Below are 57,671 nucleotides of genomic sequence, written 5' to 3' on the forward strand. Positions count from 1 at the left end.
ATGCTGAGCAACTGATTTTATCAGCTTCGCTCGGACGGTTCCGAACGTCTGAGGTAACAGGCAGTCCCGCGCGGCGGACATCGGCGCATGTCCGTCCGCGTGTTGGCATCGGCAGGTCCGGGACCTATAGTCCGCCCCGCGAAACGAGGGGCAGACCAGGGCGCGATGCGTGTCACCATCATCACCGGCAGCGGGGCCGGCATCGGCGCTGCCGTGGCGCGCCGCTTGGCCGCGCCGGGGCAGGCCGTGATGCTGCACGGGCAGGGGGCTGACGAACCGGGTCTCGCGCGTCTGCGGGACGTCGCCGCCGCGTGCCGGGAGGCCGGCGCCGAAGCCGAGTTTCATTGCGGTGACCTGGCCAGGCAGGGCGTTGCCACCGGTTTGGCGGCTGCGGCACGAACGCGTTTCGGCCGGATCGACGCGGTGGTGCATGCCGCCGGCTTTGCCGACCGCCGCAGCTTTCGCGATCTGCCGCGCGACGGGCTCGACCGCTCACTCGCAGTGATGCCGGCGGCCTTTCATGAGCTCGCCAGCGCCGCGCTCCCTGACCTCGTGCAGAGCACTCATGCGCGCGTGGTCGCGATCTCCAGCTTCGTCGCGCACCGCTTCGTGCCGGGCGGCATCTTCCCGGCCTCGGCCGCCGCCAAGGCGGCGCTGGAAGCGCTGGTGAAATGTCTGGCCATCGAGCTGGCTGCGTGCGGCGGCACGGCGAATGTCGTCGTGCCCGGCTATACGCGCAAGGATGCGGGACGGCTCGGCTCGCTCGATCCGGCCGCGTGGCAGACGGCGGCGTCTGCCAATCCGCAACAGCGCCTCGCCGAGCCCGACGACATCGCCGCGGCTGTCGCCTTCTTGCTGTCGAAAGATGCCGGCCACGTCACCGGCGCGGTGCTGCCGGTCGATGGCGGCCTGACCCTGATGTAAACGGCGGATGGATCGAGAGACGATGGAGCGTATGCAGCAGACAGCCGACGTGGTCGTGCTGGGAGCGGGGATCGTCGGCGTCTCCTCCGCCTACGCCATCCGGGAGCGTGGGTTCTCGGTGGTGCTGGTCGACCGCAAGGCGCCGGGCGAGGAGACATCGTATGGCAATGCCGGCATTCTCTCCTCCGGCTCGATCCTGCCGCTCAACAAGCCCTCGCTGTTCTCGGCGCTGCCGTCCTATCTCCGCAATCGGAGTGCGGCCGTGCGCTGGGACCCATCGTGGACTCTGCGCAACCTCGAATGGGTGCTGCGCTTCCTCGCCAATGCCGTGGAGTCCCGCGTCAAGCCGCGCGCGACCGCGCTGCATGGCCTGATCGGCGCGTCGCTGACGCTGCATCGCGACTGGATCGTCCGGTCTGGCGAGCCGCAGCGCATCCGCGAGACTGGCTGGCTCAAGGCGTGGCGCAGCGATGCGATCGCAGCCGCCAAGGCCGAGCAGGCGTTCCTGGCCGAATTCGGCATCAAGAGCGAGCTGCTCGACCGCCAGGGCATCTCGGCGCTCGAGCCGAATTTGCTGCCGGTCTACAAGGTCGGCCTGCTGCATAGCCAGACGGCGTCGGTCGATTCGCCCGGCAACGTCACCAAGGCCTATGCGCGCATGTTCGAGGGCGCGGGCGGCGTGCTGCGCCAGTCCGAGATCAGGGCCTTGCTGGCCGACGGCGATGGCTGGCGCGTCGTGCTCGGCGACGGCGAGATCCGCGCCCGCCAGGTCGTGGTCGCGCTCGGGCCGTGGGCGCCGGACATTCTCAGGTCGCTCGGCTACCGCGTGCCGATGGCGTTCGAGCGCGGCTATCACCAGGAGTTTGCGCCCAATCCGGCGCGCATGCTGCACCGTCCGATCCACGACGCCGAAGGCAGCTTCCTGATGACGCCGATGGAGAACGGCGTGCGCGTCACCTCCGGCGTCGAGCTTACCGATCGCGATGCGCCGTCGAATTTCGCCCAGCTCGAGCAGGTGGTGCCGCTGGCGCGCGGCGTGGTCGAGTTCGGCGAGGCCGTGGCCCAGCCCTGGCGCGGCGCACGGCCGACCTTGCCGGATTCGCTGCCGATGATCGGGCCGGCGCCGCGCCATTCCGGCCTGTGGCTTGCATTCGGCAATCAGCACATCGGCTTCACCACGGGGCCGGCCACGGGCGCGGCGATCGCCGCGATGATCGCGGGCGAGGCGCCGTCGTTCGATGCCTCCGCCTTTGCTCCGAGCCGGTATCTGTGAGGGGCCGCGACCGCGTCACGCCGGAGCTGCGATGAACTATACCTGGGATTTCGCCATCCTCGCCAAGTACAGCCATCTGTTCTGGGTGGGGCTCGGCTGGACCATGGCGTACACGCTCGGCACCATCCTGCTCGGCTCGGTGATCGGGCTCGTCGTCGGCATCGTCAGGCTGCGCCGTCCGGTCGTGATCGACTGGCTGCTGATCGGCTATATCGAGCTGTTCCGCTGCACGCCGCTGCTGGTGCAGATCATCTGGTTCTACTACGCATTCCCGGTGGTGATCGGCATCAACATTCCGGCGCATGTCGCCGCCGTCACCGTGCTGTCGCTCTATGCCGGGGCGTTCTATGCCGAGATCGTGCGCGGCAGCATCGAGAGCGTGCCGCGCGGGCAGTGGGATGCGGCACGCGCGCTCGGCTTGCGTCCGTGGCGGATGATGCGGCTCGTCATCCTGCCGCAGGCGCTGAAGCCGATGCTTGCGCCTTATGTCAACCAGTCGGTGACGCAGTTGAAGAACACCTCGCTGGTGTCGGTGATCGCGGTGCCGGATCTCGTCTACAACGCGACGCTGATCAACGCCGACACCTACCGGCCACTCGAGGTCTACACCATCATCGCGCTGATCTATTTCGCGATCCTGTTTCCGGCGACGCTGCTCGGCCGCCGCTTCGAGCGCGGCATGACGTACGACAAGGCGTGAGGCGATACATCATCGAATGCCTCCGTCATTGCGAGCGAAGCGTAGCAATCCAGGGCGGCACGCGCGGTCCTGGATTGCTTCGTCGCTGCGCTCCTCGCAATGACGGTAGGAGAGAGCGTGGCTTCGCTTAGATATTCACCTCGACCGGCACGTCCTCGGCCTTGACGCCGGCCAGCCCCAGGCCCTTGACGAACCATTCGCGCATCTGGCCGATGCCGCGGTTGTAGTCGATCCACACCGCGAGGAAGTCGCGCCAGCGCTTGTCGGCCTCGCGGCGCACGCCCATGCTGGAGGGGATCGCGACCGAGGGCGACTGCAGGATCCTGTAGGTGCCGAGATTGGGGTTCTTGGCGATCGCGGTGAGGCCCAGGATCAGTGCGTTGACGACCACGTCGACGCGGCCCGATGCCATCTCCAGCATCACCTCGTCGCGCGACTTCAGCGACTTGATGGTCGCGTTCGGCGCAAAACGGCGCGCCACCGCCTCGTTGGCCGAGCCGACGTCGACGGCGATCTTCACTTCCGGCTTGTTGATGTCGGCCCAGGTCTTGGCCTCCATCCCCTTCTTCAGCATCGCGCCGAACGGATGCGGAAACACCGTGCCGCAGAAGTCGATGACCAGCGCGCGCTGCGGCGTCGGGTTGAGCGCGAAGCCAAGATCGATCTTGCCGGCCTGCAGGTCGAGCACCGAATTGCCGTAGGTCGACTCGACATATTCGAGCTTCACGTCGAGCAGCTTGGCGATGTCGTTGGCCATCTCGATCGAGAAGCCCGACCACGTGCCGGAGGCGAGGTCCTTGTTGAAATAGGGCAGCTCGCCCGGCAGCACGGCGATGCGCAGCACCTTGTTGGCGCGGACCCGGTCGAGCGTGTTGTCGGCCGCTTGCGCCGAGGCGGGCGTCGTCGTCATGGCGGACGCGAGCGCGGCACCGGAGCCGATGGCGAGCGCGTAGCGCAGCGCATCGCGGCGGTCTTCGGAAATTTTCTGATCGTCTGACGTGGTCACATAATCCTCCTGCACCAACAGCCACGGAGCGTAGCGCCGGCCTTGCACGCCAGCAACAACCATGTCGGCCTTGATAGTAAGCGGCTGGCCGTCGCGTCATGCCGAAGCGGCCGCAGGCCGTTGCTGCTCCGCCTCATTCCGATGCAGGGCTGGTCAAGCCGTGATCGGTCCCGCCAGATGGAAGCGCCTTGGGACGCAGGCGCTCGGCGAGCGGCCGCAGCAACTGCGGGGCAAGGTGAATCGGGAACTGGCTCATCGCGAAATACAGCCAGGTGGTGCCCGGGATCGCGCCCTCGGTCGCCGCCAGCATCAGCCCCATGTTGCGCAGCGACACCATCATGCCGAGCGCCATGGCGCGTTCGCGGCCCGCGCCGCGAAACAGCAGCATCGTGGTACCAAGCAACAGCAAGAACACGGCGAAGGCGAGCAGCGCCAGTCCCAGCATGCGGAACGGGCTCGCGGCCAGGTCGGCCAGGAAATGAGCCATGATGGCGGAGGCGAACACGAACAGGATGAGGACGTTGAGGCCGTCGATCGGCGCGCGATGGCGGCGGATCGTATCGATGCCGAGGGCAAGGCGGATCGCGGCGGCCGCAGCCAGCGCGCCCGCAAGGATGGCGGCGAGCTTCAGCCCGAGCGCGGCCGGAGACAGTGACAATGTCTCGCCCAGGAACACATAGGCGAGCAGCGGTGCCGTCAGCGGCACCAGCGCGGTCGAGGTCACCAGCGTGATGAGAACGAGCGTCGCGTCGAGCCCCATCAGCGCGGCGAGCGCGGGCGAGGCCATCATCGGCGAGGCCGTCCCCTGCAGCATCAGCGCGAGATACAGGTCGGGTGCTGTGGCATCGACGCCCGTGATGCGCCCGATCGAGCCGACCAGCGCCGGCACGGCGATCGTGGTCCAGGCCGTCGCGGCCACCACCAGCAGCGGGCGGCGCAGATGCGCTGTTAGCATCGCGACGTCGACGCGCATGAACGAGATGCAGAGCAGCAGGAAGATCGCGTGCGTGACGTAGGGTCGCGCCAGCTCGCCGAGCGGCGGCACGGCGATCGCCAGCAGCAGCACCGCGACGATGGCGCGGGTGCCCTGATTGCCGAGCCAGCTCAGGGCCTGCAGAGGAAAAGCGAGAGGCCCGAAGGATGGCATCTTCATTCCGAACGCTGTGAATCAATGAACGCGCGAACCATGCGTTGGCCGCGCGTTCATGCAAAGTCACATCTGGTTACGGACGATGTCGGCGCCTGCTCATCACTGCGCGCTGGAGCCGCCGACCACGATCTTCTCGTTGAGCTTGAAGTCGACCGTCTGCACCGTCTGGTCGATCTCGGCATTGGGCATGCCGAGCTGCTGCGAGATCAGCTTCACCAGAAGGTCGACGCGCTCGATGAACGGCGCGCCCGCGGCGACGGCGCGCGCGGCCGACGACGGCTTGAGCAGGCTCTCGGCCGCCTTGGCGTATTTTTCGAACGGCACCTGGTCGCTCGGATCTGCGCCGAGCTTGCGCGCGATGGCATCGACGTGCTCGTAGATCGATTTCGACTGGGCGAGATTGCCATGAACGGCATCACGGATCGCCTGCGGCTCGCCGCGCGTGATGCAGCGATAGTTGCCGGTGAGCAGCATCGACCACTTCGCCAGCGGCACGAACAGCGAGTCGAACACCTTCAGCTTCACCGGCACGTCCTGGCCGTCGAGCTTGACCGCGTCGATGTCGCGCTCCAGCTCACGCAGCAGCGCATTGTGCTTTTCGTCCTCGAAGGTGGCGGCCTTGAAGTTGGTCGGCAGGCCGACATGCAGCACGTTGGCGGCTTCCTCCGGCGGACGGAAGGCCTGCGGATCCGGTGAGCACAGCGTGACCAGCCCGGGCGTGAAGCGTTCCCACACCGCGGGGTTGGTGTAGGCCTCGTCGAGGTCGACGTTGGCGAGCGCCGGGATGCGCTTGAGATAGGGCAGCGGCGGCATGTTCATGATCGACAGGCACGGAAGCCTGGCCTCGGCGATCTTCACCATCAGCACGCGAATGGTGTGGTTGGTGTATTGCGGCTCCTGCATCGCAAGACCAACCAGGTCGTAGCGCGACAGGTCGACGCTATCCGGCGTGGCCGCGTCGAGCTTGCCCGGCAGGTCGCGCGAGAAGATCGAGCGATGCGCCGGCTCGTCGCGCAGCTTGATGCGGACCTCCGTGCCGTCGCGGTTGATCAGCTCGGCGGTCTTCTTGCGGCAGACCAGCGTCACGTTGTGGCCGGCCATCAGCAGCTTGGTGCCGAGGAGGGAGCCGTAGGAAGCCCCGAGAATCAGAATGTTGCGTGCCATACCTTGGTCGTCCCCAGAGATCGGTTCGAGATTTTGCGTTCGCGTTTCTTGTTGGCGATCCAGCCGCACCGAAGAGTCCGTCAGGCGCCCCGCAGGGGCGGACGGAGGCGGTAACCCATTGCCTCGGTTGCTGGCATACCAGAGCTTTCATCCCACGGAATGCGCCGTCTGGCAAGGTGCAGCGCACCCATGCGGCATCCGGCGCGTGTCACGGTGGGGTATCCGAGCGCAGATCGACCTTGCGGTTGGAGCTCGGCCGCTCAGCTCAGCGCCATGTAGCGCCCCGGCTTGTGGTTGATCGCGATGATGACGTTGACGATCACGATGCCGATGATCGACAGCGCCAGCCGGTTCACGGGGATGACGAAGAATGCGGCGATCATGATGAGGAAATCGACGGCGAGCTGGAAATAGCCGGCGCGGATCTTCCAGTGCTCCTGCAGATACAGCGCCAGGATGTTGATGCCGCCGAGGCCCGTGCGATGGCGGAACAGCATCAGCAGCCCTGTGCCGGTCAGGCCGGCGCCGATGATGGTGGCATAGATCGGCTCGATCCACGCAATCTCCACCCAGGACGTCGTCAGGCGCGAGAACAGCGCCACAAGCCCGACCGCCAGGAAGGTGCGGATCGTGAACGGCCAGCCCATGCGCTTCACGGCCAGCACGTAGAAGGGCAGGTTGAGCAGGAAGAAGCTCAAGCCGAAGCCGTAGCCGCTGATATAGCTCAGCAGCAACGACAGGCCGGCGGTGCTGCCGACCAGCAGCACCGTCTTGCTGTAGATGAGCATGCCCAGCGAGACGAACAGCGTGCCGAGCGTCAGGGCCATTGCGTCTTCGTAGAGCTTGTGCCGTTCCTGGACGATCTCGGTCACGCTGTCATTCCTCGCCCGCGCTCGCTCAAAGCGACTTGAACAGGCCGGCGACGCGCGTCACGTCTGATAGCTTCAGGCCGGCGACATTGATGCGGCCCGAGGTCGGCATGTAGACGCCGCTCTTCTCACGCAGGGTCAGCACCTCCGCCGGGGTAAGTGGCAGCAGCGAGAACATGCCTTCCTGGACGCCAATGGCGACCGTGTTGGACCAGCGGCCACCGAGCGCCTCGGCAAAGGCACGGCGCAGCGTCGCAAGGCGCAGGCGCATCGATTCCAACTCTTCGCTCCAGTCGCGCCGCAGATCGGGGCTGCCGAGAATGGTCTTCACGATCGCCGAGCCGTGGTCCGGCGGCATCGAATAGCTGGTGCGCGCGATCGCCACGAGGTTGGAGCGCGCGGTGTCGGCCGCCGCCTGCGATGCCGCGACGGCGTAAAGAGCACCGGTGCGCTCGCGATAGAGTCCGAACGACTTCGAGCAGGACACTGCGACGAGCGCCTCGGGGACGGCCGCGATCAGCATCCGCAGACCGGCCGCATCGCCGTCGATGCCGGCGCCGAAGCCCTGATAGGCGGAATCGATCAGCGGCACGAGGCCGCGCGCTGTGATCATGGCGGTGATCCGCGTCCAGTCGTCGGCGCTGAGGGGAGCGCCGCTCGGGTTATGGCAGCAGGCATGGATCAGGACGGCATCGCCCGGCTGAGCGCGCCGCAGCGCGTCGAGCATGCTGTCGAGCTGCAGGGTCTGCGATGGCACGTCGAAGTATGGATAGGTCTCGACCTCGAGCCCCGCCGCGGCGAAGATGCCGGCGTGATTGGGCCAGCTCGGCAGGCCGAGCCAGATCTTGCCGGTGCCGGCCTGCCGGATCAGATCGGCGGCGAGGCGGAGCGCGCCCGAGCCGCCCGGAGTCTGCACGCCTGCGGCATGGACCGATGGCGCGGGGCCGCCGACGAGCGACCACAACAGGTCGAGGAAGCGCTGGTCGCCTTCCGGCGCCACATAGCTCTTGCTGTCCTGGCTCTCCCAGATGATGCGCTCCGCAGCTTTCACAGCGCGGAAGATCGGCGAATGGCCGGCCTCGTCGCGATAGACGCCGACGCCGAGATCGACCTTGTCCGGCCTCGGATCGGCTTTGAAGATGCCGATCAGAGCGAGCAGGGGATCATCGGGCTGGCGGGTCAAGCGGTCGAACATCGGGGCGATCCTATCGGAGGAGGGGCCTGCCAGACGGCCACAAGCCGTCCTTGCGGGCGAGGGGACACTATCTCGGTTGCAGCGCAAAAACAGCGGACATTTCGGCGATGCTCCGCTTCGTCCGCTGCATGGGCGGCCGTTGCGCCCTCAGAACTTGCCGTGGCCCGCCTGAGCGAACTGAGCGACAAGCGTCAGCGACCGCCTTCTGAGCCAGAACGGGGCTCGGGAGCCGGCTGTGGGGGCTCGGTGCGGATCTTGCGCGCGCCCCTGGCGGCAAGCTGTGAGCGAACCCTGCCATCGACTTGGCGCCCGGTCGCGCGTTGCCATTTCCGAAGCTCGACCGCGGTCGGGATCACTTTCACGATCCGCTCGTCCGGGCGACTGCCGATCGTGTCGATGACCTCCTGAGCGCTGGCCAGCCATTCTTCGTAGGTGTCGTGCAGATCTGGACAGATCCGCCTGATATCCTCCCACTCTTCGGGCTTGAACCAAGCCAGCGCAATCTCCAGAGTTGGCTCCATGTTTATCCTGCTCACCTGTCCGCTCTCGATGATATCTCAAGCTCGCGGAGTCCCGAAGCTCTGACGTCTTCTGGCGAGTCAGATGCGCGGCTTGGGCGCGGGCACCCGGTCGGAGTCGCCGGAGTTCGGTTCGCCTTTGGGTTCGATCAGGAGCACCTTGACCTCTTTGGCCGCGCGCGGCCGGTGGACGACCCCTTTGGGGACGATGAACAACTCGCCGGCCTTCACCGTCCGCGAAGGCTGCCCCTGAATGTCCATCTCCATCTCGCCTTCCAGGACCAGGAAGAAGTCATCCGTCGTGTCATGCTTGTGGAACGGGAATTCTCCCATGAACTTCACGACCATCACGTCATTGTCGTTGTAGTCCGCGATCACGTGCGGGTCCCAATGGCCTGAGAATTGGCTCAGCTTGTCGGCGAGGTTCACGGTCTTCATGCGGGAGTCTCCTGCTGCGAGGAATGAGATGTGAGCTGTCCAGTCGTCCCGCCCGGCTTGCACGAGATGTAGCTGCTGCTCGAGCGCGAGCAAGCCGATCTCACACGAGACGACTTCGGCCGCATGTGAGCACGATCCGCGAACTCGCGGGTCGTTGCGTTCTGAGCTCAGCGCGGTAACGCTCAGATGCCGCCGGGCCGGTCGAGCTGCTTCAGCCAGGCGCCGATGTCGCGCGCCGCGACATTGGCCTGGTCCAACAGCTTGCCCATCGTGAAGAAGCCGTGGAACTGGCCGGGATGCGTTCGGTAGGTCACCGCCACGCCGGCCTCGCGCAGGCGCCGCGCGTAGTCGTCGCCTTCGTCGCGCAGCGGATCGGCGCCGGCGGTGAGCACATAAGCGGGCGGTAGCCCCACCAGGCTTTCCGCCTTCGCCGGCGAGGCACGCCAATCGTGAATTTCGGCGACGCTGTTGAGATAATGGTCGCGAAACCAGCGGATGACCGAATGCGTCAGCAGCACGCTGGTCTCGGGTTCGCTGTGGGAGGGATGGCTCATCGTGAAGTCGGTGGCCGGATAGATCAGCACCTGGCCCGACAGCTTCGGCCCGTTGCCGTCGCGTGCCGACAATGCGACCACGGCGGCGAGATTGCCACCTGCGGAATCGCCGCCGACGCTGAGCCTGGCGGCATCGATGCCGAGCGCGGCGGCATTGTCGGCGATCCATCGTATGGCCGCGACGGCGTCGTCGACCGCAGCCGGAAACTTGTGCTCGGGCGCGAGGCGGTAGTCGACCGAGATCACGATCAGTTCGCCTTCGTGCGCCAGCGCGCGGCAGACCACGTCATGCGAATCCAGATTGCCGATCACCCAGCCGCCGCCGTGATAGAACACCAATCCCGGCGCAAGACCGTTGGTCTGCCGCACCGCCCTTGGCCGATAGAGCCGTGCCGGGATTGCGCCATGCGGGGCAGGGATGGCGAGGTCCTTGACGTCCGCAAGCTCGGGCGGCTCGGGATTGCTCACGACGCGCGCGGCCAGATAGTAGTCCCGCGCCTCCTGCGGTGTCAGCGTCTCATAGGCCGGCCGACCGCCCTCCTGGAACGCCTTGTAGACGGCGGCGGCATCGGCATCGAGCTGAACGGGCATTGCAATCGACCTGTGCGTTGAGGGGACGTCAAGCGGCGGTGCGGCCACCATCGACGGTGTAGGCGGCGCCGGAGACGTAGCTGGCATCGTCGGAGGCGAGGAAGGCGACGATCGAGGCGACCTCTGCGCCCTGGCCGAGTCGGCGTGCGGGGACGCGATCGACCACCTTGTCGGCCGGAACCGCGGCGCCGCTGCGCCCTTCGATGATCGCGCTCAGCATGCGGCTCTCGATCAGCCCGGGGCAGATGCAGTTCACACGCACATTAGTCCCGGTGCACTCCCAGGACGCGCTCTTGGTCAAGCCGATGACCGCGTGCTTGCTGGCGCTGTAGACGGCGATCTGCGGCGAGCCGATCAGGCCGGCGATCGAGGCGGTGTTGATGATCGAGCCGCGGTTCTGCTTCAGCATCACCGGAAGCACGTGCTTGAGGCCGAGGAAGACGCCGACGACGTTGACGTCGAGCACGCGACGGAACGCGTCGAGCGGATACGCGGTGATCGGCTTGATCTCGCCTTCGATGCCGGCGTTGTTGAAGAACACATCGATGGTGCCGAACCGATCGCACGCTTGTCGCACATAAGCCGCGACCTGGTCCTCGTCGGTGACGTCGGCGGCCACGGCGAGCGCCTCGGCGCTTGCGGGCAGGGCGGCCGTCGCGGCGGCGAGATCGGCCTCGCGCCGGTCCACGGCGACGATGCGGGCACCGCGTGCGGCCAGCAGCCGCATGGTCGCGGCGCCGATGACGCCGGCCGCACCGGTAACGACGGCCACTCGGCCGTCGAGACGGATCGAATCAGACATCGGTTTCCTTCCCTTTGACGCCGGTTCCGATCCGGCTCTTGATCACGACTATCTCATTGGATGAACCGGCTGACCAGCACGCGGAGCGCTGGCAGCTCGCCCTTCCCCCGCCGTATTCGACATGTTAACGGGAGGGCTGATCGAGAGCGGCGGATGGGTCATGACGCGATTTGATTGTCCCGAACCCCGATTCGCCTGATAAAGCCGCGCGAGATGCACCGAACAATCGTCCTGACCGGTATCGCGGCATTGCTGGCCGCCACATCCCTCACGCTGTCCGTGCCGGCGCGCGCGCAGATCGGTACCATTTTCTCCGATCCCGTTCCGCGCCCGCCGGGCAACATTCCGCGCCGTGGCGAGCCGATTCCGCCTCCCGAGGAAGACGAGGAGGTCCCGGAGCTGCCACAGGGCCGGGTGCTGCCGGCGCCGACCCGTCCGCCGCCAGGGCAGGGCGCCGCCCTGCCTGGCCCGGTCCAATCCCAGCCGCTGGCGCCGCCGCCGGGAACGACGATCCTGCCACAGAACAATCCCCCGGTCGCGGCCGTGCCGCCGCCCGGCCAGGCTGCGCCCGGTCAGCGGCAGGCACCGGCTCGCGGCGCACCCCAGAATGCGGCGATCCCGCCGAACGGCGCGGTGCCGCAGACGCCGGCCACCATCCAGCCGGGCGACGAGGTCGTGACCGAGCCGCCGGCGCAGAAGATCGTGAACAAGAAGGCGAGCTTCTCCGGGCTCGACAAGATCACCGGCCGCATCATCAATTTCGACGAGGACATCGGCGAGACCGTGCAGTTCGGCGCGCTCCGGGTGAAGACCGACGCCTGCTACACGAGGCCGGCCACGGAGGCCGCCAACACCGACGCGTTCGTGCAGGTCGACGAGATCACCTTGCAGGGCGAGGTGAAGCGCATCTTCTCGGGCTGGATGTTCGCGGCCAGCCCCGGCCTGCACGGCGTCGAGCACCCGATCTACGACATCTGGCTGGTCGACTGCAAAGAGCCGCAGACCACGGTGGTCAGCGCAGCCCCCGATCAGAAGCCCACGCCCACGGCGCAGCCGGCACAGAAGCGGCCGCCGCAGCAGAGGCAGGCGGCTCCCAGGCCGCCATCGCCGCCGCAGCAATATCAGACCCAGCAGGTGCCGCCACCGCCGCCGCCGCCCCAGGCGGGCGGACCGTTCGGCGGAGTGTTCAGATAACCGGGCTCAGCCGCGCGCGGCGATGATCGCCAACGCTTCGGTACCCGGCATCGGCCGATCGACCGCCAGCCTGGCGAAATTGGCGGCCGGTCCCCTCAGGGCCTTTTCGAGCAGCACGGTGTAGCGCCGGCGCGGGATCTCGACGGCGCCGAAGGTCTTGAGGTGCTCGGTGACGTATTGGGTGTCGAGCAACTCGAAGCCGCCGGCGATCAGCCGCGCGACGAGATGCACCAGCGCGACCTTCGAGGCGTCGCGGGTGCGATGAAACATGCTCTCGCCGAAGAAGGCGCGGCCCAGGCTGACGCCGTAGAGGCCGCCCACAAGCTCGCCATCCTGCCAGCATTCGACGCTGTGGCAATGGCCGAGCGCGTGGAGGCCGCTGTAGAGCTCGCGGATACGCTTGTTGATCCAGGTGTCCTCGCGGCCGGGCTGCGGCTCGGCGCAGCCATCCATCACCGCCTTGAAGGCCTGGTTCACGGTCACGGCGAAGGCGTCCGATCGCACCGTGCGCGCAAGGCGCGAGGCGACGCGAAAGCCGTCGAGCGGAATGACGCCGCGCAGCTCCGGCTCGACCCAGAACAAGGTCGGGTCGTCGGCGCTTTCGGCCATCGGGAAGATGCCGCAGGCATAGGCACGCAGCAGCACCTCGGGCGTGATCTCGGACGCTGCAGAGTCGCGCGTATTCATGGGATCAGCATAGCAGGCCGACGTCGGATGCGCGACGGTCGCGTGCCGGCTGCCTCGGCTCAGCCAACCCCAGCAGCCGCGGGCTTGGGAGCATGTTTTTCGAGGCGGAAGCGGACCACGATCTTGGTGCCGGCATGGCTCGGATCGGGGCCGACGGTGGCATCGAGCTTGGTCGCCATGGCGCTGACGATGCGCTGGCCCATTCCGGTCGAGCGCGGATCGCTGGTTGCGTTGAGGCCGACGCCGTCGTCGGCAATCGACAGCACGATGTCCTCGCCTGCAAGCTTCAGCTCGACATGGATCGGGCCCGGCCCATCGGGGTAGGCGTATTTGACCGCGTTCATGACCAACTCGTTGACGACGATGCCGATCGCGACCGCGCGATCCGGGTCGATCTCGACCGGCTCCGCCTTCAGGGTCAGCCGCGACATCCGGTTGCCCTCGGCCGAGCGGCGCAGGTCGTCGAGCAGCGAATCCAGATACTGGTTGAGCAGCACGCTCTTGAGATCCTGAGACGTGTAGAGCCGGCGGTGCACCTGCGCCACGGCGGCGACGCGGCCCATCGCATTGGTGAGCGCGGCCTTGACGTCGTCCTGGGTGCTGGAGTTGGCCTGAAGATGCAGCAGCGAGGCGATGATCTGGAGCGAATTGCCGACGCGATGATTGACCTCGCGCAGCAGGACCTCGCGCTCCGCCGCCAGCGCCGCGTAGCGGTCGCGTGACGCCCGCACTTCGGCCTCCGCCTCGTCGCGGGCCTTCTGCAGCCGTGCCTGCCGCACCGCGCCTTCGGCCGCGACCTGCAGCAGCGGAATGAACTCGCCCTGCACGTCCTTGACGAGGTAGTCGGCTGCGCCCGCCTTCAGGGCCGTGACCGCGATCTTGGAATCCTGCGAGGCGGTGACGAACACCACCGGCGGCGGTTCGGGCAGCGCCATGATGCGCTCCAGCGTCTCGAGCCCGTCGAAGCCGGGCATGTACTGGTCGAGCGCAACGACGTCGATCCCGCCGCGCTCCAGCCTCTGCAAGCCCGCGCTGCCGTCGGCGGCGTGTTCCACCGTGAAGCCCAATCGCTTGAGCCCGCGCTCGACCAGCCGCGCCAGCGCCGCGTCGTCGTCGATGTAGAGCAGCGTGGGGGCGGCGGAGCTCATGCGGCGGGCGGAACCTGGATGACGGAGAAGAACAGGCCGAGCTGGCGAATGGCGTTGGCGAAGCTTTCGTAGTTGACCGGCTTGGTGATGTAGACGTTGCAGCCGAGCTCGTAGCAGCGCTTGATCTCCTGCGAGTCGTCGGTCGTGGTCAGGATGACCACGGGCGCGCTCTTCAGGAAGCTGTTCTGCTTGACCATCTTGAGGATGTCGATGCCGGTCATGTCCGGCAGGTTCAGGTCCAGCAGGATCAGCAATGCTTGCCCCTTGTGATCGAGGCCGGTGCCGTCAGCACCCAGCAGATACTTCACGGCATCTGTACCGTTGGTGAACGGCTTGATCTCGTTGTTGACTCCCGAGCGGCGGATGTTGCGCTCGATCAGGCGGGCGTGGCCTTCGTCGTCCTCGATCATGATGATCGTCACGGGCATGGTCATCGGTCTGAGTTCCGGGTTGAGGCGTTCCAGTTGATCGGGAGCGTGATGGTGAACGTGCTGCCCTGGTCGAGCTCCGACGCGACCGACATGGTTCCGCCGAGGCGGCGCACCAGCGCACGGACATGCGCCAATCCAATCCCCTGACCCGGACGGTCCTGGGTCCCGGCGCGGCGGAACAGATCAAAGATACGTTGGTGATCCCTGGGATCAATCCCCCGGCCATTGTCCGTGATCTCGAAGATGGCGAAACCGAGCTTGGTGCGGGCGCGAATGGCGATGTCACCGGCAACGCCGGGCTTCAGATATTTGATCGCGTTGTCGATCAGGTTGGAGAAGATCTGCTCCAGCGCAAGGCGGTCGCTGACGATGGCCGGCAGCGGCTCCACGCGGATGGTGGTGTTGGTTTCCGCAGCCTGATGCGCGAGCGTCGAGACGATGCCCTCGATCAACTCGCGGGTGTCGATGCGCACCGGCACGAACTCGCGGCGGCCTTCGCGGGTCAAATTGAGGATGGCGGTGATGAGCCGGTCCATTTTTGCGATCGAGGACTTGATGAAGCCCAGCGCCTCGGAGAAATCCTCCGAGAGCTGCTTGTCGGCGCCTTCCAGCTCCGGCTCGGTGCCTTCGGCCGGCGGCGGCGCGTCGGACACCGCGCGCGCGAGCGCCGCGATGCGCCGGAAGATGTCGCTGCGCAGCTCGTCGAGCTCGCTGGTGAAGCCCATGATGTTGACCAGCGGCGAGCGCAGATCGTGGCTCACAATGTAGGCGAAGCGCTGGATCTCCTCATTGGCCTCGCGCAGGTCGGCGGTACGCTCGTCGACGGTGGCTTCGAGGTTGAGGTTGCTCTCGCGCAGCTTGGCCTCGGCCTCGTCGCGGGCGCTGGTCGAGCGGCGCACAAGGAGCAGCGAGATGACGGCGAGCAGGACGACCAGCGCCGAACCGGCGACAGTGACGATGGTCGCGAGCTGCTGGCTTTCGTCGGCATTGGTGGTTCGCACCGCCAGCAGGCGTTCCTCCTCGGTGCGCATCGCCTCGGCGGTGGTACGCATGGTCGTGCTGCTGTCGATCGATGCGGCATCGCGCACCAGGGCCACCGCACTGGGAAGATCGCCGGACGCGACGAGAGCCTTCTCCCGGTCGAATTGCGCCAATCGGGTCTCGATGATGCTGCGCAATCTGGCGAGGTTCGCCACCTGAGCCTGGTTGTCGGCGAGGAGCGTCGCAAGCTTGTCGAGCACGGGCCGGATCGCGGCAACGGCGGCTTCGTGATCTCTGAGAAAATCCGGGCCCTGGGTCAGCAGGTAGGCGCGGGCGCCGCTCTCGGCGCGGCGGACCTCGAGCAGCAGCGCATTGATCTGGTTCTCCGCCTCGATGGTGTGCACCACCCAGGCGCTGTCTCTGCGGGCCTTGTTGACCAGCAGCACCGAGGCCGTGCTGACGACGACCAGCACCAGGAATCCCGCCGACAACAGCAGGATTTGTCCTAGCGTGCGCCTCTGTCTGATCTCAGGCGCCACCGCTCACTCGCATGCCGATTGAAATACCTGCCCCCTCAGCGGAACCGCCGACAGAGCAGAACGTCGTGCAGACCGAAGAGTTCCCGCCGGGCCGCGGGATTCTTCAGGTGCTGCTCAGTCCGCGTTCTGGCCGGCGAGATACTGCTCGAGCCAGTGGATGTGGTAGTCGCCATCGATGATGGCGGGCTCGCGCACCAACGCCCGGAACAGCGGCAGGGTGGTCTCGATGCCGTCGACGACCATCTCGTCCAGCGCCCGCCGCAGCCGCATCAGGCACTCGACCCGGGTCTTGCCGTGGACGATCAGCTTGCCGACCAGCGAGTCGTAATAGGGCGGGATCACGTAGCCCTGATAGACCGCCGAATCGATGCGGACGCCGAGGCCGCCCGGCGGATGGTACTGCAGGATCTTGCCCGGCGATGGCCGGAAGGTGACGGGATTTTCCGCATTGACGCGGCACTCGATGGAGTGGCCGTTGATGACAACCTGGTCCTGGGTCATCGGCAGGTCGCCGCCGGCCGCGATGCGGATCTGCTCCAGCACGAGGTCGATGCCGGTGATCATCTCGGTGACGGGATGCTCGACCTGGATGCGGGTGTTCATCTCGATGAAGTAGAACTCGCCGTCCTCATAGAGGAATTCGACGGTGCCGACGCCGATATATTTCAGCTCCTGCATCGCCTTGGCGACTGTCTCGCCGATCTTGGCGCGGCTGGCCGGGTCGAGCACCGGCGAGGGGCCTTCCTCCCAGACCTTCTGGTGGCGCCGCTGCAGCGAGCAGTCGCGCTCGCCGAGATGGATCGCGCCGCCGCGGCCATCGCCGAGCACCTGGATCTCGATGTGGCGGGGCTTCTGCAGATACTTCTCGAGATAGACCGAAGCGTCGCCGAACGCGGATTTGGCCTCGTTGGCCGCGGTGGTCAGCGCCAGTTGCAGGTCCGCCTCGGTGTGGGCGACCTTCATGCCGCGGCCGCCGCCGCCGGCGGCCGCCTTGACCAGCACCGGAAAGCCGATCTCCTTGGCGATCGCCATAGCGTCCTGGTCGGGCGTCACCGCACCGTCGGAGCCGGGAACGACCGGAATGCCCAGCCGCTTGGCGGTCTTCTTGGCCTCGATCTTGTCGCCCATCAGGCGGATGTGTTCCGCCTTGGGTCCGATGAAGTGCAGGTTGTGGTCGGCGAGGATCTCGGCGAAGCGCGCGTTCTCCGAGAGGAAGCCGTAGCCGGGATGCACGGCGTCGGCGCCGGTGATCTCACAGGCGGCGAGCAGCGCGGGGATGTTGAGATAGCTGTCCTTCGACGGCGGCGGGCCGATGCACACGCTTTCGTCGGCGAGGCGGACATGCATGGCGTCGGCGTCGGCGGTGGAATGCACCGCGACGGTGGAGATGCCGAGCTCCTTGCAGGCCCTGAGGATGCGAAGGGCGATTTCGCCGCGATTGGCGATGAGGATCTTGTCGAACATGGTGCCTCGGGCGCGAGTGGCGAGTAGCGAATAGGGAGTAGCGAATAGGGAACGGACGGCTATTCGCTATTCGCCATTCGCTACTCGCAATTATTCAATGATCACCAGCGGCTCGCCGAACTCAACGGGCTGGCCGTCCTCGACCAGGATCTGCGTCACCGTCCCGGCGCGCGGTGACGGAATCTGGTTCATCGTCTTCATCGCCTCGATGATCATCAGGGTCTGACCGACCGACACCTTGGAGCCGACCTCGACGAACGGCTTGGCGCCGGGCTCGGGCGCCCAATAGGCGGTGCCGACCATGGGCGAGGGCACCACGCCGGGATGTTTGGACAAGTCCGCGCCGGCGGCTGCCGCCGTCGCAGCTCCGACCAGGGGAACGCCAGCGGCGACCGCTCCGATGGACGAATGGACGGCCGCCGCAACGGTCACGTTGCGGGCAACGCGGATGCGAAGGCCGGCACGCTCCAGCTCGATCTCGGTCAGGCTGGTCTCATCCAGCAGCGCTGCGAGCTCGCGAATGAGCTGGCTGTCTTCGGATTTCGCGATGGTCTTGTCGTCGGGCTGGGGCGCCATGATCTGATCCGGAACGTTGGGTGGCGTGAGGACTGTGACGTCAGGCTTGCGCTAGATGTCGGTCTGCGTATCGGCTTTGGCGCCGATCTTGGCGGCGAGGCCAGTGATCGCGAGCCGGTAGCCGTCGATGCCGAAGCCGCAGATCGAGGCAAACGCCGCCTTCGCGGTGAAAGAATGGTGCCGAAAGCTCTCGCGAGCGTGGATGTTGCTGATGTGCACTTCAACGGTGGGGATCTTCACCCCCATCAGCGCGTCATGCAGGGCAATGGAGGTATGAGAGTAGGCGCCGGCATTGAGGATGATTCCGACCACACCGCGGCTGCGGGCCTCATGGATGGAGTCGACCAGCACGCCCTCATGGTTGGACTGCCGGCACTCCGCCACCAGGCCGAAGCGGGCAGCCGTCTCGACGCAGAGCCGTTCCACGTCGGCGAGGGTGGCGTGGCCATAGGTCTCCGGCTCGCGGGTGCCCAACAGGTTGAGGTTGGGTCCGTTGAGGACATAGATCGTGTTGTGAGCGGCGTCGGCCATTCCCATCCCGGCGGTGTGGCGGCAGTGGGCGGCGTTATAGGTAACAAAGCCGCCAAGGGGAAGCCTTTCGGCAGCCAGGCCGGCCGTTCGAGGCTTGGTCCGTCACACGAAAAAACCGTCTTAAGTGTGCGAAATCGCTGATTAACCAGGTTTGTCCACCGGGCTGCACGGGCTGCGTGTGATCGCCCTTGCGTGCTCTTTGTGCAATAGATTTGCGCAATAGAATGGGGCGGGCATTGCTGCCCGCCCCATGTCCTCATCGCCTGCCTGGTCGGGATCAGGCGTCGAGAACTGCGACGATCTCGTGCGTGCGAGGATCGATTACGATGATCTGCTCACGAACCAGGATGAAGTCATATCCGCGCCATTCCGGATAGATCGTCACGACTTCGGCCGGGAGCCGGTGGAAGTGAACGTCGCGCGGCACCCGGGTGCCGACCGCGATGTTGAAGTTCACGTTGGTCACCGGCTCGACGCGCTGGTTGCGGATCACGCTGGTGATCTTGGTGCGCTGCTCGGTCGTGAGCTTGGCGCCGGCGCCGGCCAGTCCGGTGGTGGTCTGCGACCGGTCGCTGCCGGTCTTGGTTTCGGCGTTCGTGCTGGTGCCGCTCTTGCTGTCGCGGCTCTCGGCCTTCATGCTCTTGGAGCCCGCCTTGTCGCTCTCGGAGGTCGCGCCCTTGGCAGTCGGACCCTTCATGCCTTCCTCGGCGCGCTGGCCCTTGGTCGCACCAGACTTCTGATCCGACTGGCTGGAGCGCATGTCGGACGCGCCGCCGGCCGCAGGCGAGGCGCTGTCGCGATGCATCGTGCCGCCGGGCGCGTTCATGCCGCCGGACTGTCCAACTGCCCCGCCCGCACCGCCGGCGCTCTGCGCATGAGCAAAACCTGCACCCGCCAGGAGCGCGATTGCAGCAACTGATACCATCAAGCGATTGGTCATCCTCTATCCTCCTCGTATTGGCACTGCCCGCGCCGACAACGGCAGGAGGTAGGAGTCGTTCCGTGCGTCTCCGATCGTTCCGGAAAAATGTCGCAGATCGCAACTTTATGAACGGATGCTCAGGGTCATGAATGCTGCATGACGACGGCGATCAGTTGTGCGTTGACGGCGACCTCGCACGGAGCTACGCGCCGTGACGTTCGCGCGCGTAGCGGAGGAGCGCCAAGAATCGATAGAGGCCGTGCACGAACTTGCCATAGGGCATCGTGACGAAGATCGCGAACACCGCACCGAGATGGACCGCGAGCAGCACGCCCATCGTGCTGGTCTCGCGAAGCACGAGGAGAGCGAGTCCGGTCGCGCCGGTGAGGACGAGCATCGCCAAGAACGCGACATCCATGCCGCGGCTGCCGCCGTCCATCATCGCCGGCTCACGCCTGCGCTTGGCGGCGTAGAGTCCGAGCGGACCGACCACGATGCCTATTCCGCCGAGCGTGCCGAGCACGACGGGTAGATCCCACAACGGATAGGGCGCCTCGCGGTGCAGAAGATAGTGATAGAGCGTCGCGACGCTGGTCGATGCGAAGCAGAGCACGAAGCCCCAGAACGTCAGATGGTGATAGAACCGCCGGGTGTCGCGCGGCCGCTCATCCTCGTTGTAGCAGCCGACGCCGCCGCCATCGAGATAGCGCAGGCTGCCTGCGTCGCGAACGGCGCGCAGCAGCGGACGTGAGCGCGTCAGGGTCGAGCTCGGCTCGCCGATGTCATTCCAGAAGGCCCGAGCGCCCATGATGATGGCGATGATGGCCCACAGGAAGGCGGCGCCGAACAACAGCGCCATCGTGTTGTGAGGCATGAGCGCGTAGAACGATCCCGGGCCGTGCCGGCTTGCAAACAGCGCGGCGGGATCGTTGAAGGCCACGAAGCCGAGGACGAACGCGGCCATGCTGATGACCGCGATGAGCGATATGGCAAGGCCGTTGCGCCTGAACAGCGGCGCCAGCGCGCGCGGCCAGGCATAGTCGGCGTAGCTCTCGTGCCGTACCCGGGTCAGAACGGACGGGACGCGAACGTCGAATTCGTGCGGCGGCGAGAATTGGCAGTCGACGTAGCAGGCGCCGCAGGCATGGCAGAGATTGGCGAGATAGTTGAGGTCGCCGCCGGTGAAGGCGCGGCGCATCTCCATGGCCGGAAACACGGCGCAGAGGCCCTCGCAATAGCGGCAGGAATTGCAGATCGTCATCAGCCGATCCGCCTCGGTCAACGCCTCACTGCGCTGCATGTGTCGCTGCTCCCCGGCCCGCGATGCGGCCGAATACGCTGCCGATCGTCATGCCGATGCCCGCGGCATAGCCGCGGCCGAGCACGTTGCCGGCCATGATCTCGCCGGCGGCGTACATGTTGTCGGCTGGCCCGCCGGCCTTCATCATCATCCTTGCCGCTTGATCGACGCGCACGCCGAGGTAGGTGAAGGTGATGCCGGGCCGGACCGGATAAGCGTAGAAGGGCGCTGAATCGAGACGGCGCGCCCAATGCGATTTGGGCGGCGCCAAGTTCTCGGTGCGACAATCGTCCAGGATGTCGGGATTGAAGCTGCCGTCGCGCACCGATGCGTTGAATTGCGCGACGGTAGTGGTCAGCTTGTCGGGATCGAGGTCGAGCTTGCCGGCGAGTTCGGTGATGCTGGCCGCCTCGATCGCGGGGTAGAGCGATGGCATGAACAGGTTCGCCGATTTCGCGTCGAAGATGATGTAGGCAATCTGGTTCGGCTGGGTCGCGACCAGGCGGCCCCAGATGGCGTAACGCTTCGGCCAGACATCCTCGCCTTCGTCGTAGAATCGCTCAGCGTTGTTGTTGACGACGATGCCGAACACGACGCAGTCGAGCCGCGTGATGATGCCGCCGTCATATTTGGGCGCCCGCGCATCGATCGCCACCGCGTGGCATTGGGTGGGGTCGCCGATACTGTCGACGCCGGCGCCGAGCAGCATGTCGAGCACCGTGCCGCGATTGTTGGGCGTGCCGCGGATCAGGAAGTTACGGGCGATCTCGCCCCAGCCCTCGACCAGCTTGTCGATGTTGGATTCGAAGCCGCCTGCGGCCGCCACCAGCGCCTTGCCGCCGATGCGCATCCTGCCGTTGCCGTGCTGCACGATCGCCGCGCGGAAGCGGCCGTCGTCCATCTCCAGCCCCACCACCTCGGCCTCGTAGCGCACGTCGACGCCGAGGCGCTCGGCGGTCAGATACAGAGCATTGAGCATGGCCCGGCCGCCGCCGAGGAAGAACGAGTTGGTCCGCCCTAAGCTCAGCGTTCCGCCGAGCGAGGGCTGGAAGCGCACGCCTTGTTCGACGATCCAGTCGAGCATGTCCTTGGATTCGCGGATCATCAGGCGCGCCAGTTGCTCGTTGGTCTGGCCTTCGGTGACGCGCAGGAGATCGTCCCAGAACTCGTCCTCGGTGTAGGGGCCGCTCAACGTCGCGGTCGCCGCGTCATGGGCGCAGCGCATGTTGCGGGTGTGGCGCGTATTGCCGCCGCGATAGAACTTCGAGGCGGCCTCCAGCACGATGACTGAGGCCCCGGCTCGCCGTGCCGCAATGGCGGCGCAGAGGGCCGCGTTGCCGCCGCCGGCCACGACGACGTCGTAGGTCACGGGATGGTCGACGATATCGCTCTGATCAGTCATCGCAGGCCCTTGCGAACGCAAGGCGGCAGGCCCTGGATCGGCGTGCGTCCGCACAGCCACGCCATCGGCATGGCAGCCGTCGGCCTAGCGACAATGGACGATGCTGAAGTGCCGGCTGCGGAAGCATGTGTTCGTATACTATTGTATACGAACACATGCAAGAGATGCTGTTGTTCGGAACAAGGTTGTGAGACAGTGACCCCATGTCCTCGGAAGCGCCATCGCTCACCATCGATCGTGACAACGTCTCTCTCGGCGAGGCGGTATTTCGTGCGCTGTGCCATGCGCTGGAGAACGGCCTCTATCGCTCCGGCGATCGACTGCGTGAGGACGAGGTCGCCCAGAAGCTGAACGTCAGCCGCACGCCGGTCCGTGAGGCCTTCGGCAAGCTGGTGGCCAAGGGGTGGGTGCAGCCGGCTGGTGGCCGCGGCCTGATCGTGCGAAGTCTCGACGAGAATGAAATCCTCGAGCTGTACGCGATGCGGGAGATTCTCGAAGGCGCCGCGGCCCGGCTCGCCGCGCAGTATGCCGTGCCGGCCGAGATCGCGGCGCTGCGCGACATTCATGCGCGCTTCGTCAGCGGGGAGGGCGACGCCGTCGAGCTCGCGCGGCTGAATCGGCTGATGCACGGTGCGATCCAGCGCGCCGCGCGCAACCGCTATCTCGATGCCGCCCTCGAGGACATGCATGTGGCGACAGCGCTGCTGGGAACCACAACGTTTGCGGCCGAAGGACGTCCGGCAACGGCCGCGGCCGAGCATGGTGAGCTGATCGAGGCGATCGCGATCCGCGATCCCGATCGGGCCGAGGCGATTGCACGCGGCCACATCCGCGAGGCACTTCGAACCCGGCTCGGCATGAAGCTGACGGGATAGGCGAGGGCGGCGGCGCCGCCGGTCTCTTGCTTCTTCATCGGCTCACGGCAAAAGCAGAAGGCCGGCTGATACAGCCGGCCTTCGATTGATCTCGTGACGGCGAGACGCTTTGACAGATATGCTCAGCAGCTCGCCTTGCCGCAGCGGGCCGTGCTGATCTTCTCGCGCAGGCCCTCGACGCCGACGGCGCCGATCACGACCTGCTTGCCGATCACGTAGCTCGGCGTGCCGTTCATGCCCATCTCCTCGGCGAGCTTGAAGTTCTCCTCGATCGTCGCCTTGGCCTCGGGGCTCGCCATGTCCTTCTCGACGCGGGCCATGTCGAGGCCGAGTTCCTTGGCCACCGCGAGCGCGTGGGCCTTGTCGGCCTGGCCGCGGCCGCCGAGCAGCTTCTGGTGGAAGTCGAGATATTTCTGCGGGGCCTGCATCCGAACGGCAACCGCGACCTGCGCGGCCTCGACCGAGCCCTGGCTCAGCACCGGAAATTCCTTGAGCACGACCTTCAGCTTCGGGTCGCTCTTCATCAGGTCCATCATGTCGGCCATCGCGCGCTTGCAGTAGCCGCAATTGTAATCGAAGAACTCGACGAAGGTGACGTCGCCATCCTTGTTGCCGAGCACGACACCGCGCGGCGAGTTGAAGATGGTCTCGGCGTTCTTGCTGATGCTGGCCTCGTGCTTGGCCGCCTCGGCCGCCGTCTGGCGCTTCTGCAGCTCGGCCATCGCCTCTTCGAGCACCTCGGGATGCGCGATCAGGTAGTTTCGGACGATCGTCTCGATCTCGCCACGCTGGCTGTCGGAGAAGCTCTCCGCCGACGCGAGCTGAGGCACGCCGCAGAGCGAGAGCGCGAGCAACATCGCGGGAATGAGCGTGCGGACTGACGGCATGAAGGAGGTCCTCTGGGTCAAATGATCGGGTCCTTGTCGATGGTCGTGATCGGTATCTTGATATTCTGGATCGGATGATAGCAGTAATTCAAAACTTCAACGGGCGCCAACCCCCGCTGTCCGGCACATTACTGGCCGGAAAGCGGCTTTGCCGTGACGATGTCGTCGGCCTTGACCCAGCCCGGCGACCCCACCGCGAAGCGGGTTTTCGCACGCGAGGCAAGCTCGCGCGCCGTCTTGTTGTCGCCACGCAGGAAGGCGGCCTGCGCCGAGGCGAGATCCGCCTCCGCATAGTCGCCCTTGCGGCCATAAGCCATCGCGAGCTGGGAATAGCCGAGCGGTGCCTCGGATTCGCGCGCGACTGCCGCGCGCAGGATCGAGATCGCCTCGTCAGTGTAGGCTTTGTTCTCGGATGCCACCAAGGCCTGACCAAGTAACATCTCGATGAGTGGGGCGTTATTGGACAGGTGCACCGCCTTGCGCAGCGGGGCGATCGCCTCAGTGGGACGGCCGCCCTCCAGCAGGGCCTGGCCACGGACCTCGTAGAAATAGGCGTTGTTGGGTTGCACCTGGATCAGGGCGTCGATCTGGCTCAGGGCGCTGCGCAGGTCGCCATGCAGGTAGGTGGAGATTGCCCTGGCGTAGCGGGCGGGCAGGCTGGTGTCCGACAAGGGATATCGCCGTGCCACCGTGTCCGGCCGTTCCATGAAGGCCGAGATCTTGGCCCGGACCATGTCGTGGCGGAGCTGCAGCGCGGGGTCGTCCTTCTTGTCCCAATAGGGGCTCTGGCGCGCAAGGCCCTCGAGCGCCTCGACGCGATCGGCCGGCATCGGATGTGATTGCAGATAGGGGTCGGCGCCACGCGCGGCGAACAGGCTCTCATTGGTGAAGCGCTTGAACGTCTCGTACATGCCCTTCGGCGATTGCGCTGCCGCAGTGAGGAATTTCACCCCCGCACGGTCGGCGTTCTCCTCCTGCTGGCGCTGATACGACAACAGCGAGCGGCGGATGACCTCGCCCGGCGCGGACAGCGTCGCGGCGCCGGCATTGGCGAGGCCGCTGCCGCCGCCGCGCGCGCCGACGGCGAGGGCGCCGGCGCCGAGAATGGTGGCGATGATCATCTGGGTCTGGGCGGTGGCGAGCTGCTGGCGCAGCTTGGCGAGATGGCCGCCGGCGAGATGGCCGGTTTCGTGCGCGAGAACGCCGATCAGCTGGTTCGGATTTTCCGACTGAAGGATCGCACCGTAATTGACGAAGATGCGGCGGCCGTCGGCAACGAACGCGTTGAAGGACGCATCGTTGATGATGACCATCTGGATGTTCTGCTTTTCGAGTCCGGCGACGCGCAGGATCGGCCGCGTATATTCACGCAGCAGCACCTCGGTCTCGGTGTCGCGCAGGATCGGCGGTCCCTTGCCTTGCTGCGCCGATGCAGGCGCGAGCGGCGCCAGCGTCACGGCCGCGGCGACGACCGCGGCAAGCCCGCCGGACAGTTTCTTGCGAAGCACGATACGGAGCGACATCAGGCGATCTTTGCAATTGGCGCGAGGCTCGAGACGGGCTATTGCCCACCAAACGGCGGAATGCGGCTCATCTGCGGCGAATGAGGCCCATGGGCTGACCTCGACCGGTTCACGGAGCGGGTCCGAACAGCCGGGGTCAATAGCAGATATCGATGGTGGATGCGACAGTGATACCGACATTGGAACAGCGGATCGCCAACCTGACGGCGCCGTCCGCGCGCAGCAATGTTCCGCCGTTCATGGTGATGGACGTGATGGCTGCGGCCGAGCGGATCGAGGCGGGCGGCGGACATGTCATTCACATGGAGGTCGGCCAACCTGCGGCGCCCGCGCCGCGAGCGGCCATCGCGGCCGCGCATGCTGCGCTCGATCAGGCACGCATCGATTACACCTCGGCGCTCGGCCTGCTGTCGCTGCGACAGCGAATCGCGCGGCACTATCGCGAGACGCACGCTTGCGAGATCGATCCGGCGCGGATCGTGATCACGACGGGATCTTCGGCCGGATTCATCCTGGCGTTCCTGGCGATGTTCGAGCCCGGCGATCGCGTGGCCGTGACCGTGCCTGGCTATCCGCCCTATCGCCACATCCTGACGGCGCTGGGCTGCGAGCCGGTGCTGATCGAGACCACGGCGGAGAACCGTCACGCCCTGACCGGCGAGGCGCTGCTTGCCGTTCACCGCAAGACGCCGCTGAAGGGCGTGTTGGTGGCAAGTCCCGCCAATCCGACCGGCACCATGATGTCGCGTGAGGCGCTGGGCGGCGTCATCGCAGCCGCACGCGACGCCGGCATCCGCTTCATCTCCGACGAGATCTATCATGGCCTGGACTACGCGTTTCCGGCGGTGACGGCGGCGGAGCTGTCGAGCGAGGCCCTGATCATCAACTCGTTCTCGAAGTACTTCTGCATGACCGGCTGGCGCATCGGCTGGATGGTGGTGCCGGATACGCTGGCGCGGCCGATCGAGCGTCTGCAGCAGAACCTCGCGATTTCGGTTCCGACCCTGTCGCAGATCGCTGCGGAAGCGGCGTTCGACGGCCGGACCGAGATGGAGGCCATCAAGCACGGTTATCAAGAGAACCGCCGCATCCTGATCGAGGGTTTCCCGAAGGCCGGCCTGACCCGCTTTCTGCCCGCCGACGGCGCGTTCTACCTCTATGCCGACGTGTCCGACTTCACGTCCGACAGCTTCGACTTCGCCAAGCGAATGCTGGAGGAGACCCATGTCGCGGCCACGCCGGGCGTCGACTTCGATCCGATCCACGGCCGCAGCTTCGTGCGCTTTTCCTATGCGCGTTCGGCCGAGGACATGCGCGAGGCCGTCTCCCGGATCGCCCGCTGGCTCGCGTAGGGCGGGCAGGACGTCGGCGCCCTGGCGCGCGGCGACATCCTGCAGGTGCTGCTTTCGCGATCCCGTTCGGCTTCGCGCTGATGGCGCGCGGCGAGCGCGGTCAGCGGCCGCGGGACGTGATCGACGATACGGCGCATGCGGTGTTCGGCGTCATCGCCATCGTCATGAAGGCGGCGCCGATCGGCGCATTCCGCGCCATGGAAGAACGTCATATGAAAACGCCCGGCCATCTGGCCGGGCGTTTTGCATTGAAGCGTCGGAAAGCGGCGGGCTTACTGCCCGCCACCGAAACGGCGGGACCACCAGCCGGCCCGGCGGGGGGCCGCAGGGGACGAGGAATCGGTGGCCGCCGGCTCGGACGCAGCGACGTCGACAGCCGGAGCGGGCGCGCTGCTCTCGGCGACGTTGACGGCCGAAACCGCGCTCTCGGGCCTGGGCTCGGTGAGGAAGCTGACCTTCTCGCGTACCGTCGAGCGGCGCGGGGTCTTCTCGGATTCCGTCTTCGGAGCCTCGGTCTGCTGCACTTCGGGTTGTCGAGGAGCAGCCTGGGGCACGGGCACGGAGGCGTCAGCGATGGGCTCAGCGGCCTCGGTTGCGGCCGCCGCATGGACCGGCGCCGTGGGTTCGGCCGGTTCTTCCTCGTCGTGGCGGGAAGCGCCATTGCCGTCGAAATCGGCCACGGCGGCTTCTGCCTCCGATGCCGAAGCCGGCGCGAGCTCGTCGCCGATCGACGCGGCGAGACCTTCTTCCGCGCCACCGCGCCGACGGCGACCGCCGCGGCGTCCACGCCGGCGCGGACGCCGCTCGCCGCCAGGCTGATCCGTCTGCTCGCCTTGGGCGAACGCAGGCTGTTCCTCCGACTCGTCGTCTTCGCCGTCGGAGTCCTCGGCTGACTGCTCGGCGGCAAGGCCCGGCTCTGCGGGCTGCAGTCCGGCCGTTCCTTCAGGCAGCGTGCCCTCGCGGGTCTCGCCGCCGCGGCCGCGCCGTCGCCGTCGCCGCTTGCGGCGCGCGCCGTCCCGCTCGCCGTCGGCAACGCTGCCGTCGGCCGCGTCCTCGGACAGGCCTTCGGTCTCCTCGGTCTCGACCTCGGATTCCGTCTCGATGTCGAACGTCTCCTCGTCGTCGAAGACTTCCTCGGCCACCAGCGGCGGCGCGGAGGCCTGCGCCGCGAGCAGCGCCTTGGCGGCCTCGAGCGTATGCACCTGCTCGCCGCGATCGATGATGAAGGATTGCTGGCCGCTCACAGTCGGATCGGCGATGACCGCGAGCGACACCTTGAAGCTGTTCTCAAGGTCGCGCAAATGGCCGCGCTTGTGGTTGAGCACGTAGAGCGCCACCTCGGTGCGGGTGCGGACCACGAGGTTGTGGGTCGCGCCCTTCATCAGCGTCTCTTCGAGGCTGCGCAAGAGCTGCAGCGCCACCGAGGATACCGAGCGCACGTGGCCGGTGCCGCCGCAATGCGCGCACGGCTCGGTCGAGCTTTCCAGCACGCTGGCGCGGATGCGCTGGCGCGACATCTCCAGCAGGCCGAAATGCGAGATGCGGCCGACCTGGATGCGCGCGCGATCCTGCCGCAGGCAGTCCGACAGCTTGCGCTCGACGGAGCGGTTGTTGCGCTTCTCGTCCATGTCGATGAAGTCGATGACGATCAGCCCGGCGAGGTCGCGCAGCCGGAGCTGGCGCGCCACTTCCTCGGCGGCCTCCATATTGGTCTTGAGCGCGGTGTCCTCGATGTGATGCTCGCGCGTGGCGCGGCCGGAGTTCACGTCGATCGAGACCAGCGCCTCGGTCTGGTTGAGCACGATATAGCCGCCCGAACGCAGCTGGACGGTCGGCGAGAACATCGCGTCGAGCTGGCTTTCGACGCCCATGCGCGAGAACAGCGGCTGGCCGTCGCGATACTGCTTCACCGCCCGGACGTTGGTCGGCATCAGCATCTTCATGAAGTCGTGCGCCTCGCGGTAGCCGGCTTCGCCGGCCACCAGGATCTCGTCGATCTCCTTGTTATAGAGGTCGCGCAGCGAGCGCTTGATCAGCGAGCCTTCCTCGTAGACCAGGGTCGGGGCCTGCGACTTCAGGGTCATGTCGCGGACCGTTTCCCACAGTCGCAGCAGATATTCGAAGTCGCGCTTGATCTCGGGCTTGGTGCGGTTGGCGCCGGCGGTGCGCAGGATGACGCCCATGCCCTCGGGCACGTCGAGGTCCTGCACCACTTCCTTCAGCCGCGAGCGGTCCTGCGCCGAGGTGATCTTGCGGCTGATGCCGCCACCGCGCGCCGTGTTCGGCATCAGCACGGCGTAGCGGCCGGCCAGCGACAGATAGGTCGTCAGCGCCGCGCCCTTGTTGCCACGCTCCTCCTTCACGACCTGCACCAGCATCACCTGGCGGCGCTTGATGACCTCCTGGATCTTGTACTGGCGGCGCGGGCGGAAGGTGCGCTCAGGCACTTCTTCCAGCACGTCATCGCCGCCGACGGATTCAACGAGCTCTTCCTCGATCTCCTCGCCGTCGTCCTCGTCGTCCTCGTGGTCGCCGGACCCCGATTCGGCGCCGTTGTCGTCGCCCGGCACGATCGTGACGCCGTTGCTGTCATGCTCGGCTACGGGCGCGCCGTCATCGTGGTGATCATGTTCGTCGTGATGGTCATGGTCATGGTCGTCATGGTCATGTTCGTCATGACCATGCTCGTCGTGATCATGGCTTGCATGGTCATGTTCTTCGTCGTGCTCTTCCGCGGCGACAGCGGGGCTGGCCGCCTCGGCAGAGGTCGCGTCGCCGTTCTGCGCGACCGCGGTGTCCGCGGCTTCGCCGGCGGGCTGTTCGGCAGCCGCCACACGGTCCTGCGCGGCGACGGCATCATGCGGCTCGTCGGCCTGGTCGCGCGATTCGTCGGCTGCACCGTGGTGAGCTTCGCCCGGCGCGTCCTGACCCTGAGCCTTGACCGGGCCCTCGGAGAAGCCCTGCGCCTCGCTGGGATCGGTCGCGTCGGCGTGCGGCCGATCGTCGTCCTGCGCATAGGCGTGGCGCTCATGCGCCTCGTGGTCGGCCTCATGCCCTTGGGTTTGGGCAGGGAGGCCTGCCTCGGCGGCCTCGACGATCTCGCTCTGAACCCGTTCGCCGCTGCCGCGGCGTCGCGAACTGCGGTGCCGGTTGCGGCGGCGATTGGAGCGGTTCTCGCTTTCCTCTTCGGCTTCGCGATGCGCGCGCTCCTCGGCCTCGATCAGAGCCTGCCGGTCGGCGACCGGGATCTGATAATAGTCCGGATGGATTTCGCTGAAGGCCAGGAAGCCGTGGCGGTTGCCGCCATACTCGACGAAGGCGGCCTGCAGCGAGGGCTCAACGCGGGTAACCTTGGCCAGGTAGATGTTGCCGCGGAGCTGCTTGCGTTGGGCCGTTTCGAAATCAAATTCCTCGACGCGGTTGCCGCGGACGACAACGACCCGGGTCTCTTCCGGGTGGGTAGCATCGATCAACATCTTGTTGGGCATATTGGAACTCTTGGAGGCGACGGGCGCGATTGGCCGCGAGCGCGTGGCGCGCTGTCGGATGACGCGACGGTCCACCTGATTCGGGGGTGAGGGGAAGGCCTAAACGCAGCTGGTCGCGCCGCGCCAACCCTGATGCCGGCGGGGCGATTGGCCGGGCAGGGGTCTGGCCCCGCATCGGCGCGGATCGTCCGCTGGTCATGGTTGGCAACTCAGTCTGGCGCATCAAGCGTCGGCCCGTCTGGAATACGTGGGCGGCAGCGGGTGCCGCCTTGCTCTGTTGCCGAAGGCCAGATTGCGCCGAAACGCTTGCCTGGATCGAATACCCACCCTGTCACGGGTGCGGTATCAGGCTATACCGTGTCTGACCTGGTGCCCGGGCGGTCTCTGCGAGGAGGCGCCTGACAGGCGCCGCTCGGCTCGTGACCGGCTCTCCGTTGCGGCCGCGCGGGATCGCGCAGGCTTTGGTGGAGCGTCGGAAAGGCGCTGGAATCTCCGCCACGATCGAGGACCCGATACCGAGCACCCCGATCACGAAGCTTCCGGCGTTTCACCGGGAGGTTGAACGCGACACAACCGGCAGTAAGGATTAGCCTTCAGCCCTTCGTACATACGAGGAATGGTCAGGTCGCGCAAGCGAAGCGTCGCGGAACCGCAACAATCGGTGGCCTTTAACGAAAATGACAAAATTTGGCGGTTAACCGCTGGGATTGGTTGCGGTAAGACCATCCCGCGGAGGCATCGAATTGGCAGCTGGCCGGGCGAATTACCTTTCTTTGCTGGGATGCGCGTCGCTGTGCGTCACGCAAATGTTATGTGCGGCCGTCATTCCGGCCCGCGCCCAGAGCGGGCCGGTCGGCCAAGTGCCGCCTGCCGTGGTCGGGCCCGGGTTCCCGATCGCCACCGATGCGCGGGTCGCCGGCGATTCCCGACAGACCCGATTCGTGCTCGATCTCGACCGGACGGTGCCGTTTCGAGCCTTCCTGCTCAGCGAACCCTATCGCGTCGTCGTCGACCTGCCCCAGGTCAGCTTTCATCTGCCCACCGGAGCCGGGACCAGCGGCCGGGGTTTGGTGAAGGCGTTCCGCTATGGGATGGTGATGCCCGGTGGGTCCCGCATCGTGTTCGATCTCACCGGCCCGGCCCGAATCGCCAACTCCACGGTGCTGGATGCCGCCAACGGTCAGCCGCCGCGGCTGGTGCTCGAACTGGAGGAGGTCGACGAGGCGACCTTCGCCCGCGCCATCGGCAGCGACAGTCGTCTTGCCGCCAGGCCTGCCGATTCGAGTTCCGCGACGGCGTCGGTCGCTGTCGCAGGAAACCCTGCGCCGCCGGCAGTCCGGCCGCCGCCGACCACGGTTGCCATCGCCCCCCTTCCGACGGACGGCCCGCCGGACACCCGCCCCGTGATCGTGATCGACCCCGGTCATGGTGGCGTCGACTACGGCACACAGGGCGGGGAGGTGCCGGAGAAGAATCTGGTGCTCGCCTTCGGCCAGGCGCTGCGTGACCGGCTGGAACGGTCGGGCAAGTTCCGCGTGGTCATGACTCGCGACGACGACACCTTCATCCCGCTCGGAGACCGGGTCCGCATCGCCCAGAAGCAGTCGGCGGCGCTGTTCGTCTCCATCCACGCCGATGCGCTGCCGCGAGGTGAGGGCACTGCGCAGGGCGCGACCATCTACACGCTCTCCGACAAGGCGTCCGACGTCGAGGCGGAACGGCTGGCCGAGGCCGAGAACCGCGCCGACCAGATCGGCGGGGTCAATCTGACGGAGGAGCCGGCTGACGTGGCCGACATCCTGATCGATCTGGCCCGCCGGGAAACGCGGACGTTTTCCAACCGGTTCGCCCGTCTGCTGATGAACGACATGAAGACGGCGGTGCATATGCATAAGCGTCCGCTCAAATCGGCCGGTTTCCGCGTGCTCAAGGCGCCCGACGTGCCATCCGTGCTGGTCGAACTCGGCTATGTCTCCAATAAGGGCGATATGGGAAACTTGGTCTCCGACGCATGGCGGTCGCGCACGGCGGACGCAATGGCGCGGGCGATCGATGCCTTTCTGGCCAAGCGCATCGCCAATGCGGGCCCCGACAGGCCGGACAAGCCGGGGCCGGTACGCGCAAAGCCCTAGTTTGGCCACAGCAACATCCCTATAAACGTGCTGCGAGGCACCCGGAATCAGTGAAGATTCCTTCTCGGCAGACTTGTGATAGGCTTGACCGCTGATAGGCTTGACCGTGCGTTTCTCTGGCATGGGTCACGCGGCATTGCAGCCGACCGTGTGATTTTTGGCGGTAGCGCCCGTGGGTGCGCCGCGTCCGAGCCGAGAGACGAAACAAGAGTTGGAACGGATATTCGCCGATGCGCTTTCTGGTGCGGTTTTTGGGCTTCCTGTTCGCGGCCGGTACCGTCTTGTTCCTGGTCGGTGTGGCAGCAGCGGCCGGCCTGATCTGGCATTTTTCCAAGGACCTGCCTGATTACTCCCAGCTGCAGGATTATGAGCCGCCGGTGATGACGCGCGTGCACGCGGCCGACGGCTCGCTGGTCGGTGAATATGCTCGGGAGCGTCGGCTGTACCTGCCGATCCAGGCGGTTCCCAAGCTCGTCATCAACGCCTTCCTCGCCGCCGAGGACAAGAACTTCTACGAGCATGGCGGCATCGACTTCACCGGCATGGCGCGCGCTGCCGTGGTCTACGCCCAGAACTTCGGCTCGAATCGCCGCCCGCAGGGTGCCTCGACGATCACGCAGCAGGTCGCCAAGAACTTCCTGCTGACCAACGAGGTGTCGTTCGCCCGCAAGATCAAGGAAGCGCTGCTGGCGATGCGCATCGAGCGCACCTACTCGAAGGACAAGATTCTCGAGCTCTATCTCAACGAGATCTATCTCGGCTCCGGCGCCTACGGCATCGCCGCGGCGTCGCTGGTCTATTTCGACAAGTCGGTCAACGAACTGACGGTGGCCGAGGCCGCCTATCTGGCGGCTCTGCCGAAGATGCCGGGCAGCCTGCATCCGATCCGGAATCGCGACCGCGCCATCGAGCGCCGCAACTACGTCGTCGATCGTCTGCTTGAGAACGGCTGGATCAAGCAGGCCGACGCCGACAAGGCGCGCAAGGACCCGCTGACGATCGCGAGCCGCAACACCGGCGCCCACATCTTTGCAGGTGAATATTTCGCCGAGGAAGTGCGCCGTGACATCTTCGAGCGTTATGGCGAGAAGAAGCTCTACGAGGGCGGCCTGTCCGTCCGGACGACGCTCGATCCGAAGATCCAGGTCATGGCGCGCAAGGCCATGGTCGCCGGACTCGTGAGGTACGACCAGGAGCAGGGCTATCGCGGGCCTGTCTCCAAGCTCGATACTTCGGGCGACTGGGGCGTGAAGCTCGCGGACATCAAATCGCTCTCGGACATCTCACCGTGGCGGATGGCCGTGGTGCTCGAGACCAGCGATCAGTCCGCCCGCATCGGCTTCCAGCCGCCGCGCGAGCTCGGCGGCGCCGTCAGCAAGGAGCGCCAGACTGGCCTGATCACGCTCGACGGCGTGAAATGGGCGCGGGCTGCGACGGCCAATGGCCGTGGCAAGGTGCCGACGTCGGTCGCCCAGGTGCTGCAGCCGGGCGACGTGATCTATGCGGATCCGCTGTACAAGGAAGGCAATCCGGTCGAAGGCCAGTATCGCCTCGAGCAACTGCCCGAAGTGTCCGGCGCGATGGTTGCCATGGATCCGAATACGGGCCGTGTGCTCGCGATGGTCGGCGGCTTCTCCTTCGACCAGAGCCAGTTCAACCGGGCAACGCAGGCCTACCGGCAGCCCGGATCGTCATTTAAGCCGATCGTCTATTCGTCAGCGCTCGACAACGGCTATACGCCGTCGACCCAGGTCGTCGACGCACCGATCGAGATCGACCAGGGGCAGGGTGGCCAGGTCTGGCGCCCCGAAAACTTTACCAACGGCAAGTATCTCGGGCCCACGACCTTGCGCAACGCGCTGCGCCTGTCGCTGAACACGGTGACCGTGCGTCTCGCGCAGGACGTCGGCATGCCGCTGATTTCCGAGTATGCCAAACGGTTCGGAGTCTATGACGAACTGCCGAATTACCTGTCCTACGCACTCGGTGCGGGCGAAACCACGGCCATGCGCATGGTCACGGCCTATTCGATGATGGCCAATGGCGGCCGCCGGGTGAAGCCGACGCTGATCGACCGGATCCAGGATCGCTACGGCCACACCATCTTCAAGCATGATGCCCGCGAGTGCCGCGGCTGCGACGCGCCGGACGGCTGGAAGAACCAGAGCGAGCCGCAACTGGTCGACCGCCGCGAGCAGGTGCTGGATTCGATGACCGCCTATCAGATCACCTCGATGCTCGAGGGTGTGGTGCAGGCGGGTACGGCAACCGTGCTCAGGGAGGTCGGCAAGCCGATCGCCGGCAAGACCGGCACCACCAACGAGGCCAAGGACGCATGGTTCGTCGGCTTCTCGCCGGACCTCGCCGTCGCGATCTACATGGGTTACGACAAGCCGCGGCCGCTCGGTAAGGGTAATGCCGCGACCGGCGGTCATCTGGCCGCGCCGATCGCAAAAGATTTCATGAAGCTCGCGCTGGCCGACAAGCCGGCCACGCCCTTCAAGATCCCGGCCGGCATCAAGCTGGTGCGTGTCGACGCCAAGACCGGCATGCGGGCGAGCCCGGGCGACGGCGGCCGTACTATCATGGAGGCGTTCAAGCCTGGTACGGCGCCGCCGGACAACTACTCGGTCATCGGTGTCGCCGACGCCGATGGACGTGTGATGCCGTCGCAGGGCGGCGGCCAGCCTGATGCGGGCAGCTTCATCATCCGTCCGGGTACCGGGAGCCTCTACTAGGCCGGCGAAACTGTGCTGGTGCGGTGCAGAGCGATTGCGCTTTGCGCCGAGCGCCGTTACATCCCCCTGTGAGAGATGATGCCGCGGCGCTTCGAGCCGTGGCCTGAAGAGAGCGACATGCGCGCCGAAATCGAGAAAATCGTAGAAGAGATCAAGCAGTCGGTCGGGCTGCTGAGGAGGCATCTTTGACGTCGAGACATCGACGGCAAGGCTCGCTGAGCTGAACAAGCTCGCCGAAGATCCCAATCTCTGGAACGACCCCCAAAAAGCTCAGCGGCTGATGCAGGAGCGGACCTCGCTGGAGGATTCGCTGACCGGCATTGGCAAGGTCGAGCGTGAGCTCAGCGACAACATCGAGATGATCGAGCTCGGCGAGGCCGAGAACGATCCGGGGGTCGTCACTGAAGCCGAGAATGCGCTCAAGGAGCTGAAGAAGGAGGTCGCGCGGCGCGAGCTCGAGGCGCTGCTGTCAGGCGAGGCCGACAAGTTCGACACCTATCTCGAGGTCCATGCCGGCGCCGGCGGCACCGAGAGCCAGGACTGGGCGCAGATGCTGCTGCGCATGTACACGCGCTGGGCCGAGACCCACGGCTTCAAGGTCGAGTATCTCGAAGAATCGCTGGGTGAAGAAGCCGGCATCAAGTCCGCGACCATCCAGATCTCCGGCCATAACGCCTATGGCTGGCTGAAGACGGAAGCGGGCGTGCATCGCCTGGTCCGAATCTCGCCGTTCGATTCGAATGCGCGGCGCCACACCTCGTTCTCTTCGGTGCAGATCTTCCCGGTCATCGACGACAGCATCAAGATCGACATCAAGGAGTCCGATGTCCGCGTCGACACGATGCGGTCGGGCGGCGCCGGCGGCCAGCACGTCAACAAGACCGAATCGGCGGTGCGGCTGACGCACATCCCGACCGGCGTTGCCGTGGTCTGTCAGGCCGGTCGCTCACAGCACAAGAACCGCGCTCAGGCCTGGGACATGCTGCGCGCACGTCTCTATGAGATCGAGTTGAAGAAGCGCGAGGAGAAAGCGGCGGCCGACCAGGCGGCCAAGACCGAGATCGGCTGGGGTCACCAGATCCGTTCCTACGTGCTGCAGCCGTATCAGATGGTGAAGGATCTGCGCACCGGCGTGCAGACGTCCGACACCGCCGGCGTGCTCGACGGCGATCTCGACGAGTTCATGGCGGCGACGCTGGCGCAGCGCGCGTTCGGCACGACGCCAGGCGCTGCGATCGAGGACGTCGATTGAGCGTGGTGCGCGTTGCCTTCATCGGGCTCGGGCGCATGGGCCATGGCATGGCCGGTCGTTATCTCGACGCAGGCTATTCCGTCGCGGTCTGGAATCGCAGCCAGGCGAAGGCGGAGGATCTGATCGCGCGCGGCGCGCGCTGGTCGACCTCGCCAGCTGATGCGGCAATCGATGCCGATGCGGTCGTTACGATGGTGGCTGATGACGACGCCTCGCGCGCGGTGTGGCTCGGGCCGGATGGCGCCGCGGCCACCATGCGGGTCGGCACGATCGCGATCGAATGCTCGACCGTGTCGCGCGACCATGCGCTGCGCCTGTCGCGCGAGCTGGATGCGCGCGGCGTGACCTATCTCGACTGCCCGGTGACCGGGCTGCCCGACGCGGCCGCGAGCGGCAAGCTGACCTTGCTGGTCGGCGCCGACGCCGCCGATCTCGACCGCGCGCGGCCGTATCTGGCGCCGATCGGCTCGACCATTCGCCATTTCGGGCCCGTGGGCGCCGGGACAGTCTACAAGCTGATCAACAACCTGCTTGGCGCGATGCAGATCGCAGGTCTCGCCGAAGGCCTTGCGATCGCCGAGCAGGCCGGGCTCGACATGGGGCTCGTGCTGGAGGCGATCCAGGGCGGCGTCGCGGCGAGCCCGCAGGTTCTGCGCCACGCGCCGCGCATGATCGCGCGCAACTTTGCCGATGCCAGCTTCACGGCGGCGCTCCGTCACAAGGATGCAGCCTATGCGCTGCAGCTCGCCGAGGAGCTGCTCGGTGAGCGTCCCGTCATGGCCCAGGCAGCCGTCGATGCCTATGCGCGGGCGAAGGCGGCGATGCCGGATGAGGACGAAGGCCGCATGATCGAGCTGGTCTCGCGGCCGAAAGATACGCGGTAGAGCGCGACGTCTGCGCCGACGGAAAGCGGGTGGACCTTGCTCCGCTTCATCTGCAACGTTCACGCGGACATTGAACAGCGGTTTGCGGTGATGACATCCCCGAACGACAGGATGGACACGCGGGATTGGTCGCTGCTTGGGCTGCTGTCGCTGCTCTGGAGCGGATCTTTCATCTTCAACGGCCTTGCCTTGAAGGAATTGCCGCCGCTGACGCTGGTGCTGCTGCGCATCGTGTTGGCGGCCGCGATCCTGCTGCCGCTGTTGCGACTGCGCGGGCTCGGCTTTCCCAAGGGGTTTGCCGGCTGGCGACCGTTCTTTGCCGTGGCGCTGTTCAACAATGTCGTGCCGTTCTGCCTGATCGTGATCGGCCAGACGTTCATCACCTCCGGCCTTGCCGCCGTCCTCAATGCGACGACGCCGCTGTTCACGATCGTGGTGATGGCAGCCGCGGGAGAGGAAAGGCTGTCGGCCCGGCGGGCAGCGGGTCTGGTTGTAGGCTTCGTCGGCGTCGTGATCCTGCGAGGTGGGCCGGGGCTCGACGGCTCGGGAGGCGGCTACGGCTTTCTGTTCGGTCTCGGCGCGTCGCTCAGCTACGGTATCGCCGCGCTGCTGGTGCGCCGCCATCTCGCCCATTCGCCGCCGCTTGCGACCGCCACCTTCCAGCTCTCGGCTTCCAGCGTGATGATGCTGGCCATCGCCGCTGTCGTCGACCAGCCATGGCGTCTTCCAATTCCCGGACTGCAGACCTGGCTCGCGGTCATCGGGCTTGCGGTGCTGTCGACGGCCTTCGCCTATATCGTGTTCTTCCAAATCCTGCGCCGCTCCGGTGCAACCAACGTGACGCTGGTGACGTTGTTGATCCCGTTGACGACGATCCTGCTCGGGTCGCTGGTGCTCGGCGAAAGCATCTCGTTGCGGGAGATCGGCGGTGCGCTGGTGATCGGGAGTGCGCTGCTGGTGATCGATGGTCGCATCTTCAGCGTCATTCGTCCTTCGTCGCGACCGTCCTGCTGAACCGCTCGCGCACGATCACTTCGTGCCGAACATCCGATCGCCGGCATCGCCCAGACCGGGCACGATGTAGGCGTGGTCGTTCAGCTTCTCGTCGATCGCGGCGGTCCAGATCGGAATGTCCGGATGCTCCTTCTCGAATTGCGCGATGCCCTCAGGTGCCGCCAGCAGGCAGACGAAGCGGATGTCGCGGGCGCCGCGCGCCTTCAGCAGCTCGGCCGCCGCGCAGGCCGAATTGCCGGTCGCCAGCATCGGGTCCATCAGGATCACCGTGCGGTCGGTCAGGTCCTGCGGCGCCTTGAAATAGTACTCGACGGCCTGCAGCGTCTTCGGGTCACGGTACAGGCCGATATGGGCGATGCGCGCGGACGGCATCAGCGCCAGCATGCCGTCGAGGAAGCCGACGCCGGCGCGCAGGATCGGCGCAAGCGTCAGCTTCTTGCCGGCGATCTTCGGCGCCTTCATCGGCGCGATCGGCGTTTCGATGTCGACCAGCTCGAGCGGCAGGTCGCGCGTGACCTCGTAGGCCAGCAGCATGCCGATCTCGTTCAACAGCTCACGGAAGCCCTTGGTCGAGCGGTCACGCTCGCGCATCAGCGAGAGCTTGTGCTGGACCAGCGGGTGATCGACGACGTGAACGTTCGTGTTTGCCATGCTTCAAGTCCAGCGGGATCGGAGATTCTGTGGAAGATGGATGCGCGCCGGCCTCACGGCAGCACCTCGCGGCGATCGGCGAGCATGGCCTCGGCCTCGTTGCGGCGCTCCGACAACAGGCCGGCGCTGGCGTCCTGGATCAGGTTGAGCAGAACCTGCGCATCGCTGAGCCTCGGCACCGTCACATAGTCGGCGCCGGCGTCGTAGAGATCGTTGACGTCCGCGAGCAGGTCGGCGGTGGCGACGATCTTGGCCGTGGCATTGATGCTGCGGACGTGCCGCACCAGCTTCTCGTTGTTGGCGCCCTTGAGCAGCGAATCCGGGATGCTCAGGATGATCAGCTCGGCCTGGCCGACCCCCGCATGAACCAGCGTGTCGACATTGCTGATGTCGCCATAGGTCACCTGGATGCCGCGATCGGACAAGGTTCGGAATACGACCGGGTTGAAATCGACCACGCCGATCTGCTCCAGCAGCGCCGGCTGGTTGCGCTCGATCTCGCTGAGCAGCGCGCTTGCCGTGCGGAAGAATCCGAGCAGCACGATCGGCCGTTCGGCGCCGTGTCCGCCCTCATGGCCGGCCTCGCCGTCCTTGCTTGCATCGAGGTCGCGCAGACCGATCCGCTTGAGCAGCGGGATGCTTCGCCGCGCGATTGGATCGGAGCGGACGATGACGAAGGTCGAGAGCACCGCGAGCAGCACGAAGGCAAAAGACGCCGCGCTCGACGTGCCGTTCTTGAGGTGACCGGCGGCCGCGCCGGTCTGGATCACCACCAGCGAGAATTCGCTGATCTGGGCCAGGTTGAGCGCCGGCAGCAGGCTGGCGCGCAGGCCCTGCCGCATCATGTACAGCGGCGTGAAGGTGGTGAGCAGCCGGCTCGCCACCGTGAACAGCGCGATCACCAGCGCCAGCCCGACAACGGACATCGTCGGGATCGGGATGGTCATGCCGAGCGCGACGAAGAACAGCGTGATGAAGAAATCGCGCAACGTCGTGACCTTGGCGGTGACGTCGAGCGCGTAGGGGAAGGTCGATAGCGAGACGCCCGCGACCAGCGAGCCCATCTCGCGTGACAGGTGCAGCCTTTCTGCGATCTCGCCGATCAGGAAGCACCAGGCCAGCGCGCCGAGCAGGATCAGCTCCGGGGTACGCGCGATGCGATGGAACACCGGCGGCAAGACGTAGCGGCTGAGGAGCAGGGCGATCGCGACCAGCGTGCCGGCGCGGGCGAACGACAGCAGGATCACGCTGACATGGAGGTCGTCGAGGCTCGGCTGTACCGCCAGGAACAGGATTGCGAACACGTCCTGCAGCACGAGCACGCCGAGCGTGATGCGGCCGGGCAGGGTGTCGAGCTCGCGCTTCTCGTACAGCACCTTGACGATGATGACGGTCGAGGACAGCGCGCAGGCGACGCAGAGATAGAGCGCGTCGTAGCTTTCGGCGCCCATCCGCATGCCGATCGCGACGAAGAACAGGATGCCGAGCGCGGCGCCGCCGAGCAGCTGGACGCCGCCCGCGATGAGAATCACCGGGCCGGCGCGGATGATCTTCTTGAGGTCGATCTCGAGCCCGATCATGAACAGCATGAAGATCAGGCCGAGCTCCGAGATCACGGAAATCGACTCCTGGGACTTGACCCAGCCGGTGCCGAAGGGGCCAATGGCGAAGCCCGCGACCAGATAAGCGAGAATCGAGGGCTGGCGCCATTTATGCGCTGCCAGTCCAAGCACCCACGCAAACAGGATGCAGAGCGTGATGTCGCCGATCAGTTCATGCATGAAGCACCCCCCGGGGCGGCAACTTATGTCGTGCCGCCGCGCAAGGAAACCCGCAATCTGTCACATCCGGACCGGCGCATTCGCGCTGCTGCTCATCGCAGCTGCTGCGGTCGGCGCGGCGCAGGCCGCGGACGACGTGACCGCCGCTTTCGCGAGCTCGCTGACGCCAGTTCCGGCGGAGCCCGTCACGGTCACGGGCGCCGTCTATGTCCCCGTCTATTCCAGCGTCGCGATGACCCCGGGCCGGGTCCAGGCCGATTTCTCGGTGACGCTGAGCATCCACAACGCCTCCGAGCAGCGGCCGCTGATCGTCCGGCGCATCAACTATTACGATACGGCCGGCACGCTGGTGGAGGCGCATCTGCGCGAGCCCGTCGCCTTGAGGCCGTTCGCGACCGTCGAGGTCTTCGTGCCCATCAAGGACACCCGCGGCGGCACGGGCGCCAATTTCGTCATCGACTGGGCCGCGACCGGTGAGATCGCCGAGCCCGTCGTCGAGGCGCTGATGGTCGGCGGCATCGGCGCCGGCCATTACGCCTTCATCAGTCAGGGCCGCCCGATCCGGCTGACCGGGCGGTGAGCGCGGGGCGGCTCAGGCCGCCCGCACGTTGCCGAGGAAACGGTCGACCTCCTGCCGCAGCCGGTCGCTTTCCTGCGACAGCGACTGCGCCGCCGACAGCACGTTGCCCGAAGCAGAGCCGGTCTGCGAGGCGCCGCGCTGGACGTCGACGATGTTGGTATTGACCTCGGTGGTGCCGCGCGACGCCTCCTGGATGTTGCGCGAGATCTCCTGCGTCGCCGCGCCCTGCTGCTCGACGGCGGCGGCGATGGTCGAGGAGATTTCCGACAGCCGCTCGATCGTCGTGCTGATCTCCCGGATCGCCGACACCGATTCCTGCGTCGCCGCCTGGATGCCCGAGATCTGCTGGGCGATCTCACCGGTGGCCTTCGAGGTCTGCTCGGCGAGCGCCTTGACCTCGGACGCGACCACGGCGAAGCCGCGGCCGGCATCGCCGGCGCGCGCCGCCTCGATGGTAGCGTTCAGCGCCAGCAGGTTGGTCTGGCCGGCGATGGTGTTGATCAGCTCGACCACGTCGCCGATCCTCGCAGCTGCCTTCGAGAGCTCGTTGACGCGGTCGTTGGTGGTGCGCGCCTGATCGACGGCGCCGTTGGCGATGCGCGCCGATTCCTGCACCTGGCGGCTGATCTCGGTCACCGACGAAGTCAGTTCCTCGGTGGCCGAGGCGACCGACTGCACGTTCGTCGCGGCCTGCTCGGACGCGGCGGCCACGGTAGTGGCGAGCTCCTGCGAGCGCGTCGCGTTCGAGGTCAGCGTGCCGGCGGACGTCTCGAGCTGTGACGACGCCGAAGATACCGTCTGCACGATGCCGCCGATCGCGCTTTCGAATTCGCTGGCGAGCTTGTTCATTCCGGCCTTGCGCTTGACCTCGGCCGAGTGCTGCACTGCCTTCACTTCCTCGCTGTTGAAGCGGACGATCGCCTGCACGGTCTGCAGGTTGCGCAGCGCCTCGCCGAGCTCGTCGTCGCGCTCCACCGGGATGCGGTTGTCGAGCTTGCCCTGGCTGATGTTCTGCATCGCGTCGTTGAGCACCTTGAGCGGCCGCAGCACCGCGCGGATGCTCTGCAGGCTGAACGTAGCGCCGATTCCGATACCCGCCAGGATCATCACAGAAATGATCGCGAGCACCACCAGATATTGTCTCTCGGCCTCCTCGTAGAGCGCCTTGCCTTCCTTCACCTGGATCTGAACGAGCTTGTCGAGCTCGTGCTTGGCGGCCTCGAACAGATCATGCCCCTTGGTGGCGATATGCTGGCTCGCCTCGTCGAACTTGCCCTGCTCGAGCAGAGCCAATCCTGGCCTGATGCCTTCCTCCAGATAGGCCTTGCGCCTGATCGCGAAGGCATCGGCGACGATCTTCTCCTCCGGCGTCAGGTAGCTCGCCATGTAGTCGGCCCACACCTTGGTGATCCTGGCGCTGTTTCCGTCCACCAGCGCCCTGATGCCGTCGATCGGTTTTCCGGCCTTGCCGTTCGCCGCCGCGGACTGTTGCGACGACATGTTCTGCAAGGTGCGATCGTTGATCTCGAGCAATTGCGCCAGTGGAATCGTGCGATCCTCGTACAGCGACTTCATGGCGACGTTGGTGGAGCGGGTCGACAGCAGGCCGGCCGCGCCGATGATCAGCATGAACACGCCCAGCACCGCGGCCAAGGTCGTCAGGCGCGCCCTGAGTGTACCCGTGAACAGCGACAGGCGGTCGAACACCGAGCGGCGGCGGATGATGCCCGCGCTGATCGCGTAGCCCTGCGCCTTGTTCTGATTCAGCAGCCCGTAGACCTTCTCGGCCTCGGCGCGCTGCTCGGCCGGCAGCTTGGTGCGGATGGAGGTGTAGCCCGTGATCTCGCCATTCTCGCGGATCGCCGACGCGGTCGCCTGCACCCAGTAGAAGTCACCGTTCTTGCGACGGTTCTTGACGGCGCCGGCCCACGGCTTGCCTTGCTTCAGCGTGTCCCAGAGGTTGGCGAATGCGGCCTCCGGCATGTCGGGATGACGGATGATGTTGTGCGGCTGGCCCATCAGCTCGTCCGGCGTAAAGCCCGCGGCGTCGACGAACTGGTCGTTGAAATAGGTCAGCTTGCCCTTGAGATCGGTGCGCGAGACGATCAGCGTCTCGTCGGTGATCGGGTATTCGTTGGACGTGACGGGTAGATTCTTGCGCACGGATATGAACTCCAGCTGCCCAGTCGTATTCGGTGTCGGAATGCCAACCTTGGAACTAACAAGAGGCCCCAATCCGTTAAAGGTTGCGTAAAAGATGGGCACCGTAGGACTACGCGTTGTGCATTGCAGTGGGGCGGGAGCTGGGCACCGCCTCAAACAACCAGCAATTGATACCGCATGCGAAATGCCTCGTGACGCATAAGCGTCCGAGCTTCGGGCAGCGAGCCCTCGAAACGAGGGCGCAGGGAATGCCGGGTGAAGGCCTCACCCATGGCCCGCCTGCGAAAAAAATGCAGGCGGCAGGTACCACAGGCAAAGCCGTAGCCGGCATTCCCTGCGCGATGGTTTTAACAACTTATACGCGATCTCCCCGGGGACCGGGCTTTCTTGCCCCCGTCATCCGCGCCGTGACTTTATCGGCACCGGCACGAACTTAGCGCCAGCATCGGGGCGCCAGGACCACGCGACTTCGTCGTCCGCGAGCGGCCATGCCCGTCGTGCATCGCAGCCCACGTCCACCGCAGCCCGCCCCAACGTCCGTGACGACGCGTACGCCCCTCGCAACGAGGCGGGATGGGGAGATCATACATGATTTCTGGAAAAAAGAAACAGCAAAATGGCATGGGGGTATTCGGCCAAAGGGGATGATGCCGAGCATGGGCCCGTTCAGCCGAATGATGGCGTTTCGGCGAACATGGTGCTAAGAGCGAACCGAGCATCCTGCTGGCGGAGCCGTCGTCTCCGTGTTCGCCGCGAACAGGACGGAGCTACGCATGAGCACCGGAATCAGCCGAGGCGTGTTTTGGGCAGGCGGTTTCGTGGCCGCGCTCGCGGCGGGCGCTGCCGCGATCGTGCTGGCGCCTGGTATCGATCTCCACCTTTCGATCTTCAAGCGTGAGCCGTCGGCCGCAAGCCCGACGGATGCTGCAGCACCGCGAGCGGCGTCTGCCCCAGCGGCTCCGGGCCGCGCGGTGGTGGAGCAGGAGCCGGCAGACCCGGGCGGCGCGAAGCAAGCTGCGGCCGCGCTGGCGACTGCCCGACAACAGGCTAGCGGTCTGGCAGCGCTGTTGGCGCCGGTCGCGCCAGCCGCTCTCGACAGCGACGAGCCGTCGTTCGACGTGGTCAGCGTGGAGCCCTCGGGGGAGACCGTGGTCGCAGGCCGGGCCGCGCCCGGCGCGACCGTCGAACTGCTGCGCAACGGCGAACCGCATGCGCAAACGGTTGCCGATCGATCGGGACAATTCTCCATGGTTCCGCCTCCCTTGCCGGCTGGAGCGTTCGACCTGACCCTGCGGTCACGGCAGCTCGACGGCCGCGAGGTGTCATCCAAGCAGAGCGTGGCCGTCGTGGTCGACGCCCGAAAGCAACCGCCTACGGTCGCGTTGATCGCGCCGGACCAGCCGACCCGCGTGCTGTCGAAGCCTGAGGGGGCGACGCCTCAGGCCGTGGCGATAGAGGCCGTGGACTTCGAGCCGAACGGAAATCTGCGCGTCAGTGGACGGGCCCGGCCCGGCGCGACGGTGCGGCTCTATCTCAACGATCGCCTGGTCAGCTCGGCCATTGCCGGTGCTGACGGTCGTCTCGCGGCGACCATCAAGGACGCCGCCTGGGGCAGCAAGGACCGGTTGCGGCTCGACGAGGTGGATGCCAAATCGGGCACGGTTCAGGCCCGCGCGGAAGTGCCTTTGAACGTACCGGAGACGCTGACCACGGCCTCGCTGCCCGCGGCCGCCGGCCAGGGGAGCGCAGCCGCTCCCGCGAGCGCAAGCGCTCCAGGCGCGCGCACGCAGCTTGCGGCGGCATCGCCGGCCGACCTCAAGGACATGGCGGCATCACCCGCCCGCGGCGGTGGCGCCAGGACGATCACCGTGTCGCGCGGCGACAGTCTGTGGCACATCAGCCGGCGCCTGCTCGGCGAGGGCACGCGCTATGCGGTCATCTACCGTGCCAACCGCGAGCAGATCCGCCGGCCCGATCTGATCTATCCCGGCCAAGTGTTCGTGCTGCCGGCCAAGCGCTAGGCGGGGCTGAACTGACCGCTCGCGCAGATCCATGGTTGAACCATCGCTGTCATCGTCCGCGAAGGCGGACGATCCAGTACGCCGAGACGTCGCGGTTCGCATCTTCTGCCGCGGAATACTGGATGCTCCGCTTTCGCGGAGCATGGCGAGGGTGGAGACGGCCAGACTTCCACCGCCCATCAATTGCCGGCTCTCAGGAAACGGTGTCTAGGCGAGCGGCTCATGAGCCAGCTCCCCCAGCCGTTCGACGCTGCGCTCGATGCGTGCGTCCCAGTCGTGGCTGCAGCTCAGCCGCAGGCAGTTGCGATAATCTGATGTCGCCGTGAACAGGCTGCCGGGCACGAAGCAGATGCGTTCGCGGATGGCGTGGTCATAAAGTGCGTCGGAATTGAAATCCGCGGGCAGCTCCAGCCAGAGCACGAAGCCGCCTCTGGGGTCGGTCATCCGCGTCTCCTTGGGGAAGCTGCGGTCGACAGTGCGGCGCATGCGGTCCATGTTGGCGGCGAACACCTTGCGGATGCGCCGCAGATGGGCGTCGTAGCCGCCGGAGCCGAGGAAATCCGCCATCGCCTTCTGCGGCAAGGCCGCGCCGCTCAGCGACAGCGCGAACTTCGCGGCAAGGATCTGATCGTGGCGGCGGTTGGAGGCGAGCCAGCCGATGCGATAGCCCGGCGCGATGGTCTTCGAGAACGAGCTGCACAGGATGATGTCGGCCTTCGGGGCGATCGCGGCGAATGGGCGCGGCCGGTCGTCGCCGAAGCTGATGTCGCCGTAGATGTCGTCCTCGATCAGCGGCACGCCGTGGCGCGTGAGCACGCGGATGATGGCGGCCTTGCTGGCATCGTCGGTGCGCGTGCCCAGCGGATTGTTGAAGCTCGAGGCGAGCAGGCAGGCGGCGACGCGGCGCGCGCCGAGCGCCTTGTCGAGCGCGGCGACGTCGACGCCACGGGTCGGATCGGTCGGCAGCTCCAGCGCGCGCAGGCCGCGGGCTTCGAGCACCTGGAGCAGGCCGAAATAGGTCGGGGATTCGATCGCGACCGCATCGCCCGGCCGGGTGGTGACGCTCAAGGCGATGTTCAGCGCCTCGGTGCAGCCGTTGGTGATGAGGACGCCATCGGGCGGCACGGCGTGGCCGAGGCGCAGTGCGCGCGCGGAGATCTGCGCGCGCAGCTCGGCATCGCCATGCGGATCGGCGTAGATGTTGTAGTGGCGGCCATGGACGCGGGCGCAGCGGGCGAGATGACGGTCGAGCCGCTCGGCGGCGAGCAGGCCGGCGCTCGGGAGGGCGCAGCCCAGCGGCGCATAGGTCGGGTCGCCGGCAAAGGCGAGCACGCTGAAGACGGGACTGGAGACGGCCACCACCGGGTTGGCGCGCTGCGGCGGCTGCGACGCGGTCGGCAGCGCGCGTTGCCGGTGGCTCCGCTGCGTGACGTAGAAGCCGGATTTCGGCCGGGCTTCGAGCACGCCGCGATCTTCCAGCAGGCGATAGGCCTGCACCGCCGTGGTCAGACTGACGCCGTGCTGGGCGGCGAAGGCGCGCACCGAGGGCGCGCGCATGCCCGGACGCAGGACGTTGTCGTCGACCAGCGCCGTGAGGTGGCCGGCGAGGGCTTCGTAGAGCGGCGAAGACGGGGTGCGCTGGTCCATACAGATCATCCAATCGCAAATCTGTACTGGTGGCAATCGGGCGTCTCTGTATCTGTCATCCCCAGTCCCCCGGGCGGTAGCTTGAGCGCATCACTCGGAGCTCAGCCATGCCGCACGTGCCCAGCCGTTTCCCGTACAACGACATCATCAGCTTGACCTCGCAGCCGGTCCGCTACGATCTCGCCGAGAGCATCGGCCCGGATCTTGGGCTTGACGAGCTGCTCGCGGACGGGCTCGGCGACGCGCTGACGGATGTTGTGCTGAGCTATGGTCCGACCGAAGGCCACCTCGAGCTGCGCGAGCTGATCGCCGCGCGACATGGTGTCGGCGCTGACGACGTCATCACCACCGTCGGCGCCATGCAGGCGCTGTTCCTGACGGCCTTCGTTCTCAGCGCGCCCGGCGCGGAGGTCGTGATCGGACGTCCTGCGTTTCCCAACGCGCGCAACGTGCTTGCGTCGGTGGGCCTGCGCGTTCTCGACCTGCCGCTGCATTTCGATGACGGCTATCGTCTCGATGTCGGCCGCCTGCGCTCGTTGCTGACGGCGCGGACGCGGCTGGTCAGCCTGGCCTCGCCGCAGAATCCGTCCGGCGTGGCGCTGTCCGATGCCGAGCTGCGCGAGGTGCTCGCGGCGATGGACGAGATCTGCCCCGATGCGTTCCTGCTGGTCGACGAGACCTATCGCGACGCCGTGCATGGCGAGGCGGAGCCGCGTCCGAGCGTCGTCGCGCTGGATCGGCGCATCATCAGCTGCGCGTCGTTCTCGAAATGCCATGGCGCGCCGGGCATCCGCACCGGATGGGTGATCACGCGGGACGAGGCGCTGCGCGCACAGCTCGTGCTCGGCAAGTTCAACACCACGATATCGAACTCGGTCGTCGATGAGGCGATCGCGCGATCGATCCTGCGGAATCTCGACGGGATCATGGGCGAGCGGCGCCGTCATCTTGCCGAGGGTCTGGCGCGCACCGCCGGCTTCGTTGCCGCCCATGCCCGCCTGCTCGAATGGATCAGGCCGGATGCGGGCGCGCTGTGCTGCATCAGGCTCAGGCGCGAGATGTTCGAGGACGCGGCGGTGGCGCGCTTTCATCGCGAGCTGGCCGATCGCGAGACTCGCGTCGGTCCGGGATCGTGGTTCGGCGACGAGGCGCGGGTATTCCGTCTCGGCTTTGGCGTGCTCGCGTTGCCCGAACTCGACGAGGCGCTGCGGCGCGTCTCACAGGCGCTGAAATAGGCGTCCATTATGGCGGTCGATCAGCCGTCATTGCGAGCGAAGCGAAGCAATCCAGGGCTGCGAGTGCGACTCTGGATTGCTTCGTCGCTTCGCTCCTCGCAATGACGGTGCCCCAAGATGACCTTTCGCCAAGCGGCCGGCCTCTTCTCAGTTGGATCGGTCACTCCCCAGTTTCGGTTATCGAAACCGCCCCCCTGACCTCGCGCATTTGCGTTACGATGGCTGCACGCATTGTCTCACGAGGTGTCCATGCACGATCTCACCCGCTGCGTTCAGCATCCTGCCGTGTCGCATGACGGCTTCACGTCGCTGGCCGTTCCCACCTATCGCGCCTCGACCATCGTCTATGACGATCCGCAGGACTTTGCCGGGCGCGCCGCGCGCGGCCTCGACGGCTACACCTATGGCCTGCACGGCACGCCGACGACACGGACGCTGGAAGCGCAGATCACCGCGCTGCATGGCGGCGAGCGCACGGTGCTGGTGCCGTCCGGACAGGCCGCGGTCGCGATCACGATGCTCGCCGTGCTCAAGCCCGGCGACACCGTGCTGATCCCCGATCACGTCTATCCGCCGGTGCGGCATCTGTGCGCCAATTATCTCGCCTCGCGCGGCATCGCGCATCGCGTCTATGATCCGCTGATCGGCGCCGGGATCGCCGATCTCATCGACGCCAGCACCAAGCTGGTCTGGCTGGAGTCGCCGGGCTCGGGCACGATGGAGGTGCAGGACGTGCCGGCGATCGCGCGGGCCGCGCGGGCGCGGGGCGTGCTCACCGGTTGCGACAACACCTGGGCGAGCCCGCTGCTGTTCAAGCCGCTGGCGCATGGCGTCGATTTCGCAGTGGAGGCGCTGACCAAATATGTCGGCGGTCATTCCGACCTGCTGCTCGGCTCGATCACGGTTGGGGATCTCGGCCTGCGCAAAGCGCTGAAGGAGGTGCTCGGCGTGCTCGGCATCGGCGTCTCGCCGGACGAGGCGGCGCTGGCGCTGCGCGGCATCGAGACGATGGGCGTGCGCATGGCGCATTCCGGCCGGGTCGCGCGCGAGTTCGCCGAGCGCCTGCAGGCCGCGCCGGCGGTCGCGCGCGTGCTGCATCCGGCGCTGCCGTCCTGTCCCGGCCACGAGATCTTCGCGCGCGACTTCAAGGCCGCGAGCACGGTGTTCAGCCTGGTGATCAAGCCGGAGTTCACGGCGCGAATTAATCCGGCGCTCGGCCATGTCCGCCTGTTCGCGATCGGCGCCTCCTGGGGCGGCACCCACAGCCTGATCGCGCCGATGGATGTGGTCGCCGACCGCAGGGTGCGGCCGTGGAATGCCGCGGAAGGATTGGTGCGGCTCAGCATCGGACTCGAGGAGCCGGGCGAACTGTGGGACGACCTGTCGCGCTTTCTGGATGCGCTGGTGGCGGGCTGATCAGCCAGCGCTCAACCTGATCCCCGCGCGCAAGAATTTCTGCGGGTCGACGGCTTCGCCGTCGATGCGGGTCTCGTAGTGCAGATGCGGGCCGGTCGAGCGGCCTGTCGAGCCGACCTCGCCGATGATGTCGCCGATCTTCACCTGCTGACCGATCTTGACGTTGATCTCGGAGAGATGGCCGTAGCGGGTGGAGAGGCCGTTGCCGTGATCGACCTCGACCATGCGGCCATAGCCGCCGGCCCAGCCGGCATTGACCACCTTGCCGTTCGCTGTCACGCGAACCGGATCGCCGGTGGCAGCACGGAAGTCGAGCCCGGTATGCATCGCGGGACGGCCGAGGAACGGATCCGAGCGCACGCCGAAGCCGGAGGTGAACTCGACCTCGCCGATGACCGGCTTGCGATAGGGTACCAGCGACAGCGCGCGGTTCATCTTCTCGACCTGGGCGCGGGTGATGCTGATGCGGTAGAGCTGACGCTCGAACGGACCAGATTCGGCGCCGAGCTTGACCGGCACGAACGGGCCGCCCATGCCGCCCTTCGGCGCGGCCGCCTCGATCTGACCCATGTCGAGGCCGAGGTCGGTGATGACGCCGCGCATCCGCCGCAGCTTCGATTCCAGCGTCTCCTCGGCCGAGGACAGCATCGCGATCTGCCGCGCCTCGACCTGGTCGAGCGAGCGCGTCAGCCGCGTCAGCACGCTGTCGACGCCGGCGAGCTTGGTCGATGGGTTCGGCTGCGCATTCGCCATCACGGGGCTGCGCGATTCGAGCCGGGCCTCGCGATCCGGCGGCGCGGTGAAGATCACGGTGTCGCTGATCGGCGACGGTTTTGGCGCGGACGACGCCGACTCGGTTGCCGCGGGTCCGCGTGCCGGCAGACGGATCGAGCCGGTCACGTCGGGCATGCTACCCAGCGCGGTGGCGCGACCCTCGAGCGCGGTCTGGCGCTTCAGAATCTGGTCGAGCTTCTGGTCGAACTGTTCCTGGTCGAGCAGCTGGCGGCTGGTGGCGCGGTCGACCTTGGCGCGCAGCTCGGCGATGCGGTCCTCATAGGCGTATTGCATCTCGGCCTGGCGCGCGATCAGCCGCGTCAGCACGTCGTCGCGGAAGGCGAAATAGGTCGCGGTCGCCGCCGACCAGAGGCCGAGCAGGCTGACGGTGCCGACCACGATCCAGAACACCACGGGGCCGATGCGCACCTGCTTGCCGGCATGCACCAGCGTGTAGTCGCTCTGCGATGCGGCCGCGACCTGCGCCGGATGGCTGACGGGTGCACGCCGATGGTGGTGGGCGTGCCCGCGATCATGAGGATGGTGCTGGGGATATTCGGCGTGATGGCCGGAACGATACGACATCGGCACTCCCGCGCCGGCCGGAGATCGTCATTCCAGCGGCGTCATTTACGGGAGCGATTTGACCTCTGCATGGTTAATTTTCCGCCAACGCCGTCAGGCGCATTCTCAGAGCGCGCGCGTCGCCGCCAGCACCGCATCGGCGTGGCCGTCGACCTTGACGTTGCGCCACACTTTGGCGACGCGGCCGTCGGCGCCGATCAGGATGGTGCTTCGGATGATGCCGAGGAACTTGCGGCCATAGAGCGACTTCTCGCCCCAGGCGCCGTAGGCCCCCAGCATCTCGTGCGTCTCGTCCGAGATCAGGGGCACGGCGAGATCGTGCTTGTCGCGGAAATTGTCCTGTGCCTTGACCGAATCGGCGGAGACGCCGAGCACGGCGGCGCCGGCGGCGGCGAAGTCCTTCGACAGGCGGGTGAAGTCGATCGCCTCCTTGGTGCAGCCGGGCGTATTGGCCTTGGGATAGAAGAACAGCACGAGCTTCCGGCCGGCATAGTCGGCCAGCGAGACGGTTCCGCCGCCATCGCGCGGCAGCTTGAAGGCGGGCGCCTTGGCGCCCTCGGCGAGGCCCGTTCCGGCCGCAGCCGGCGTCGCGGGCTTGGCCTTCGCCGCCCCGGTTTTGGTGGGCGCGGCTTTGGTCGTCGCGGTCTTGGCGGAGGTCGTCTTGGCGGCTTTCGTCAATGTCGGTTTGGCCGTCTTCTTGGTGGCCTTCTTGGCCGCGGTGGCAAGCCGGTTCCCGTCAATCGCCCCGTAGGACGCCGGGTTGGAGGATTTCTTTTGTGATTCCTTTGACATACGCCTTCCTTTCGTCGCTTTCGGCGGCTCAAAAATGAAAGTATCTCGGTTCTTGTCCGGTGTCCCGGGATCGATCTGGCATCCGTGCTTCGCGGCGCGCAGGGGATCACGCCTCTTGCGATGAAGGGAAGATCATGGCTACCAGCAGGCGTGAGCACCAGCGCAGTCGAGCACAGTGCAATGACGACTCTCGTACCGTCCGGATCAGACGCTCCACCAAAAATTTCGTCCGGCGGTGGAGCGGCGCCGGTCCGCTGGCGCGAGCAGGTGGGCAAACCTGACGGCGGTGGGGTATGGTGACGGGGATTTCGCGCGTCGTCCGCGCCGCCGGCGTACCGCCGGCAGGCGTGTTGACAGCTCCCGCCGAAGCGTGACGGGATCATTGGGGGATCGGGCCCTGCCGGCAGTGAGCACGCGCGCTGCGTGAACGGGCGGGGCTACACCGGCGACCAACCTGGCCGAGGCCAGATTGGCACGAAATATTTCGGACACGAGGGGCCGGCACCGAGAGGCAATGGCAAGACAGACATCACCCCACCGGCCCCATCTGCAAGCGGACACCCAGGGCCAACAGTGGGATGAGGCCGACTGGGATGTGGCCGACCAGTACGAGGCCGCCGCCGAGCCCGACGAGAGGGCCGGGCAGCGCGGCCGCCGCCTGTTGTCGCGGTCCGATTCGGGCGAGAGCACCGGTCGATTCGGCGGATCGCGCCCGCGCGTGCCGGGCGGCCGCATGGTCAAGCGGGTCGTCGTCACCTTAGCATCGCTGATGCTGCTCGTGGGGCTCGGCTTCGCCGGCCTGTGGCTGCGGCTGGGTGCGGGCCCGATCAGCCTCGATCTGGCGACGCCGTGGCTCGCGGCGGCGATCGAGGACAATATCGGCCACGGCAACACTGTCGAGGTCGGCGGCACCCAGATCGAGCGCGCCGGCCGGATCCGGATCGCGGTCCGGATCCGCGACATCATCGTGCGCGATCAGGATCACGCCATCGTCGCCAGCGCGCCAAAGGCCGAGGTGCGGCTGTCCGGCGCTGCGCTGCTGATGGGCCAGCTGCGCGCCGAGAGCCTCAAGCTGGTCGACGCCGAGCTCGCGATCCGCATCACGCCGGACGGCACCGTCACCGTATCGACGGGTGAGACCAACAAGCCGCTGGCGACGGGCGTCGCCTCCAAGCGCGACGCCGGCCTGCCGCCGACATTCCCGCGGCCGGGACAGGCCGCGCCACCGCCCAATGCGCCGGGACCGCAGGCCGGCTCGCAGCCGTCAGCACCGACCACTTCGACTTTGCCTGCGGCCGTCGCGCCAGCCGCTGCGCCGAACGGCCTGCTCGCCGGCCTGGACTGGCTCGACAGCCTCAGCCTGACCGGGCTCGATGGCCAGAACCTGAACGAGATCGGGTTGAAGAACGGCGTGCTGGTCGTCGACGACCAGCAGCGCGGCAACAAATGGACGTTCGAGAACATCAGCCTCAGCCTGCGCCGGCCGTCCGGCGGCGGGGTGGCGCTGAGCCTCGGCGAAGAGGGCGCCAGGCCGTGGCAGCTGCGCATCCTGGTCGGGCCGCAGGCCAACGGCGTGCGGACGGTCGACATCAAGGCCGACAAGGTCTCCACCAGCAACATCCTGCTGGCGATGCGGCTCAAGGATCTCACCTACATGGCGGACCTGCCCATGAGCGGCGAGATCAAGGGCGAGCTCGCGCGCGACGGGCTGCCGACCTATCTGCGCGGCAAGATCAACATCGGCGCGGGCAAGATCATCGACACCGATACGCCCGACTATCCGATGGCGATCGATTCCGCCGAGATCAGCATGGAATGGGACGCCGGGCGCCGCGTGCTGATCGCGCCGTTGAAGGTGATCTCGGGCGCCAACCGCGTCACGCTCAACGCCAATCTCGAGCCGCCGAACGACACCGCAAACGACTGGCGGCTGGGTCTCAACGGCGGCACCATTCTGCTCGGCGCCATCGAAAACGAGCCGCCGCTGATCTTCAACCGCATCTCGATCAACTTCCGCTTCGACACCGAGGGCAAGCGCGTGCTGCTGACGCAGGCCGAGGTGTCCAACGGCGAGATCGGCGTCGCCGGCACCGGCAGCGTCGAATATGCCGGCGAGCCGCGGCTGAAGCTCGGCTTCGCGGCGACGCCGATGCCCGCGCTGGCGATGAAGCGGATCTGGCCGGCGCTGATCGTGCCGGAGGTGCGGGCCTGGATCATCGAGCGCATCGAACGCGGCTCGGTGCAGCGGATCGATGTCGCGGTCAATTCGCCGACGCGCAACCTGCCGCGCAAGGGGCCGCCGATTCCCGACGATGGTCTCGACGTCAACATCGTCGCCACCAATGTCACCGTGCATCCGGTCGACGGCCTGCCGTCGGTGCGCGATGCCGACGTGAAGGCGCATGTCACCGGCCGCACCGCGACGGTGACGATCGGGCAGGGCGTCGCGGATACGCCGGCCGGACGCAAGCTCAACTTCTCCGATGTCGTGTTCGAAGTGCCGGACATGGCGCCAAAGCCGTCGCCGTCGCGGGTACGCATGCGCGTCGAAGGGCAGGTCGCCGCTGCCGCCGAGATCCTCGCCTCCGACCGGCTCAACGATCTGTCGTCGATGCCGATCGATCCCAACCAGACCAAGGGAACGTTCCAGGCCAGCGTCAATCTCGCGATGCCGGTCAAGGGCGAACTGACCAAGGCCGACACCAGCTACGCGGTCACGGCCGATCTCAACGGCTTTGCCGCCGACAAGCTGGTGATGAACCAGAAGCTCGAGGCCAACACGCTCAAGATCGTGGCCAACACCGCCGGCTATCAGGTGAAGGGCGACGTCAAGATCAACGGCCAGCCGGCCACGCTCGACTATCGCAAGCCGACCGAGGGCGACGCCGACATCAAGATGCAGGCGATCCTCGACGATGCCAGCCGGGCCCGGCTCGGCATGGATCTGGGCACCGCGATCACCGGCAACGTGCCGCTCAAGCTCAATGGCAAGATCGCGGGCTCCAGCGATCGCGACAGCCGCATCGGCGTCGAGGCCGATCTGACCCAGCTCAAGCTCGACAACCTGCTGCCGGGCTGGGTGAAGAATCCGGGCAAATCGGGGAAGGCCACCTTCAACGTTGTCGCCAAGCAGCAATCGACACGCTTCGAGGACATCAACATCGAAGGCGGTGGCGTCTCCATCAAGGGCTCGCTGGAAGTCGACCAGAACGGCGACCTGATGAACGCCAACTTTCCGACCTATTCGCCGTCGGAAGGCGACAAGACGCAGCTCAAGGCCGAGCGCGGCCAGGACGGCGTGCTGAAGCTGTCGATGCGTGGCGACGTGTTCGACGGCCGCGGCTTCCTGAAGTCGGCGATCTCGGGTACCAACAAGGACGCCGACAAGAACAAGGCGCGCTCGAACCTCGACTTCGACGCCGAGGTCAAGCTCGGCGCCGTCGCCGGCTTCAACGGCGAGGCGCTGCGCAGCGTCGACGTCAAGCTCTCCAGGCGCGGCGGTGCCTTCAAGAGCTTCAATCTGAGCGGAAAGGTCGGCCGCGACACGCCGGTGACGGCCGACCTGCGCATCGGCCGCGAGGCGCCCAGCGCCGATCCGCGGGCACGCCGCCAGGGCCGCGAGGTGATCTATCTGGTGACCAATGATGCCGGCGCGCTGCTGCGGTTCGCCGACACCTATTCCAAGATGGCAGGCGGCGAGCTGGAGCTTGCGATGGAGCCGCCGACGGCCGACACCAGCCCCAAGGAGGGCCTGGCGATCGTTCGCAACTTCACCGTCAGGGGTGAGCAGGCGCTGGATCGCGCTGCCTCAGGCGCCGCACAGGGCGCCTCGCAAGGCATCGCCTTCACCATGCTGCGCGCGGAGTTCACGCGGCAGAACGGGCTGCTCTCGATCCGCGACGGCGTGGTCAAGGGACCGACGCTCGGCCTGACCATCGAAGGCAGCATCGACTACAACGTCAACCAGGTCCGGGCTTCGGGCACGATCGTGCCGCTGTACGGGCTGAACAACATGTTCAACCAGATCCCGATCGTCGGCCTGTTCCTTGGCGGCAGCAATGAGGGGCTGTTCGGCGTGACCTACGAGGTCGTCGGCACGCCGAGCCAGCCTGTGGTGCGCATCAATCCGATTTCGGCCATGCTGCCGGGCGTGACGCGCAAGATCATGGACTTCAACACCGGCAAGCAGCAATACCCGCCGGCGGAGCTGCCGCCGAACAATTGACGCCGCTGGCCGCGTCAGCGTTTGGCAACGCCGTTGTGGCGGATCGAAGCGGTCAGGCGGCTCTGACGCCCGCAAGGAAGGTGTCGACCTCGCGGGAGAGCTGCTCGGCCTGCTTGGAGAGGTTGCCGGCGGCGATCAGCACGTGGCCGGCGGCGCTTCCGGTCTCATTGGCCGCCGTCGAGACGCCGCCGATGTTGGCGGTGACCTCGCGGGTGGCCTGCGCCGTCTGGGTGACGTTGCGCGCGATCTCCGCCGTGGCGGTTCCCTGCTCCTCGATCGCCGATCCGATCGTCGCGGCGATCGCCGACACCTCCTCGATGGTCAGGGTGATGCCGTCGAGCGCGCCGACCGCTTCCCTGGTCGCGTTCTGGATCTGGGCGATGCGGTCGCCGATCTCCTGCGTGGCCTGCGCGGTCTGGCTGGCCAGGCTCTTCACCTCCGCTGCGACCACGGCGAAGCCGCGGCCGGCTTCGCCGGCGCGCGCGGCCTCGATCGTGGCGTTGAGCGCCAGCAGGTTGGTCTGGCCCGCGATGCTGGAGATCAGCTCGGCAACGTGCTCGATCTGCTTGGCGCCGTCGGCCAGTGCGCGAACGATCCCGTCGGTGTGGCGCGCGCTTTCGACGGCGCGTCCGGTGACCTCGGCGGATTGGGCGACCTGACGGCTGATCTCGGTGATCGACGAGGTCAGCTCCTCCGCAGCGGTGGCGACCGTCTGCACGCGCGAGCTCGCTTCCGTCGCCGCGGAGCTGACGGCGGTGGCGCGCGCATTGGTGCTCTCTGCCGTGCCGGTCATCGATTTTGCCGTCGCCTCGAGCTCTCCGGCGCCGGACGCCATCAGGGCGACGAGCTGGCCGACGGAGGCATCGAAGCGGTCGGCCATCGCAATCAGCGCGTCGCGCTTGTCCGCTTCGCTACGCTGCTTGGATGCGGCCTGCTCCTGCTCCAGCATGCGCGCGGTGATCGCCGTCTTGCGCAGCACCTCCAGGGTCTCGGCCATGCGGCCGATCTCGTCGCCACGCTCGGTCTCGGCCACCGGCTGCTCGAGCCGCCCGCCGGCGATGTCCTGCATGCGATCCTTCAGCCGATGCAGCCCGCCGACCACGTTGTGCGAGATCAGGAAGGACAGGAGGCCGAGCAGCACGAGCAGCGCCGCGCCGATCCCCGCGAGCCGCATCAGCAGTGCATAGACATCCGCCTCGATGTCGTCGACATAGAGCCCGTAGCTCATGACGATGTTCCACGGCGCGAAGCTGCGGACGAAGACGACCTTCCTGAGCGGCTCGGTCTGGCCGGGCCG

General features: G+C 66.6%; 45 protein-coding genes and 2 pseudogenes (2 of these 47 only partly in view). 18 read left to right on the forward strand and 29 right to left on the reverse strand.

Annotated features, from left to right (window positions below; all coding sequences use genetic code 11):
* From QX124_RS24455 to QX124_RS24470, 4 genes are all read left to right on the forward strand, one after another.
* Positions 1-7, forward strand: partial view of a hypothetical protein gene (locus QX124_RS24455; protein ID WP_315798514.1) — the end only. 323 nt of this gene lie to the left of the window's left edge; the window shows 7 of its 330 coding nt (coding positions 324-330); its start codon lies beyond the left edge, outside the window; it ends in the stop codon at positions 5-7.
* A 158-nt stretch (positions 8-165) separates the two neighbouring features.
* Positions 166-924 carry an SDR family NAD(P)-dependent oxidoreductase gene (locus QX124_RS24460; protein ID WP_315798515.1) on the forward strand — a complete coding sequence of 253 codons (759 nt, stop codon included), beginning with the start codon at positions 166-168 and terminating at the stop codon, positions 922-924.
* Positions 925-946: 22 nt separating this feature from the next.
* Entirely contained in the window at positions 947-2,197 is a 1,251-nt protein-coding gene (locus tag QX124_RS24465; RefSeq protein WP_315798516.1) for an FAD-dependent oxidoreductase, read from the forward strand.
* Positions 2,198-2,228: 31 nt separating this feature from the next.
* The gene (locus QX124_RS24470) at positions 2,229-2,897 is read left to right on the forward strand and encodes an amino acid ABC transporter permease (RefSeq protein ID WP_315755635.1); all 669 of its coding nucleotides are present in this window, start codon (positions 2,229-2,231) and stop codon (positions 2,895-2,897) included.
* A 127-nt stretch (positions 2,898-3,024) separates the two neighbouring features.
* Here the strand turns inward: QX124_RS24470 and QX124_RS24475 are convergent, their stop codons facing one another.
* The 9 genes from QX124_RS24475 to QX124_RS24515 form a co-directional block, all read right to left on the reverse strand.
* Positions 3,025-3,903, reverse strand: coding sequence for a transporter substrate-binding domain-containing protein (locus tag QX124_RS24475; protein WP_315798517.1), 879 nt, complete (start codon positions 3,901-3,903; stop codon positions 3,025-3,027).
* Positions 3,904-4,036: 133 nt separating this feature from the next.
* Complete coding sequence (locus tag QX124_RS24480) at positions 4,037-5,050, reverse strand: Na+-dependent transporter (protein WP_315798561.1); 1,014 nt, start codon at positions 5,048-5,050, stop codon at positions 4,037-4,039.
* Positions 5,051-5,152: 102 nt separating this feature from the next.
* Positions 5,153-6,217: a ketopantoate reductase family protein gene (locus QX124_RS24485; protein WP_315798518.1), complete on the reverse strand. Its 1,065-nt coding sequence runs from the start codon at positions 6,215-6,217 to the stop codon at positions 5,153-5,155.
* A 260-nt stretch (positions 6,218-6,477) separates the two neighbouring features.
* Positions 6,478-7,089, reverse strand: coding sequence for a YitT family protein (locus QX124_RS24490; RefSeq protein WP_315737761.1), 612 nt, complete (start codon positions 7,087-7,089; stop codon positions 6,478-6,480).
* A 25-nt stretch (positions 7,090-7,114) separates the two neighbouring features.
* The gene (locus QX124_RS24495; protein ID WP_315798519.1) at positions 7,115-8,281 is read right to left on the reverse strand and encodes an amino acid aminotransferase; all 1,167 of its coding nucleotides are present in this window, start codon (positions 8,279-8,281) and stop codon (positions 7,115-7,117) included.
* 191 nt (positions 8,282-8,472) lie between these two features.
* Positions 8,473-8,802: a hypothetical protein gene (locus tag QX124_RS24500; protein WP_315798520.1), complete on the reverse strand. Its 330-nt coding sequence runs from the start codon at positions 8,800-8,802 to the stop codon at positions 8,473-8,475.
* A gap of 78 nt (positions 8,803-8,880) precedes the next feature.
* The gene (locus QX124_RS24505) at positions 8,881-9,237 is read right to left on the reverse strand and encodes a cupin domain-containing protein (RefSeq protein ID WP_315798562.1); all 357 of its coding nucleotides are present in this window, start codon (positions 9,235-9,237) and stop codon (positions 8,881-8,883) included.
* A gap of 182 nt (positions 9,238-9,419) precedes the next feature.
* Positions 9,420-10,382, reverse strand: a complete 963-nt coding sequence (locus QX124_RS24510; RefSeq protein WP_315798521.1) for an alpha/beta hydrolase — start codon at positions 10,380-10,382, stop codon at positions 9,420-9,422.
* Positions 10,383-10,410: 28 nt separating this feature from the next.
* A complete protein-coding gene (locus tag QX124_RS24515) occupies positions 10,411-11,184 on the reverse strand; it encodes an SDR family oxidoreductase (RefSeq protein WP_315798522.1) in 774 nt (257 codons plus the stop codon).
* Between the two features lie 213 nt (positions 11,185-11,397).
* On the opposite strand from QX124_RS24515, the gene QX124_RS24520 reads away from it, so the two are divergent.
* Positions 11,398-12,378, forward strand: a complete 981-nt coding sequence (locus QX124_RS24520) for a DUF2155 domain-containing protein (protein ID WP_315798523.1) — start codon at positions 11,398-11,400, stop codon at positions 12,376-12,378.
* A gap of 6 nt (positions 12,379-12,384) precedes the next feature.
* On the opposite strand, the gene aat is transcribed toward QX124_RS24520, so the two are convergent.
* From aat to tcuA, 10 genes are all read right to left on the reverse strand, one after another.
* The gene (gene aat / locus QX124_RS24525) at positions 12,385-13,065 is read right to left on the reverse strand and encodes a leucyl/phenylalanyl-tRNA--protein transferase (protein ID WP_315798524.1); all 681 of its coding nucleotides are present in this window, start codon (positions 13,063-13,065) and stop codon (positions 12,385-12,387) included.
* A gap of 59 nt (positions 13,066-13,124) precedes the next feature.
* Complete coding sequence (locus QX124_RS24530) at positions 13,125-14,213, reverse strand: sensor histidine kinase (protein WP_315774627.1); 1,089 nt, start codon at positions 14,211-14,213, stop codon at positions 13,125-13,127.
* The gene (locus QX124_RS24535) at positions 14,210-14,647 is read right to left on the reverse strand and encodes a response regulator (RefSeq protein ID WP_315737769.1); all 438 of its coding nucleotides are present in this window, start codon (positions 14,645-14,647) and stop codon (positions 14,210-14,212) included. Before QX124_RS24535 ends, QX124_RS24530 begins: the two co-directional genes overlap by 4 nt.
* On the reverse strand, positions 14,644-16,164 hold the full coding sequence (locus QX124_RS24540) for a sensor histidine kinase (protein ID WP_315737770.1): 1,521 nt from the start codon (positions 16,162-16,164) through the stop codon (positions 14,644-14,646). The genes QX124_RS24535 and QX124_RS24540 overlap by 4 nt, the downstream gene beginning before the upstream one ends.
* Before the next feature lie 114 nt (positions 16,165-16,278).
* Complete coding sequence (accC, locus tag QX124_RS24545; protein WP_315737771.1) at positions 16,279-17,628, reverse strand: acetyl-CoA carboxylase biotin carboxylase subunit; 1,350 nt, start codon at positions 17,626-17,628, stop codon at positions 16,279-16,281.
* Positions 17,629-17,718: 90 nt separating this feature from the next.
* Positions 17,719-18,204, reverse strand: coding sequence for an acetyl-CoA carboxylase biotin carboxyl carrier protein (gene accB, locus QX124_RS24550; protein WP_315798525.1), 486 nt, complete (start codon positions 18,202-18,204; stop codon positions 17,719-17,721).
* A 51-nt stretch (positions 18,205-18,255) separates the two neighbouring features.
* Positions 18,256-18,735 carry a type II 3-dehydroquinate dehydratase gene (aroQ, locus tag QX124_RS24555; protein ID WP_315755619.1) on the reverse strand — a complete coding sequence of 160 codons (480 nt, stop codon included), beginning with the start codon at positions 18,733-18,735 and terminating at the stop codon, positions 18,256-18,258.
* 277 nt (positions 18,736-19,012) lie between these two features.
* Positions 19,013-19,675, reverse strand: a complete 663-nt coding sequence (locus QX124_RS24560) for a DUF1236 domain-containing protein (RefSeq protein ID WP_315737774.1) — start codon at positions 19,673-19,675, stop codon at positions 19,013-19,015.
* 184 nt (positions 19,676-19,859) lie between these two features.
* Positions 19,860-20,957, reverse strand: coding sequence for a tricarballylate utilization 4Fe-4S protein TcuB (tcuB, locus tag QX124_RS24565; RefSeq protein WP_315798526.1), 1,098 nt, complete (start codon positions 20,955-20,957; stop codon positions 19,860-19,862).
* Positions 20,944-22,359, reverse strand: a complete 1,416-nt coding sequence (gene tcuA / locus QX124_RS24570; protein ID WP_315798527.1) for an FAD-dependent tricarballylate dehydrogenase TcuA — start codon at positions 22,357-22,359, stop codon at positions 20,944-20,946. The genes tcuB and tcuA overlap by 14 nt, the downstream gene beginning before the upstream one ends.
* A gap of 203 nt (positions 22,360-22,562) precedes the next feature.
* On the opposite strand from tcuA, the gene QX124_RS24575 reads away from it, so the two are divergent.
* A complete protein-coding gene (locus QX124_RS24575) occupies positions 22,563-23,234 on the forward strand; it encodes a GntR family transcriptional regulator (RefSeq protein WP_315774634.1) in 672 nt (223 codons plus the stop codon).
* Positions 23,235-23,356: 122 nt separating this feature from the next.
* Here the strand turns inward: QX124_RS24575 and QX124_RS24580 are convergent, their stop codons facing one another.
* Entirely contained in the window at positions 23,357-24,121 is a 765-nt protein-coding gene (locus QX124_RS24580; RefSeq protein WP_315772229.1) for a DsbA family protein, read from the reverse strand.
* Positions 24,122-24,249: 128 nt separating this feature from the next.
* Positions 24,250-25,644: a M48 family metalloprotease gene (locus tag QX124_RS24585; protein WP_315772228.1), complete on the reverse strand. Its 1,395-nt coding sequence runs from the start codon at positions 25,642-25,644 to the stop codon at positions 24,250-24,252.
* Between the two features lie 152 nt (positions 25,645-25,796).
* Here QX124_RS24585 and QX124_RS24590 point away from each other — a divergent pair, with 152 nt between their 5' ends.
* Positions 25,797-26,996 (forward strand): pyridoxal phosphate-dependent aminotransferase, encoded by a 1,200-nt coding sequence (locus tag QX124_RS24590; protein WP_315798528.1) that lies wholly within the window; start codon positions 25,797-25,799, stop codon positions 26,994-26,996.
* A gap of 12 nt (positions 26,997-27,008) precedes the next feature.
* A pseudogene (locus tag QX124_RS24595) lies at positions 27,009-27,196 on the forward strand (cation:dicarboxylate symporter family transporter); the annotation flags it as partial.
* A 72-nt stretch (positions 27,197-27,268) separates the two neighbouring features.
* Here the strand turns inward: QX124_RS24595 and QX124_RS24600 are convergent.
* Positions 27,269-30,484 (reverse strand): Rne/Rng family ribonuclease, encoded by a 3,216-nt coding sequence (locus QX124_RS24600; protein ID WP_315798529.1) that lies wholly within the window; start codon positions 30,482-30,484, stop codon positions 27,269-27,271.
* A gap of 806 nt (positions 30,485-31,290) precedes the next feature.
* Between QX124_RS24600 and QX124_RS24605 the strand changes: the two genes are divergently transcribed.
* From QX124_RS24605 to QX124_RS24625, 5 genes and pseudogenes are all read left to right on the forward strand, one after another.
* Entirely contained in the window at positions 31,291-32,616 is a 1,326-nt protein-coding gene (locus tag QX124_RS24605) for an N-acetylmuramoyl-L-alanine amidase (protein WP_315798563.1), read from the forward strand.
* Positions 32,617-32,846: 230 nt separating this feature from the next.
* Positions 32,847-35,354 (forward strand): penicillin-binding protein 1A, encoded by a 2,508-nt coding sequence (locus tag QX124_RS24610; RefSeq protein ID WP_315737782.1) that lies wholly within the window; start codon positions 32,847-32,849, stop codon positions 35,352-35,354.
* Between the two features lie 117 nt (positions 35,355-35,471).
* A protein-coding gene (gene prfB / locus QX124_RS24615) for a peptide chain release factor 2 (RefSeq protein WP_315737783.1) occupies positions 35,472-36,606 on the forward strand; the annotation gives its coding sequence in 2 pieces (ribosomal slippage) (positions 35,472-35,540 and positions 35,542-36,606; 1,134 coding nt in all).
* Positions 36,585-37,490, forward strand: a pseudogene (locus QX124_RS24620) (NAD(P)-dependent oxidoreductase); the annotation flags it as partial. The gene prfB and the pseudogene QX124_RS24620, both read left to right, overlap by 22 nt.
* A 111-nt stretch (positions 37,491-37,601) precedes the next feature.
* Positions 37,602-38,504 (forward strand): DMT family transporter, encoded by a 903-nt coding sequence (locus QX124_RS24625; protein ID WP_409997745.1) that lies wholly within the window; start codon positions 37,602-37,604, stop codon positions 38,502-38,504.
* 15 nt (positions 38,505-38,519) lie between these two features.
* On the opposite strand, the gene upp is transcribed toward QX124_RS24625, so the two are convergent.
* Together upp and QX124_RS24635 are read right to left on the reverse strand one after the other, a co-directional pair.
* Positions 38,520-39,155: a uracil phosphoribosyltransferase gene (gene upp, locus QX124_RS24630; protein WP_315737785.1), complete on the reverse strand. Its 636-nt coding sequence runs from the start codon at positions 39,153-39,155 to the stop codon at positions 38,520-38,522.
* A gap of 53 nt (positions 39,156-39,208) precedes the next feature.
* The gene (locus QX124_RS24635; RefSeq protein ID WP_315798531.1) at positions 39,209-40,936 is read right to left on the reverse strand and encodes a cation:proton antiporter; all 1,728 of its coding nucleotides are present in this window, start codon (positions 40,934-40,936) and stop codon (positions 39,209-39,211) included.
* A gap of 25 nt (positions 40,937-40,961) precedes the next feature.
* On the opposite strand from QX124_RS24635, the gene QX124_RS24640 reads away from it, so the two are divergent.
* Positions 40,962-41,516, forward strand: a complete 555-nt coding sequence (locus QX124_RS24640; RefSeq protein WP_315798532.1) for a DUF3124 domain-containing protein — start codon at positions 40,962-40,964, stop codon at positions 41,514-41,516.
* A gap of 12 nt (positions 41,517-41,528) precedes the next feature.
* Here the strand turns inward: QX124_RS24640 and QX124_RS24645 are convergent, their stop codons facing one another.
* Entirely contained in the window at positions 41,529-43,679 is a 2,151-nt protein-coding gene (locus QX124_RS24645) for a methyl-accepting chemotaxis protein (protein WP_315798533.1), read from the reverse strand.
* Positions 43,680-44,452: 773 nt separating this feature from the next.
* Here QX124_RS24645 and QX124_RS24650 point away from each other — a divergent pair.
* Positions 44,453-45,700 (forward strand): LysM peptidoglycan-binding domain-containing protein, encoded by a 1,248-nt coding sequence (locus tag QX124_RS24650; RefSeq protein WP_315798534.1) that lies wholly within the window; start codon positions 44,453-44,455, stop codon positions 45,698-45,700.
* A gap of 207 nt (positions 45,701-45,907) precedes the next feature.
* Here the strand turns inward: QX124_RS24650 and QX124_RS24655 are convergent, their stop codons facing one another.
* Positions 45,908-47,347, reverse strand: a complete 1,440-nt coding sequence (locus tag QX124_RS24655) for a PLP-dependent aminotransferase family protein (protein WP_315780598.1) — start codon at positions 47,345-47,347, stop codon at positions 45,908-45,910.
* A gap of 107 nt (positions 47,348-47,454) precedes the next feature.
* Between QX124_RS24655 and QX124_RS24660 the strand changes: the two genes are divergently transcribed.
* The gene (locus tag QX124_RS24660; protein ID WP_315798535.1) at positions 47,455-48,582 is read left to right on the forward strand and encodes a pyridoxal phosphate-dependent aminotransferase; all 1,128 of its coding nucleotides are present in this window, start codon (positions 47,455-47,457) and stop codon (positions 48,580-48,582) included.
* A 249-nt stretch (positions 48,583-48,831) separates the two neighbouring features.
* A complete protein-coding gene (locus tag QX124_RS24665) occupies positions 48,832-49,998 on the forward strand; it encodes a trans-sulfuration enzyme family protein (RefSeq protein ID WP_315798536.1) in 1,167 nt (388 codons plus the stop codon).
* Here QX124_RS24665 and QX124_RS24670 read toward each other — a convergent pair whose 3' ends face one another.
* Together QX124_RS24670 and QX124_RS24675 are read right to left on the reverse strand one after the other, a co-directional pair.
* Entirely contained in the window at positions 49,999-51,357 is a 1,359-nt protein-coding gene (locus tag QX124_RS24670; protein ID WP_315780601.1) for a peptidoglycan DD-metalloendopeptidase family protein, read from the reverse strand.
* A gap of 105 nt (positions 51,358-51,462) precedes the next feature.
* Positions 51,463-52,149, reverse strand: coding sequence for a peroxiredoxin (locus QX124_RS24675; RefSeq protein ID WP_315737796.1), 687 nt, complete (start codon positions 52,147-52,149; stop codon positions 51,463-51,465).
* A gap of 514 nt (positions 52,150-52,663) precedes the next feature.
* Here QX124_RS24675 and QX124_RS24680 point away from each other — a divergent pair.
* Positions 52,664-56,374, forward strand: coding sequence for a DUF3971 domain-containing protein (locus QX124_RS24680; RefSeq protein ID WP_315798537.1), 3,711 nt, complete (start codon positions 52,664-52,666; stop codon positions 56,372-56,374).
* Between the two features lie 52 nt (positions 56,375-56,426).
* Here QX124_RS24680 and QX124_RS24685 read toward each other — a convergent pair whose 3' ends face one another.
* Positions 56,427-57,671, reverse strand: the 3' portion of a protein-coding gene (locus tag QX124_RS24685; RefSeq protein WP_315737798.1) for a methyl-accepting chemotaxis protein. Its footprint extends 453 nt past the window's final position; 1,245 of the gene's 1,698 nt are visible here — the last part of the coding sequence; the start codon falls outside the window, past its right edge — the gene reads right to left on this strand; its stop codon occupies positions 56,427-56,429.

Source organism: Bradyrhizobium sp. SZCCHNRI3043 (assembly GCF_032377735.1).
Taxonomy (GTDB): Bacteria; Pseudomonadota; Alphaproteobacteria; order Rhizobiales; family Xanthobacteraceae; genus Bradyrhizobium.

Bases quoted from the DNA above. Each gene is read 5' to 3' on its own strand.
- QX124_RS24460 (WP_315798515.1), top strand. From the start codon at position 166: ATGCGTGTCACCATCATCACCGGCAGCGGGGCCGGCATCGGCGCTGCC.
- QX124_RS24465 (WP_315798516.1), top strand. From the start codon at position 947: ATGGAGCGTATGCAGCAGACAGCCGACGTGGTCGTGCTGGGAGCGGGG.
- QX124_RS24470 (WP_315755635.1), top strand. From the start codon at position 2,229: ATGAACTATACCTGGGATTTCGCCATCCTCGCCAAGTACAGCCATCTG.
- QX124_RS24480 (WP_315798561.1), bottom strand. From the start codon at position 5,050: ATGCCATCCTTCGGGCCTCTCGCTTTTCCTCTGCAGGCCCTGAGCTGG.
- QX124_RS24485 (WP_315798518.1), bottom strand. From the start codon at position 6,217: ATGGCACGCAACATTCTGATTCTCGGGGCTTCCTACGGCTCCCTCCTC.
- QX124_RS24495 (WP_315798519.1), bottom strand. From the start codon at position 8,281: ATGTTCGACCGCTTGACCCGCCAGCCCGATGATCCCCTGCTCGCTCTG.
- QX124_RS24500 (WP_315798520.1), bottom strand. From the start codon at position 8,802: ATGGAGCCAACTCTGGAGATTGCGCTGGCTTGGTTCAAGCCCGAAGAG.
- QX124_RS24505 (WP_315798562.1), bottom strand. From the start codon at position 9,237: ATGAAGACCGTGAACCTCGCCGACAAGCTGAGCCAATTCTCAGGCCAT.
- QX124_RS24510 (WP_315798521.1), bottom strand. From the start codon at position 10,382: ATGCCCGTTCAGCTCGATGCCGATGCCGCCGCCGTCTACAAGGCGTTC.
- QX124_RS24515 (WP_315798522.1), bottom strand. From the start codon at position 11,184: ATGTCTGATTCGATCCGTCTCGACGGCCGAGTGGCCGTCGTTACCGGT.
- QX124_RS24520 (WP_315798523.1), top strand. From the start codon at position 11,398: ATGCACCGAACAATCGTCCTGACCGGTATCGCGGCATTGCTGGCCGCC.
- aat (WP_315798524.1), bottom strand. From the start codon at position 13,065: ATGAATACGCGCGACTCTGCAGCGTCCGAGATCACGCCCGAGGTGCTG.
- QX124_RS24530 (WP_315774627.1), bottom strand. From the start codon at position 14,213: ATGAGCTCCGCCGCCCCCACGCTGCTCTACATCGACGACGACGCGGCG.
- QX124_RS24535 (WP_315737769.1), bottom strand. From the start codon at position 14,647: ATGACCATGCCCGTGACGATCATCATGATCGAGGACGACGAAGGCCAC.
- accC (WP_315737771.1), bottom strand. From the start codon at position 17,628: ATGTTCGACAAGATCCTCATCGCCAATCGCGGCGAAATCGCCCTTCGC.
- accB (WP_315798525.1), bottom strand. From the start codon at position 18,204: ATGGCGCCCCAGCCCGACGACAAGACCATCGCGAAATCCGAAGACAGC.
- aroQ (WP_315755619.1), bottom strand. From the start codon at position 18,735: ATGGCCGACGCCGCTCACAACACGATCTATGTCCTCAACGGACCCAAC.
- QX124_RS24560 (WP_315737774.1), bottom strand. From the start codon at position 19,675: ATGACCAATCGCTTGATGGTATCAGTTGCTGCAATCGCGCTCCTGGCG.
- tcuB (WP_315798526.1), bottom strand. From the start codon at position 20,957: ATGCAGCGCAGTGAGGCGTTGACCGAGGCGGATCGGCTGATGACGATC.
- tcuA (WP_315798527.1), bottom strand. From the start codon at position 22,359: ATGACTGATCAGAGCGATATCGTCGACCATCCCGTGACCTACGACGTC.
- QX124_RS24575 (WP_315774634.1), top strand. From the start codon at position 22,563: ATGTCCTCGGAAGCGCCATCGCTCACCATCGATCGTGACAACGTCTCT.
- QX124_RS24580 (WP_315772229.1), bottom strand. From the start codon at position 24,121: ATGCCGTCAGTCCGCACGCTCATTCCCGCGATGTTGCTCGCGCTCTCG.
- QX124_RS24585 (WP_315772228.1), bottom strand. From the start codon at position 25,644: ATGTCGCTCCGTATCGTGCTTCGCAAGAAACTGTCCGGCGGGCTTGCC.
- QX124_RS24590 (WP_315798528.1), top strand. From the start codon at position 25,797: ATGGTGGATGCGACAGTGATACCGACATTGGAACAGCGGATCGCCAAC.
- QX124_RS24600 (WP_315798529.1), bottom strand. From the start codon at position 30,484: ATGCCCAACAAGATGTTGATCGATGCTACCCACCCGGAAGAGACCCGG.
- QX124_RS24605 (WP_315798563.1), top strand. From the start codon at position 31,291: ATGTTATGTGCGGCCGTCATTCCGGCCCGCGCCCAGAGCGGGCCGGTC.
- QX124_RS24610 (WP_315737782.1), top strand. From the start codon at position 32,847: ATGCGCTTTCTGGTGCGGTTTTTGGGCTTCCTGTTCGCGGCCGGTACC.
- QX124_RS24625 (WP_409997745.1), top strand. From the start codon at position 37,602: ATGGACACGCGGGATTGGTCGCTGCTTGGGCTGCTGTCGCTGCTCTGG.
- upp (WP_315737785.1), bottom strand. From the start codon at position 39,155: ATGGCAAACACGAACGTTCACGTCGTCGATCACCCGCTGGTCCAGCAC.
- QX124_RS24635 (WP_315798531.1), bottom strand. From the start codon at position 40,936: ATGCATGAACTGATCGGCGACATCACGCTCTGCATCCTGTTTGCGTGG.
- QX124_RS24640 (WP_315798532.1), top strand. From the start codon at position 40,962: ATGTCGTGCCGCCGCGCAAGGAAACCCGCAATCTGTCACATCCGGACC.
- QX124_RS24650 (WP_315798534.1), top strand. From the start codon at position 44,453: ATGAGCACCGGAATCAGCCGAGGCGTGTTTTGGGCAGGCGGTTTCGTG.
- QX124_RS24655 (WP_315780598.1), bottom strand. From the start codon at position 47,347: ATGGACCAGCGCACCCCGTCTTCGCCGCTCTACGAAGCCCTCGCCGGC.
- QX124_RS24660 (WP_315798535.1), top strand. From the start codon at position 47,455: ATGCCGCACGTGCCCAGCCGTTTCCCGTACAACGACATCATCAGCTTG.
- QX124_RS24665 (WP_315798536.1), top strand. From the start codon at position 48,832: ATGCACGATCTCACCCGCTGCGTTCAGCATCCTGCCGTGTCGCATGAC.
- QX124_RS24670 (WP_315780601.1), bottom strand. From the start codon at position 51,357: ATGTCGTATCGTTCCGGCCATCACGCCGAATATCCCCAGCACCATCCT.
- QX124_RS24675 (WP_315737796.1), bottom strand. From the start codon at position 52,149: ATGTCAAAGGAATCACAAAAGAAATCCTCCAACCCGGCGTCCTACGGG.
- QX124_RS24680 (WP_315798537.1), top strand. From the start codon at position 52,664: ATGGCAAGACAGACATCACCCCACCGGCCCCATCTGCAAGCGGACACC.